A 50,952-nucleotide genomic window follows, 5' to 3' on the forward strand; every position below is an offset into this window, starting at 1 on the left:
GACGCGGCGGCGGGGCCGAGCAGCACCAGCGCGGCGAGCGCGGCGGCGGCCACCGGGGCTCCCGGGGTCACTCGCGCCGCCGGCCGTCGCCGGTCCCGTATCCGCTTCTGTGTCCGCATCGGTGCCTCCCGGGTGGTTCGGCCGGTCACTTTACCCGCGCTTGATGTGGACGAGAACCGGCTGCCGACGGTTCCGGATGGTTGGATCGGGGCGGCGGCGCTGCCACGGGCGCCGCCGGACGGAGGGACGAGGGCGATGAGCGGCGCGGCGCGGACGGGGTCACCGGCGGACGGCGGGGACGCGGGCGGGAACGTCGGCGGGGACGGCCGGCACGCGGCGGACGGGCACGACCTGATCCGGGTGCACGGGGCCCGGGTGAACAACCTGAAGGACGTCAGCGTCGAACTGCCCAAGCGCCGGCTGACGGTGTTCACCGGGGTGTCCGGGTCGGGCAAGAGCTCACTGGTGTTCGGGACGGTCGCCGCCGAGTCGCAGCGGCTGATCAACGAGACGTACAGCGCCTTCGTGCAGGGCTTCATGCCGTCGCTGAGCCGCCCCGAGGTGGACGTGCTGGAGGGCCTGACCACGGCGATCGTCGTCGACCAGCAGCGGATGGGCGCCGATCCGCGCTCGACGGTGGGCACCGCGACGGACGCCAACGCGATGCTGCGGATCCTGTTCAGCCGGCTCGGCGACCCGTACGTGGGCCCGCCGCCCGCGTTCTCCTTCAACGTGCCGACGGTGCACGGCGCGGGGGCGATCACGGTGGAGCGCGGCGAGGGGACGACGACCGAGAAGCGGACCTTCGGGCGGGCCGGCGGGATGTGTCCGCGCTGCGAGGGGCGGGGCAGCGTCTCGGACATCGACCTGGGGCAGCTGTACGACGGCTCGAAGTCGCTGAACGAGGGCGCGCTGACCATTCCCGGCTACAAGCCGGGCGGCTGGAACTACCGGCTGTACACCGAGTCCGGCCTGGTCGACCCGGACAAGGCGATCGACGCGTACGGCGAGCGGGAGCGGCACGACTTCCTGTACCGGGAGCCGGTCCGGATGAAGATCGCCGGCATCAACATGACCTACGAGGGCCTGGTGCTGCGGATCCGCAAGTCGATGCTCGCCAAGGACCGGGCCGCCCTGCAGCCGCACGTCCGCGAGTTCGTGGACCGGGCGGTGGCCTTCGCCACCTGCCCCGAGTGCGACGGCACCCGGCTGAGCGCGGCCGCCCGCGCCTCGAAGATCCGGGGCCTCTCGATCGCCGACGCCTGCGCCCTGCAGATCAGCGATCTCGCCGACTGGGTGCGGGAGTTGGACGAGCCGACGGTGGCCCCGCTGCTGGAGTCGCTGCGCCAACTACTGGACTCCTTCACCGCGATCGGCCTCGGCTACCTCTCGCTGGACCGCCCCGCCGGGACGCTCTCCGGCGGCGAGGCGCAGCGGGTGAAGATGATCCGGCACCTGGGCTCCTCGCTGACCGACGTCACGTACGTCTTCGACGAGCCGACCACCGGCCTGCACCCGCACGACATCCAGCGGATGAACGCGCTGCTGCGGCAGCTGCGCGACAAGGGCAACACGGTGCTGGTGGTGGAGCACAAGCCGGAGACCATCGAGATCGCCGACCACGTGGTCGACCTCGGCCCCGGGGCCGGGGCGGCGGGCGGCGAGGTGTGCTTCGAGGGCAGCGTGGCCGGACTGCGGGCCAGCGGCACCGTCACCGGCCGGCACTTCGACGACCGGGCCGCGCTCAAGGCCGAAGTGCGCACCCCCACCGGGGCGTTGGAGATCCGCGGGGCGGACGCGCACAACCTGCGGAAAGTCGACGTGGACGTGCCGCTGGGCGTGCTGACGGTGGTGACCGGCGTGGCGGGCTCCGGGAAGAGCTCGCTGGTGCACGGTTCGCTGGTGAGCGGCGCGGCGCTGGTGAGCGGCGCGGCAACGGCGGGCGGCGCGGCAACGGCGGGCGGCGCGGCAACGGCGGGCGGGGGCGTCCCGGAGGGCGTGGTGGCGATCGACCAGAGCCCGATCCGGGGCTCGCGGCGCTCGAACCCGGCGACGTACTCGGGCCTGCTGGAGCCGATCCGCAAGGCGTTCGCGAAGGCCAACGGGGTCAAGCCCGCCCTGTTCAGCGCCAACTCGGAGGGCGCCTGCCCGGAGTGCAACGGCGCGGGCGTGGTCTACACCGACCTGGGCATGATGGCCGGCGTGGCGACGGTCTGCGAGGAGTGCGAGGGCCGGCGCTTCCAGGCCGCGGTGCTGGAGTACCGGCTCGGCGGCCGGAACATCGCCGAGGTGCTGGCGATGTCCGTCGACGCGGCCCGGGAGTTCTTCGCCGCCGGCGAGGCCCGCACCCCCGCCGCGCACGCCGTCCTGCAGCGGCTCGCCGACGTCGGCCTCGGCTACCTGACGCTCGGCCAGCCGCTCACCACGCTCTCTGGCGGCGAGCGCCAGCGCCTCAAGCTGGCCGCCCGGATGGCCGAGAAGGGCGGCGTGTACGTGCTGGACGAGCCGACCGCCGGCCTGCACCTGGCCGACGTCGAGCAACTGCTGGGCCTGCTGGACCGGTTGGTCGACTCCGGCACCTCGGTGATCGTGGTCGAGCACCACCAGGCGGTGATGGCGCACGCCGACTGGATCATCGACCTCGGCCCCGGCGCGGGCCACGACGGCGGCCGGATCGTCTTCGAGGGCACCCCCGCCGCCCTGGTCGCCGACGGCAGCACCCTGACCGGGCAGCACCTGGCGCGGTACGTGGGGGCCGCCCCCTCCGCGCGGAGCTGACGCACCGTCACCGACCGTCGCCGTGAGCTGCGCCCGCGCGGCCGGGCGGCGACGGTCGGCCACCGCGCCGATCCCTTCCGTGACCCCCCATCACTCCCCCGCATCACCTCGGCAAAGTTTTCGTCCCGGGCCGGGAATACGCACGACAGCGCGGCGGTCCCGGCCGAGAATGACAGCCGATCTTCACGGGGTACGGCTTCACTGGGCACCACGGAGTACGGGGGAGAGCATGACCACCGAAATACCGCTGACCGCACTGGACGACGCACTCTGGGAGGGCTTGGAGACCGCGCACTGGTCCAGCCCGGCGACCATGGTGCCGCGGGTGCTGCACCGCCTGTCGCTGGCCGGACCGGACGCCCGGCCCGAGGACTGCGAACTGCTGCACTGCCTCGTCCCCGCGCCCGGGCGGCCCGCGCCGTCCGCCGCCCACGCCGCCCTGCCGCTGCTGCTCGCGCTGGTCACCGACCCGGAGATGGGCCGCACCCGCGTCCCGCTGACCGCGCTGCTGGCGCGCCTGCTGCCCGCGGACCCGGCGCTGACCGAACGGCACCGCTCCGGCGCCCTGCCGCTGCTCGCCGACCCGGACCCGGCGGTGCGCCGCGCCGCGCTCCCGCTCGCCCCCGACCCGGCGACCCTGCTCGGCCTGTGGCGCACCGAGACCGACCCGTCCGTCCGGCTCGCCCTGCTGCGCGCGCTCGCCCTCACCGGCACCACCGGCGCCCGCGCCGTCCTCGCCGAGACGCTCACCGAGGACCACCCCGCGCTGTACGTCGCCGCCGTGCACGCCTCCGCCGGGTTCGACGTCGACCTGCCGGTGCGCCACCTGCGCCGGGTGCTCAGCCTGCTCACCGACCCGGCGCTGCGCCCCCGCTTCGAGAACGTCTGGTACGTCGCGCACCGCCCCGACCCGCTGACCCGCGAACACCTGCTCTGGGCCAGCTACGGACTGCTGGCGCACCGCCCCGACCTGCAGGACGCCTTCCCCGGCGAACTGCTCGCCGCGGCCGACCGCGCCGGCGACGAGGCGCTGCGCCGGGAGGCCGTCCTGCTGGCTCGGCACCACGCGGGCTGAGGGCCAGGGCCTGCGGACGGACGCGGGCTGAGGGTCCGGGGGTTGAGGGCCCAGGGGTTGAGGGCCCGGGGGCTGCGGACGGGCCCGGGCTCAGTCCGCCACGGGGCGCAGCGCGGCGGCGGCCAGGGCCGCGCGCAGCCTGGTCAGCCGGGCGATCTCGGCGTCCAGCGCGGCCAGCCGGTGCCGGACGACCGGGCCGCCTGCGGGGTTCGCGCCGCAGCGGCGGGCCGGGTCGGCGACCAGCAGGTCGAAGGACTCGGCGTGGCCGCGCAGGTCCTCGATGGTGAGGCCGAGGCCGAGCAGCGTGCGGATCACCCGGATCCGGGCCACGTCCGTGCCGTCGTAGACCCGCTGGCCGCTGGAGGTGCGGGCGGGCGGCGGCAGCAGGCCGCGCTGCTCGTACAGGCGCAGCGCCCTGGGCGTGGTTCCGGCGGCGGCGGCCGCGTCCCCGATCCGCATGTCCATCAGGTCCTCCCCGGTGGCCGTTGACCGGTCGCCGGTCACCGTCCACCGGTCGAACCGCCGGGTCGGCCCGGACATTCCGGCCGCCGCCGACCCGGCCGCCGCCACCGTTCGCCGCCGGGTTACAGCTCGACCAGGACGGTGCCGAAGTGCCGCCCCTCGGTCATCTCCTGGAACGCCCGCGGGGCTTCCTCCAGGCCCTTCGCCCGGACGTGCGGGAAGGTGATCGCGCCGGAGCGCAGCCACTCGCCGAAGCGGGGCAGCCACTCGGCCTCCACCTCGGCGTGCCCGGCGTTCGCGTACCCGCTCACCCGCAGGCCCTTGACGATGACCTGGAAGGCGTCCAGCCGCAGCGGGGCGGCCCCGGCGGTCCCGGCGGCCGCGAACTGGTCGGCGAGCGCGCCGACCAGGGCGGCGCGGGCGCCCGGGCGGGCGGCGGCGAGGGCCGCCTCGGCCTGGTGGCCGCCGACCGTGTCGAGCAGCAGGTCGATGCCGTCGGGGGCGGCCTCGGCGAGCTGCCGGGCGAAGCGCTCGGCCCGGGCCGGACCGTCCGCGCCGTCGGTGCGCTCGTCCACCAGGACGGCGTCGTAGCCGAGTTCGCGCAGCCGCGCGGCCTTGGCCGGGGAGCCGGTGGTGCCCAGGACGGTGCCCGCGCCGAGCAGTTTGGCGGTCTGCCCGGCCAGCGTGCCGACGCCGCCGGCCGCGCCGGTGACCAGCACGGTGTCGCCGGGCCGCAGCGGCGCGGTGCGGGTCAGCGCGCCGTAGCCGGTCGCGCCCGAGGTCAGGTGGGCCGCCGGGTCGGGCAGCCGCCCGTCCAGCGGAGCGAGCCCGGCCGGGTCGACCACCGCGTACTCCCGCCAGCCCTGGAAGTGCGAGACCAGGTCGCCGGGACGCAGCCCGCTGCCCTCCGGCGCCAGGACCACCTCCCCGACGGCGGCCCCGAACAGGGTGCCGCCGACCTCGATCGACGGGAACGGCGTGTTCGGCGGGGTCTCGCCGAGCAGCGAGGCCAGGCCCGCGAAGACCTGGAACCACCGGTTGCGCACCAGCACCTGCCCCTCGGCCGGTTCGGGCGCGGCCACCTCGACCACGGCCAGGTCGGCAGCCGCCGGACGGCCCTGCGGACGCCGGACCAGCCGGACCTCGCGGACGGTTCCGGGCACGCTCGCGGGCAGGCTTCCGGGCACACTCATGACGGCTCCTCGACTCATCGGGGGGGGGACGCCGGGCGCGGTCTCGTGGACGGCGCCGGACGGGAAGTGCCGGAACGCTAACCCCTGACCCGCGGGTCAGGGTCAACTCCGGTGAGCGGTACGGAGACCGGCCGCGCGGCCGCGCGCGGGGCGACCGGTCGGCGGCACCGTGGCGCGAGCGGCCGCCGGTCCGCGGGTGAGCGGCCGGGCGCCGACGCCTCGGGGAACGGCCGCTCCGCGTCCGGGGCCGTGGCGGCGCGGACCCACGCGGTTCGGCGCGGTTCGGCGCGGTTCGGCGCGGTTCGGCGCGGGCTGTGGAACGGGCCCCGGGCGGCGGGTGCGCGCGGCGGTCCCGCGGCGGATTGCACACCGTCCGGCCGGGTAGCCGGGAGGGCGAAGCCGCGCAGACCCTACGGAGGCACCGATGGCCGCGCACCGCGACTCCGCGCCCGAGGACCCCAGCCGGGCACAGGACCGGCAACAGGGCGGGGAACGGGGCCGGGGCCGGCCGGACGCCGAGGGCGACCGGCGCTACGGCGACCGGGCCGCCGACGTCCGGCCCACCCGCGAACCCGATCCGGAGGTCCACGGCCCGCAGGAGGGTTACGACGCCACCGCCGACGCCGACGCCACCGCCGACGCCGCCCGCCGCACCGGCGCGCCCCGCGCGCCCCGCGCGGACGATCAGGACGCGGCCACGGACCGGCGGCGGGGACGGCGGTGAACGCCGCCGCGTAGGCGTGCGGTCGCGTGGTTCAGCGCCGTCGCGCCCTCCTCGCCGTCACCCTCCCTCTCGCCGGGTTCCGTTCCGGCCCGCCCGCTTTCCGGCCGCCCGTCCCCCGGCGCTCCCGCGCGCAGGGCGGGGAGTGCGCCGCGCGGCGGAAGAGGAAGGGCTCGTGTCGATCGCGGGTGTGGCGGTGGCGGCGGTCCAGGTCGTGATCGGGGCCGGCATCGCCCGGTTCGGGGTGCGCTCGCAGCAGTCGGCGCGCCGCCACGGCGCCGAGTTCTCCGGCCTGCGGCTGCTCCGGCGGGTGCGGTTGGTCCTGGTGCTGCTGGGGTCGGCCGTGGCCTGCCTGGGCGTCCTTCGCCTGGTGCCGCCGCCGTGGGACCGGCTGTTCGTCTTCTTGGTGCTGCTGCTGGCGTTCACGGTGGTGGCGCTGCTCGTGGCCGAGGCCGCCCGCGGCCGCCGCGCGAAGGGCTGACCGCGGCGGTCCGACGACCGTCCGACGACGGCGCGGTCACCGTCCGGCGGCCGTGCCGGGGAGCAGGAGGGCGATCGCGTCGCCGATGAGGGCCTCGCCCCGGTCGGCCGTGATCCGCCGGGCGGTGACGAGCGTCGAGGTGCCCTGGACGGTCGCGGACAGCAGCAGGGTGAGCCGTTCGACGTCGGAGGCGGGGTAGGCCCCGGCCGTGACGCCCGCGTCCATGAGACCGGCGAGGGTGGCGAAGAGGCGTCCTGCGGCGGCGCGGACCGGTTCCGGGGGTTCGTCGGTCTTGGTCGTGAACATCAGGTCGAGCAGCGCGGGTTCCCGGACGGCGAACCCCAGGTAGGCCGAGGCCGCGGCGTGCAGGGTGCGGGCGTGGTCGTCCTGCGCGTCACCGGTGGCGGCCCGGGCGGCGGCCCGGCCCGCGGCCTGCCGGATCTCCTCGTCGAGCCGGAGGAAGCCGCGTTCGGCGAGCGCGTCGAGCAGGGCGCCGCGGTCGGGGAAGTGGCTGCGCGGGGCCCCGTGGCTGACGCCCGCCTCGCGGGCGAGTTCGCGCAGCGAGAGGGCGTCCAGGCCGCGTTCGCGGAGCACCGCCTCCGCCCGTTCGAGCAGGGCGGCTCGGAGGTTGCCGTGGTGGAAGGGCCGGTGGGGCATGGGCCCATCCTATCCGCAAGTAGGCATTGACTACTTTATAGACACTGCCTAGTCTCGGGGCCGGACACCGAAACGCCCAGGGAGAGAGGCCCCGAGATGACGCACCAGAACACCGCACTGTGGCTGCCGAAACCGGGCGCGCCCTTCGAGGTGGGGCCCGCGCCCTACACCCCGCCGGCGGCGGGCGAGGTGGTCGTCCGGGTGCGGGCGGTGGCCGTCAACCCGATCGACGACCTGCCGGGCCCCCTCTACCGGCTGGCCCTGCCCTGGCTGGCCTTCCCCGCCGTGGTGGGCTCGGACGTCGCGGGCGAGGTCGTCGAGACCGGCCCCGGGGTGACCCGGCTGCGTCCGGGGGACCGCGTCCTGGGGCACGCGTTCGGGGTCGACCGCTCCCGCAACCGTCCGGCCGAGAGCGCCTTCCAGCACTACGCCGTCCTGCTGGAGCACATGGTCTGCCCCGTCCCGGAGTCGATGCCGCTGTACCGGGCGGCCGTGCTGCCGCTGGCCCTGTCGACCGCCGCGACCGGCCTGTTCCAGCCGGACCACCTCGGTCTCGCGCTGCCCGGGCCGGCCCCCGCCGACCGCGGGGAGACGGTGCTCGTCTGGGGCGGCTCGACCAGCGTCGGGAGCAACGCGGTCCAGCTCGCCCGCAGCGCCGGCTACCGGGTCCTGGCCACCTCGTCCCCGCACAACTTCGACCGCCTCCGCGCCCTGGGCGCGGCGCACGCCGTCGACCGCAACAGCCCGACCGCCGTCCCGGAACTCCTCGAACTGATCGGCGCCGGACCGCTCGCGGGCATCCTGGCGATCGGCGCCGGTTCGCTCCGCCCGGCGGTCCGGATCGCCGCCCGGGCCCCGGGCGGCCGGCGGATCGCCTCGGCCCGGCCCGCGCTGTTCACCCGCGTCCCGGGGTGGCTGGCGCGGCGGCACGGGGTGCGGGTGAGCAGCATCTGGGGCGGCACCCTGAAGGACAACGAGGTCGGGCCGGCCGTCTACACCGGCTTCCTGCCGGCCGCGCTCGCCGCCGGCGCCTACCGGGCCGCCCCGGACGCCACCGTGGTCGGCCACGGCCTGGCCGCCGTCCCGGAGGCGCTGCGGGAGCTGAAGAAGGGCGTCAGCGCGCAGAAGCTCGTCGTCACCCTCTGACCTCCCCCCGCCCCATCTCCCGCGTGGGGCCCGCCCGTTGTCGGCGGCGGCTGGCAGGCTGGCCCGATGAGCGACGAAACCACCGGGCGACCCGCCGAACGACCCGTCGGACGGCCCACCACCGCGCCGCAGACCTTCTCCCCCGCCTGGGCCGACGCCGCGGGCCGCGCCGACCCGCCGCTGGTCGGCGACGAGCGGGAGGTCCTGCTGTCGTACCTGGAGTTCCACCGCGAGACCTTCGCGCTGAAGTGCGCGGGCGTCCCGACCGGGCGGCTCTCCGAGTTCCTGGTGCCGCCGTCCGGGCTGACCCTGCACGGCCTGGTCCGGCACCTGGCCGGGGTCGAACAGTGGTGGCTGCAGATCCAGTTCGCCGGGGACGAGTCCCGACCGGTGCTGTACTACTCGGACGACGACCCCGACCAGGACTTCGAGCGCCTCGACGGGGACTTCGACGAAGCCTTCGCCACCTGGCGCGCCCAGGTCGAGATCTCCCGCCGGATCATCGCCGACACCCCCTCGCTGGACGCCACCGGCGTCCACAAGGCCACCGGGCAGCCGGTCTCGCTGCGCCGGATCCTGGTGCACATGCTCGCCGAGTACGCCCGCCACAACGGCCACGCCGACCTGCTGCGCGAGCGGATCGACGGCACCACCGGCTACTGAGCGGCAGCACGCCCGGGCCCGCACCCGCCGGGCCCCGCGCCCCCGTCCCGTCCCCGCCCCGTCCGGAAAGTTCCCCGTTCGCTCTCCGTACGCCCGCCGTACGCTCTCCGGGGGTGTCTGCGCCGGTGAGTTTTGGCCCCGTCAGAACGGATTGGCCTGGCCCCACTTTTAGGCCGTCCGGGTGATGGCTCTGGGCGGTGTCGAGAAGGAACGGATTGAAGTGGCCCCACCCCCGATCGGGTGACGTTTCCCCGCTGTCCCGGGGTGGCGGGGCTCGGGTGGCGGTGGCGGGCCCAGGCCGGAACACACGAACAACATCCCGGGCCGCACCTGCCAGCCGACGCCGTCGGCCGCCCTATGGCTTTGGCGCCACGGCTGGCGCAGGCAGGTCGAGAACGCGGGCAAGGGCGGCAACGACCGGACCAGAATGCTCCGGCATCTGCTGATGGACCCAGGCGGTCGCCAGCGCGAGGAAGTTGGTCAGGTCGCGCTCGACGCCAGCGAGCAGGTGGCGGAGCTCGGTCACGGGCAGCTCGATCACCGGGCTGTCGCTCTGCTCGGCGTTGACGGTCAGCCGGACGGTGTCGCCGAAACGTTCTGCAACCGGGGACACGGGCTCGTGGCCGAACCCAAGCAGGCTGCCGCCATCGACGAAAACGTGCCAGTCGCGCCAGTCTTCCAGTCCGTCGCAGCAACCGGGCAGGAAGGTGACCCCCGTGGAGTGGTCGGTGACTCGCAGGCCACCGGCCGCGTAGAGGTTGTCGAAGGTCAGCAGTCCATGAAGGAAGGACTCAAGCGGGTCAGTCGGCCGTGGCGGGCGGTCACCGTCAGGATCGATGTCGTTGCAGCCGATGATGCGCATCATCGCCGTCCCGACCTCGGCGGGTGAGAGTTCGCCGTTCAGGGTCAGGAAGGCGAACGGCGCGACTCCAGCGATAGGCCAGAGGCCGAAGCCCGCGGGTGTGTTGATCTCCAGAACAGGCTGCATCACGATCACCTGGCGCAGTGTTCCGCACTCTTGCCCGTATCGCCCCTCGATTACGCCGAGCATCTCGCCTCTTCCGAACCCTGAACGCACCTTCGGTCGTACTGGCATGCAGACGCAGTTGCCGCCGACACCTCACCGCGCGGGCCGTCAGGTGGGGCCAACCTAAACCGTTCCTCGGTGGGGCCACTTGCAGCCGTCACCCCGGGGCCAAGAAACACCGTCCTAGACACCGGGGGCTTTCCGGACGGGGGCGGTAGCCTGGACAGGGTGCCCCTTCTCGTCAGCCGTCGCCACGTGGACCTGCTCCGCGTCACGAGCGCGTCCTGTCGTCGCTCCGCCTGACCCCATCCCGTCTCCCGGCCCCGCTCCCCCGTTCCTCCCGTTCGGACGCGCGGGCCCCCGTTCCCCCGGCCCGTCCGGCGCGATCCGCCGTCCCCGCCGGGTCCCAGCACCGCGGACGCACCCCCATGACGCAGCAGCACCCCACCTCCCTCCCCGTGATCGACCTCTCGCTCGCCGACGGCACCCCCGCCGACCGGGCCCGCCTGCACGCCGGACTGCGCGCGGCCGCGACCGGCGTCGGCTTCTTCCAGCTCACCGGCCACGGCGTCACGCCCGCCGAGACCGCCGCGCTGACCGCCGCGATGCGGGCCTTCTTCGCCCTCCCCGAGGCCGACCGGCTGGCGGTCAGCAACCTCAACTCCCCGCACTTCCGCGGCTACACCCGCACCGGCGACGAGCACACCGGCGGCCGCCGCGACTGGCGCGACCAGCTCGACATCGGCCCCGAACTGCCGCCGCACGTCCCGGCCCCGGGCGAGCCCGCGTACTGGTGGCTGGAGGGGCCCAACCAGTGGCCCGCCGCGCTCCCCGAGCTGCGCACCGCCGCCCTGCACTGGATCGACCGCCTCGGTTCGGTCGCCCGCCGCCTGCTGCACGAACTGCTCGCCTCGATCGGCGCCCGCCCCGACTTCTACGACGACGCCTTCGCCCCGCACCCCCACCTGCACCTCAAGCTGGTCCGCTACCCCGGCAGCGCCCCCGCCGGCCCCCCGCAGGGCGTCGGCACCCACAAGGACTACGGCTTCGTCACCCTCCTCCTGCAGGACACCGTCGGCGGCCTCCAGGTCGAACGCCCGGACGGCACCTTCCTCGACGTCCCCCCGCTGGAGGGCGCCTTCGTGGTCAACCTCGGCGAACTCCTCGAAGTCGCCACCGACGGCTACCTCCGGGCCACCTCCCACCGCGTCCTGTCCCCGCCCGGCGCCCGCGAACGCTTCTCCGTCCCGTTCTTCTACAACCCCCGCCTCGACGCCCACATCACCCCGCTCGACTTCCCGCACGCCCACCACGCCCCCGGCATCACCCAGGACCCTTCGAACCCGCTCCACTCCGACTTCGGCGCGAACGAATTGAAGGGCTACTCCCGAGCTCACCCTGCGGTCACCAGGCGCCACCACCCCGAACTGCTCCCGCTGGGCTGACCTTCGCGCCGATGGACCGGCCGCCCCGGCCGGTGCGACACTGCTGCTGTCACAGTGGGGCCGGGGTGAGGGGTCGGGCGTGGTGGACGGGCCGCGGTGGACGGTGGAGGAGCTCGCGGACCGGGCCGGGGTGACGGTGCGGACGCTGCGGTTCTACGCGGCGAAGGGGCTGCTGCCGCCGCCGGAGCTGGGGGCGCGGCGGGTGGGGTGGTACGGGGCCGAGCACCTGGGGCGGCTGGAGCTGATCGAGGAGTTGCAGCGGCAGGGGCTGACGCTGGCCGCGATCGAACGATACCTGGCCCAACTTCCGCAGGATATCGGCGAGTTGGACTTGGCGATCCACCGCGCCCTGGTCGCCTCCTGGACGCCGGAGTCGGCCGAGGAGGCCCGCCGCGACCAGGTCGAGCGCCGGGCCGGCCGCCCGCTCTCGGACGCCGACCTGGACTCGCTCGCCGCGATGGGCGCCCTGCACCGCACCGCCGAACCGGAGGTGTTCAAGGTCGACCCCGGCCTGCTCCCGCTGGGCGTCCGGGTGCTGGACGTGCCGATCCCGCTGGAGACCCTGCTCGCCGCCCGCGCCGTGGTCCGGCTGCACAGCCGGGCGACCGCCCACGACCTGCACCGCCTCTTCCGGGACACCGTCTGGCGCCCGTACCGGGAGAGCGCCCCGCCCCCCGAGGAGCTGGACCGGATGCGGGAACTCACCGACCGGATCCAGCCGGTGGTGGTGCAGGCCCTGGTGACGGCCTTCCAACGCTCACTGGCCGAGGAGCTGGCCCGCCCGCACCCCGAGGACGCGGCGGCCCGGGACGGCCGGTGACGGGGGGGCGGCGACCGGGGCCGGTGACCGGGGGCGGGGCCCGGCGGCACGGAACGGCGGCGCGGAGTGGTGGCAGCTGTGGGAGCGCTCCCATATTTGGCGGCGGGCGTGTACGATCACGCCGCGACGGCGGTCCGGCCTGCGTCGTCGCAGCACCGTCCGAGCACCGAAGCCTGGGGAGCGACCCTTGTCCGACGCCGCATTCACCGTCATCGACCTCGGCGGCACCACGCTGCGCACCGCCCGCTACGGGGTGGGCGAGGACGCCGTCACCGACGTCCGGCGGGTGCCGACGGACGGGATAGCCGGGCACCCGGAGCTGCCGGTGGACGAGCTGCAGACCCGGGTGCTGGAGCAGGTCGCCGCGTTCGCCGCCGAGGCGGTCGAGCGGCACGGCAGCAGCGCCGTCGCCGTCGCCTTCGCCGGGCCGGTCACCGCGGACGGCCGGGCGCTGGCCGCGCCGACCGTGTGGGGCGGTCCGGGCGCGCAGGTGGCGGTGCGGGAACGGCTGGAGGAGCGGCTGGGCCTGCCGGTCGTCGTGGTCAACGACCTGACGGCGGCGGTCTGGCGGTACGTGGAGCCCGCGGACGACCAGCCGTTCTGCCTGATCACGGTGAGCTCCGGGATCGGCAACAAGGTCTTCCGGGCGGGCGAGGTGCTGCTCGACAGCGAGGGCCACGGCGGCGAGATCGGCCACTGGACGGTCGACCCGTCCCCGGACGCGGCCCCCTGCGACTGCGGCGGCCGCGGCCACCTGGGCGCGATCGCCTCCGGGCGCGGCGCGCTGGCCGCCGCCCGCCGCGCCGCGCTGGCCGACCCGGACGGCTACGCCCGCTCCGCCCTGGCGGCCGCCGCCCCCGAGCCCGAACTGCTCGACAACCACGCCCTGGTGGCCGCCGTCCGGGCCGGGGACGGCTTCGCGACCGAGGCGCTGCGCGGCGGGTTCACCGCGCTGGCCTCGGCGATCACCGCGATGTTCACCTCGATCGGCATCCGCCGCTACGTGCTGATCGGCGGCTTCGCGCTCGCGGTCGGGCCGCGCTACGCCGAGCTGCTGACCGCCGAGCTGGAGCGCTTGGGCTGCTTCGGCCTGAGCGCCGAGGAGATCCGCCGGATGGTGGTGCTCGGCGTCGCGGACGACGACTCCGGCCTGATCGGCGCCGGTCGCCTGCTGGCCGCCCGCGACGCCGCGGCCGTCAGGGCCTAGTAGCGGCCGCCGCTCTCGGCGAGGGCGACCAGCGAGGCGGGCGGGGTGAAGCGTTCGCCGTAGACGGCGGCGAGTTGGCGGGCCCGGGCGGTGAAGCCGGCCGGGCCGCCGGGGTAGCCGTTGACGTACTGGAGGACGCCGCCGGTCCAGGCGGGGAAGCCGATGCCGAGGATGGAGCCGATGTTGGCGTCGGCGACCGAGGTGAGGACGTCCTCGTCGAGGCAGCGGATCGAGTCGAGCGCCTCGCTGAACAGCATCCGCTCCTTCATGTCCTCGAACGGGATCTCCGCGCCCTCGCGCGCGAAGTGCTCGCGCAGGCCGGGCCAGAGCCGGGTGCGGCGGCCGTCGACGTACTCGTAGAAGCCGGCGCCGCCGCTGCGGCCGGGGCGGTCGAACTCGTCGAGCATCCGGTCCAGGACGGCCTCGCCGGGGTGGCCGGTCCAGCTGCCGCCGGCCTCCTCGACGGCGCGGCGGGCCTCGTTGCGGATCTTGCGGGGCAGGGTGAGGGTGAGTTCGTCGAGCAGGGCGAGGACCTTGGCGGGGTAGCCGGCCTGGGCGGCGGCCTGCTCGACGGAGGACGGGTCGAGGCCCTCGCCGATCATCGCGACGCCCTCGTTGAGGAACTGGCCGATCACCCGGGAGGTGAAGAAGCCGCGGGAGTCGTTGACCACGATCGGGGTCTTGCGGATCTGCCGGACCAGGTCGAAGGCCCGGGCGAGGGCCTCGTCGCCGGTGCCCGGGCCGCGGATGATCTCGACCAGCGGCATCTTGTCGACGGGCGAGAAGAAGTGCAGGCCGATGAAGTCGGCGGGCCGCTCGACGCCTTCGGCGAGCAGGCCGATCGGCAGGGTGGAGGTGTTGGAGCAGAGCAGCGCGTCGGGGGCGACGACGTGCTGGACCTCCTGGAAGACCTTGTGCTTGAGCTCGGGGTTCTCGAAGACCGCCTCGATGACGGTGTCGCAGCCGGCCAGGTCGGCGGCGTCCGCGGTGGGGGTGATCCGGGCCAGGAACGCGGCGCGCTCCTCGGCGGTGATCCGGCCGCGCGCCACCTGCTTGTCCAACAGGCCCGCGCTGTAGGCCTTTCCGCGTTCGGCGGCCTCGGCGGTGACGTCCTTGAGCAGGACGTCGAGGCCCGCCTTGGCGCAGGAGTACGCGATGCCCGCGCCCATCATGCCCGCGCCCAGCACCGCGACCTTGGCGGCCTTCCGAGTGGGCACCGAACTCGGCCGGGAGACACCGGAGTTGACGGCCTGCATGTCGAAGAAGAACGCCTTGATCATGTTCTTCGAGGTGGGCCCGCAGGCGAGTTCGGTGAAGTAGCGGGCCTCGATGGCGAACGCGGTGTCCACGTCGACCTGGCTGCTCTCCACCGCCGCGGCCATGATGTTGCGCGGCGCCGGGTAGGGCGCGCCGTTCAGCTGCTTGCGCAGGTTGGCGGGGAAGGCGGGCAGGTTGGCGGCGAGCGCGGGGGTGCTGGGCGTGCCGCCGGGGATCCGGTGGCCCTTGACGTCCCAGGGCTGCAGGCTGGTCGGGTGGGCGGCGACGAAGGCGCGCGCCTTGGCGTCCATCTCCTCGGCGGTGGCGGCGAGTTCGTGCACCAGGCCGTGTTCCAGGGCCTGCGCCGGACGGTACTGCTGGCCCTGCAGGAGGACCTTGAGCAGGGCGTCGGTGATGCCGAGCATCCGCACGGTGCGCACCACGCCGCCGCCGCCGGGCAGCAGGCCGAGGGTGACCTCGGGCAGGCCGATCCTGCTGCCGGGGGCGTCCAGGGCGATCCGGTGGTGGCAGGCGAGGGCGATCTCCAGGCCGCCGCCGAGCGCGGTGCCGTTGATCGCGGCGACCACCGGCTTGCCGAGCGTCTCCAGGCGGCGCAGCGCGCGCTTGATCCGCATCGAGTCGGTGAACACCCGCTCGGCGTCGGCCGGTCCGGCGGCGGAGAGCAGTTTGAGGTCGCCGCCGGCGAAGAAGGTCTTCTTCGCCGAGGTGATGATGACGCCGGTCAACTCCGGTGTGGCGGAGAGCCGTTCGACGGTGGCTTCGAGCGCGTCGGTGAACGCGGCGTTCATGGTGTTGGCGGACTGGGCGGGGTCGTCGAGGACGAGGGTGACCACGCCGTCCTGGTCCTGCTCCCAGCGGATGGGGCTGCTCACGTCGGTCATGTCGTTGAAGTCCTTGGTCGGTTACGTGAGTTGACGGATGGTCAGGCGTTGACGCGCTCGACGACGGTGGCGATGCCCATGCCGCCGCCGACGCACAGGGTGGCCAGGCCGTAGCGCAGGTCGCGGCGTTCCAGCTCGTCGATCAGGGTGCCGATCAGCATCGCGCCGGTCGCGCCGAGCGGGTGGCCGAGCGCGATGGCGCCGCCGTTGACGTTCACCTGGTCGTGCCGGAAGCCGAGTTCGCGCATGAAGCGCAGCGCGACGGCGGCGAACGCCTCGTTGATCTCGACCAGGTCGATGTCGGCGGCGCTCAGCCCGGCCTTGGCGAGCGCCTTGCGGGTGGCGGGGGCCGGGCCGGTGAGCATGATGGTGGGTTCGGAGCCGGAGACCGCGGCGGAGACGATCCGGGCCCGCGGGGTGAGGCCGTAGCGCTCGCCGATCTCCTTCGACCCGATGGCGACCAGCGCGGCGCCGTCCACGATGCCGGAGGAGTTGCCCGCGTGGTGGACGTGGTCGATGGCCTCCACCCAGTGGTACTTCTGCAGCGCGACGGCGTCGAAGCCGCCGAGTTCGCCGATGTCGGCGAAGGACGGCTTCAGCCCGGCCAGCGACTCGACGCTGGTGCCGGGACGGATGAACTCGTCGCGGCCGAGCACCACCAGCCCGTTGCGGTCGCGCACCGGCACCACCGAGCGGTCGAACAGCCCGTCGGCCTGCGCCTTCGCGGCGCGGGCCTGCGACTCGGCGGCGAACGCGTCCACGTCGGTGCGGGACAGGCCCTCGATGGTGGCGATCAGGTCGGCGCCGATGCCCTGCGGGACGAAGCCGGTCTCGTAGGCGGTCATCGGGTCGGCGAACCAGGCGCCGCCGTCGGAGCCCATCTTCACCCGGGACATCGACTCGACGCCGCCCGCCAGGATCAGGTCCTCCCAGCCCGAACGGACCTTCGCCGCGGCCAGGTTGACGGCTTCCAGGCCGGACGCGCAGAAGCGGTTCTCCTGCACGCCGGCGACGGTGTCGGGCAGCCCGGCGGCGATCGCCGCGACCCGGGCGATGTCGGAGCCCTGGTCGCCGATCGGGCTGACCACGCCGAGCACGATGTCGTCGATCGCCGCCGGGTCCAGGGTCGGGAAGCGGCGCCGGAGTTCGTGGATCAGGCCGACCACCAGGTCGATCGGCTTGGTGCCGTGCAGGGAGCCGTTCTGCTTGCCGCGCCCGCGCGGGGTGCGGATCGCGTCGTAGACGTACGCTTCGGTGGTCACGGGTGCGGGTGCCTTTCGGGAGGGAGGGTGCGGCGGGACTGCGGCGGGAGTTCGGCGGGAGCGCGACCGGGTTCGGCCGGACTTCGGCGGGGCTTCGGCGGGACTTCGGCGGGACTTCAGGCGAGGAGGGCGCGGCCGACGATCTCCTTCATGATCTCGGTGGTGCCGCCGTAGATGGTCTGGACACGCCCGTCGGTGAACGCCCGGGCGACCGCGCTGTCACGCATGTAGCCGGAGCCGCCGTGCAGTTGCAGGCAGCGGTCGGCGGCGCGCTTCTGCAGTTCGGTGGCCCACCACTTGGCCATCGAGGCGTCCACCGGGGTCAGCGCGTACCGGTTGTGCTCCAGCACGCAGCGGTCCACGAAGGTGCGGGTGACCGCGCACTCGGTGGCCAGTTCGGCGATCTCGAACCGGACGTGCTGCAGCTTGGCCAGCGGCCGGCCGAACGCGGTGCGCCGCTTGACGTACTCGACGGTCTCCGCGAGGACGGCCTCGGCGGCGGCGATCGCGGCCACCGCGATGGCCAGCCGCTCCTGGGCCAGGTTGCGCATCAGGTACTGGAAGCCCAGGTGCTCCTCCCCCAGCAGGTTGGCCTTCGGGACGCGCACCTCGTGAAAGAACAACTCGGCGGTGTCCTGGGCGTGTTGGCCGATCTTGTCGAGGTTGCGGCCGCGTTCGAAGCCCGGCGTGCCGCGCTCGACCACCAGCAGGCTCAGGCCGTGCGCGCCGCCCTCGGCGGTGGTCCTCGCGACCACCACGACCAGGTCGGCCAGGATGCCGTTGGAGATGAAGGTCTTGGCGCCGTTCAACAGGTAGTGGTCGCCCGCGTCGACCGCGGTGGTGCGGATCGCCTGCAGGTCGGAGCCGGTCTCCGGTTCGGTCATCGCGATCGCGGTGATCAGCTCGCCGGAGCAGAAGCCGGGCAGCCAGCGCCGCTTCTGCTCCTCGGTGCCCAGGCCGGTCAGGTACGGGCCGATGACGTCGTTGTGCAGGCCGACGGCCAGGCCGCCGGCCCCGGCCCGGACGAACTCCTCGGCCAGCACGGCGGCGAACCGGAAGTCGGGGCTGCCCCCGCCGCCGTACCGCTCGTCCACGGCCAGGCCGAGCAGCCCGGCCCGGCCGGCGGCCAGCCAGGCGGAGCGGTCGACGACGCCCTGCCGCTCCCAGCGGGCGTGGTGCGGGGTGACCTCCTTGGCGAGGAAGGCCCGGACGGTGGTGCGGAAGTCCTCGTGCTCCTCGGTGTAGAGCTCGCGCTGCACGGGCTGGTCCCTTCAGGAGGCGGGCGGGGCAGGGGAGTTCGGGGCGGGGGAGTTCGGGGCAGGGGGGTTCGGGGCCGGTGACTCCGGGAGGGGGACGGCCCAGTCGCGGGCCACCTCGGCGGTGTGCGCGCCGGGCCGGGCGGGCGGGGTGCGCAGCGCGCCGGGGGTGGCGGAGAAGCGCGGGGCGGGGGCGGGCTGGCGGGTGCCGCCGTGCTCGGGGTAGCTGCCGCGGGCGGCCAGGTGCGGGTGCTCGGCGGCCTGACGGAGGGTCAGGACCGGTGCCACGCAGGCGTCGTGGCCCTCGAACAGGGCGGTCCACTCGGCCTGGGTGCGGGTGGCGAAGCGGGCCGCCAGGGTCTGCCGCAGTTCGGGCCAGCGCGCCGGGTCGTACTGGTCGGGGGCGTCCGGGCCGAGTTCCAGCAGGCGGGCGAACTCGGCGTAGAAGCGCGGCTCCAGCGGGCCGACGGCCATCCAGCGGCCGTCCGAGGTGCGGTAGGTGCCGTACCAGGGGGCGCCGCCGTCCAGCAGGTTGCTGCCGCGCCGCTCCTGCCAGAGCCCGGCGTCCAGCAGGCCCCACAGCATGGTGGTCAGGTGCGCGGCGCCGTCCACGATCGCGGCGTCCACCACCTGGCCGGTGCCGGTGGCGCGGGCGTGGTGCAGGGCGGCGAGCAGGCCGACCACCAGGTAGAGCGAGCCGCCCGCGTAGTCGCCGAGCAGGTTGGCGGGGATCGCCGGGGGCCCGTCGGGCGGACCGATCAGGCCGAGCAGGCCGGAGGTCGCCAGGTAGGTGACGTCGTGCCCGGCGCGTTCGGCGAGCGGCCCGTCCTGGCCCCAGCCGGTCATCCGGCCGTACACCAGCGCCGGGTTGCGGGCCAGGCAGGCGTCCGGGCCGACGCCGAGGCGTTCGGCGACGCCGGGGCGCCAGCCCTCGATCAGCAGGTCGGCGCGGGCGGCCAGGTCGCGGACGGCGGCGGCGCCCGCGTCCGTCTTCAGGTCGACCAGGACGGAGCGCTTGTTGCGGTTGGTCAGGTCGCGCGCCGGGTCGGGCCCGAGGCCCTGCCCGCCGGGCCGGTCCACCCGCACCACGTCCGCCCCGAGGTCGGCGAGCAGCATCGCGGCGAACGGGCCGGGCCCGATGCCCGCGAGCTCCAGCACCCGGACCCCGGCGAGGGGGCCGGCGGGGGGTGTTGCGGAGGTCATCGGCGACCGCCTCCCAGGTTTGACAGTGAAGCTGTCACAGTGGCGATGATAGGGACGTGACTCGCCGGTAACAAGAGCCCGGCGGCAGTGCGCGCGACACGGCGGCGACCCGCGGACGGCGCGCCGCGCGTGCCCGATCACGCGTGCCCGATCATGGGGGTGGACCGATCGACCGGGAGGGCCCCGCGGACATGGACAGCATCGACAGCCTCGACACCGCCGTACTGGACGACCCCGTCGGCGCCTCGCTGGGCGGCGCCCACGCGCACCTGGCCCGGCGGCACGGGCAGGCGGTGCGCTACGACCCGGAGGTGGCGAGCTTCAGCAGCGTCGGCACCGCGCCCGGGCCCGGGGCCTGGGACGACCTGACCGGGCTGCTCGGGGCCGGGGAGTTCGCCGACCTGTTCAGCTGCCCGGCGCTGCCGCCCGCCCACTGGAAGACCGAATTCGTGCTGGACGGGCACCAGTTGGTGCAGCGGGAACCCGTCCGCCCGGCACTGCCCGGCGGACTGCGGGTGGTCGAACTCGGCGCCGCCGACGTGCCCGAGATGCTGGCCCTGGTGGAGCGCACCCGCCCCGGCCCGTTCCGGCCGCGCACCCGCGAACTCGGCACCTACCTGGGCGTCCGCGACCCCCGCGACCCGGACGGCGCGCTGCTCGCGATGGCCGGCGAACGGCTGCGCCCGCCCGGCTTCACCGAGGTCTCCGCCGTCTGCACCGCCCCCGAGGCCCGCGGCCGCGGCCTGGCCGCCCACCTGGTCGGCGAACTCGCCGCCCGGATCACCGCCCGCGGCGAACGGCCGTTCCTGCACGTCGCCGCCGCCAACACCGGTGCGCGCGCCCTCTACGAGCGGCTCGGCTTCGTCCGCCGCGCCGACGTGGTCTTCCGCGGCTTCCGCACCCCCTGACCGCCGCCCCGGCCGCACCCCCCCTGACCGCCGCCGCACCGGGTGCCCGCCCGCCGCGCGTTGACGCCCGGCGGGCCGCGGCGGAGGCTGGAGGGGAACGCGAGGCCGGGGGGAGCGAGGCGCACCGGCCGCCCGCGCGCCGGTGCGCGCCCGGAAGGTGAACCGCCATGCAGAACCACTGGCTCGTCGACCTGAACTTCGACGAGGACGACTCCCGCACCACCTGCACCGCCGCGCTCAGCGGCTTCAGCGCCCCCGGCGCCCGCGGCACCGGGACGGCCCGGCGCAACCCGGACGACGAGGCCGACACCGCGATCGGCGAGGAACTCGCCGCCGCCCGCGCCTGCAACGACCTCGCCCGGCAGCTGATCGGGCGCGCCGCGACCGGCATCGAGGGCCACACCCACACCCCCGCGCAGCTGTCCTTCTGAGCCCGCGGGCGGGCGCGCACCACCCCCGACCGGTGATCTTTTCCGACCGTCGAACCGGCGGGTAGAGTGCGGCGACCTGTCGTGCCCACGGGGGGCACCGCCGAAACGAACGTCCGGTGACCGCATGACCGTCTGGACCCGACCCGCCACCTGGTGGCGCAGCGCCATCGTCCTGTCCGCGTTCCTGGGGATCTTCCTCAGCAACAGCTCGCTGGTGTACTTCACCATCCAGAGCAACGTGATCGTGCTCGGCTACTTCCTGGCCGCGATCTACTGGACGGCCAGGCGCGACACCGCCGACGCCCCCGCGCCCCGGCTGCGCGGCGCCGCCGTCCTGTACATCACCATCACCGGCATCGTCGCGCACGTCCTGCTCAACCACGGCGAGAACCCGCTCCCCGGTCTGACCTCAGGCGACGTGGTCCAGCACTGGTCCAGCTTCTTCCTGCACTACACCACCCCGGTCCTGGTCCTCGGCGAGTGGCTGCTGTTCTCCCCCCGCAACGCCTCCCGCTGGCGCGACCTGCCGCTGTGGCTCTCCTACCCCCTCGGCTACGCCCTGCTGACCGAGGCCCGCGCCGTCCTGCTCCCGCACTTCCCGGTCCGCTACCCCTACTTCTTCCTCGACCCCACCGAGAAGGGCTACGCCTGGGTCGGCCTCCAGATGGTCGAACTCGTCGCCGAGTTCGCCGTCCTGGGCGCCCTGGTCATCGGCCTGGACCGCCTCGGCACCAGGCTCCGCCGCACCCCGGCCCCGAAGCCCGCCGGGGTCTGACGGCCCGCCCGCCGTCCCGCCCGCTTCCCGCCCCGTCCACCCGCCGGTGGGCGGGGCGGTGCCGTCAGCGGGTGGAGCCCATCCGCCTGGAGACGCGGGCGGCGGTGGCGGCGACCACGGGGCCGAGTTCGCGGGCGCGGGCGGCGGTGATGCGGGAGGTGAGGGCGGAGGTGGAGATGGCGCCGATGACGGTGTTGTTGTGGTCGAAGACGGGGGCGGCGATGCAGCGGACCTCGGGTTCGTTCTCGCGGTCGTCGACGGCGTAGCCGCGGGTGCGGATCCGGGTGAGGTCGGTGCGCAGGGCGGCGGCGGAGGTGAGGGTGCGGGTGGTGATCGCGGGCAGGCCGGCGGCGACGACGGCGGCGAGGGCCTCCTCGGGCATCCAGGCGAGCATGGCCTTGCCGACGGCGGTGCAGTACATGGGGGCGCGGCTGCCGATCCGGGAGGCCATCCGGACGGCGGTCTCGTTCTCGACCTTGTCGACGTAGACCACGTACGGGGTGTCGGGGACGCACAGGTGGACGGTGCCGCCGACCTCGCGCATCAGCTGGTGGGCCTCCTCGGAGGCGGCGGTGCGCAGGTCGAGGGTGGCGAGGTAGGCCTGGCCGAGCTGGAGGGCGCCGGGGCCGAGCCGGAAGTGGCCGGTGTCGCGGTCGCGGGCGAGGAGCTGGGCGTCGACCAGCGGGGCGGCCAGCCGCAGCACGGTGGACTTGGACATCTCCAGGCCGTCGGCGAGCGCGGTGAGGCTGAGGTCGGTGCCGGCCGCCGCGTGGTCCCGGACGTGTTCGAGCACCGCGAGGGCGCGGCGCAGCGACGCGGACTGGTTGCGTTCCGGCCGGCCCTCGGCGGGTCGGCTCTCGGCGGCGGTGCTGGTCATGGGGTGTGACGCTACGGCGGGGAGGGCCCCGGTGCCAGTTCCGCAGCACATCGTTTTGCAGTGCAGAACTTTCGCGGTCTGCTCTTGTCGCCGTGCCCGGCGAGTTTCTAACGTCCCGCTCACACCGATCCCCCACTGCATGTCCCGGTTCGTCCCGGGGTGCGCAGGTGCGTCCCGCTGCGGCGAGGAGATGACGTTGAGCATGAAGAAGCTGGCCCGTGGTGCCGCCCTTGCCGTGCTGGCCGGCACCGTGGCCACGGCCTGTGCGCCGGGCACCGCGAAGACCGCGACGTCCGCGGACAAGCAGACCGGCACCGTGAAGGTGTGGCTGTACGACGAGGCGAACCGGGCGCCCAAGGAGCAGGTGGTGGCGCAGGCCGTCGCCGACTTCAAGGCCAAGCACGCGGGCGTCGAGGTCGAGGTCTCGTACATCCCGACCGACGCCGGTCCGCGCGCCGAGAAGATGAAGGGCGCGTTCAACGACCCGTCCTCGGCCCCGGACGTGGTGGAGTTCGGCAACACCGACCTGTTCGGCTACACCGCCTCGGGCGGCCTGGCCGACATCACCTCCGACCTGGCCGGCTGGGAGGAGGGCAAGGACCTGCCGCAGGACCTGAAGGACACCGCGGTGGTCGACGGCAAGACGTACGGCCTGCCGTGGTGGCTGGGCGTGCGCGCGCTGTACTACCGCACCGACGTGTTCACCGAGCTGGGCCTGCAGGCGCCGACCAGCTACGCCGAGCTGAAGTCGGCGGCGGAGAAGGTCCGGGCCGCGCACGGCGACCTGCTGGGCATCGCGGTCGGCGGCAAGTACACCTTCGGCGCGCTGCCGTTCGTGTGGGCCAACGGCGGCGACCTGGCGACGGCGAGCGGCTCGGCGTACACCTCGGCGATCGACTCGGCGCAGTCGCAGGCGGGCGTGAAGGCGTACACCGACCTGTTCACGGACGCGATCTGCCCGGCGCAGCAGTGCGCCGACCTGACCGGCGGCAAGACCGTGGAGGCGTTCGCGGCGGGCAAGGCCGGCATGGCGATCCTGCCGAACTCCTCGCGCAGCGCGGTGGAGGCGGGCGCGGCGGCCGGCAAGTACGCGATCGTGCCGCTGCCGGGCGCCGAGGCCGGGAAGATCGCCCCGGCGTTCTCCGGCGGCAACGACCTGGGCGTGATGAAGTCGACCCAGCACCGCAGCCTGGCGGTCGACTTCATGAAGGAGCTGGCCTCCGAGAAGAACCAGCTGGCGCTGTTCGACGCGATGGGCAACCTGCCGACGCTGTCCTCGGCGCGCGCCGAGGTGGTGCAGAAGCAGCCGTGGCTGAAGCCGTTCACGGACACCATCGAGGCCGGCACCAAGTTCGTCCCGAAGGACGCCGCCTGGGCCAAGATCGACGCCCAGAACGTGGTGCCGACGATGCTGCAGAAGGTCATCACCGGCAAGTCCGACGTGGCCGGTGCCACCAAGGAGGCCGCGGCCGCGATGAACACCTCGTTCAGCGGCAAGTAGCCGTCGGTCCGTAGCGAAGAAGAAGCGGAAGTTGTCGATGCCTGCCACGACCGTCACCGCCCGGGCGGACCACGGGGACTCCACCCCGGTCCGCCCGGCGGGCGGCGCCCCCGCGAAGGGCCGCCGCCGCACCGGGCCGCTCGCCCGGATCCCCGTCCCGCTGTGGCTGCTGCTGCCGGCCGCCCTGGTGCTGATCCCGCTGTTCGGCTACCCGCTGTACCAGCTGGGCCTGCTGTCGGTGCTGAAGTTCGGGCAGCCGCAGGCGTCGGGCGGAGTGCCGACCGAGTTCGTCGGCCTGTCGAACTACACCGACGTGCTGGGCGACGAGCAGTTCTGGACGGTGCTCGGCCAGACCCTGGCGTTCGCCGCGTTCTGCGTGCTGGCCACCCTGGCGGTCGGCGCGACCTGCGCGGTGCTGCTCACCCGGGTCGGCAAGTGGCCGCGGCTGATGCTGATGTTCGGCGCGCTGGGCGCCTGGGCGGCGCCCGCGATGACCGGCTCCACGGTGTGGATGTTCCTGCTGGACACCAACTCCGGCCTGGTCAACGAGGTCCTCGGCACCCAGGGCCACAACTGGATGTACGACAAGTGGTCGGCGTTCGCGATGGTCGCCGTGGTCGTGGTCTGGCACAGCTTCCCGTTCGTGATGATCACCCTGTACGCGGGCATCCAGGCGATCCCGGACTCCGTCGTCGAGGCCGCCCGGCTGGACGGCGCCGGGACGGTCACGATCTTCCGGAAGATCATGCTGCCGATGCTGCGGCCGCTGCTGGTGATCGTGGTGATCCAGTCGATCATCTGGGACTTCAAGGTCTTCACCCAGATCTACGTGATGACCGGGGGCGGCGGCATCGCCGGCCAGAACCTGGTCCTCAACGTCTACGCCTACCAGAAGGCGTTCGTCGCCGAGAACTACAGCCTGGGCGCCGCGATCGGCGTCCTGATGACGCTGATCCTGCTGGGCGTCACCGCCGTCTACATCCGCAGCCTGCGCCGCTCCGGGGAGGAACTGTGATCAGCAAGCGCGACAACCGGGTGCTGCGGCAGGGGGCGAACACCGCCGCCGTGGTGCTGGCCCTGCTGACGGTGTTCCCGCTGTACTGGATGGTGCTGTCGGCGCTGAAGCCGAAGGGCGAGATCACCTCGGCGCACCCGCGGCCGTGGACGTTCGCGCCGACGCTGGAGAACTTCCGGGGCGCCCTGGGGGTGTCCGGGTTCGGCCGGTACTTCCTGAACAGCCTGGCCGTGGCCGTGGTCGTGGTGGTGGTGTCGGCCGCGATCGCCTTCCTGGCGGCGGTGGCGCTGTCCCGGTTCAAGTTCAGGTTCAGGACCACCATCCTGATCATGTTCCTGGTGGCGCAGATGGTGCCGGTGGAGGCGCTGACCATCCCGCTGTTCTTCCTGGTCCGGGACATCGGATCGGTCGCGCCGGGCTTCGGCCTGTCCTCGCTGGGCTCGCTGATGCTGGTGAACCTGGCGTTCTCGCTGCCGTTCGCGGTGTGGATGCTGCGCGGCTTCGTCGCCGCGGTGCCGGAGTCGCTGGAGGAGGCGGCCCGGATCGACGGGGCGAGCCGGTTCACCATCCTGTGGCGGATCCTGTTCCCGCTGGTCGCCCCCGGCCTGGCGGCGACCAGCGTGTTCTCCTTCATCACGGCGTGGAACGACTTCGTGTTCGCCAAGACCCTGATCCTGGACACCGACCACCAGACGCTGCCGGCCGCGCTGATGGTGTTCTTCAAGCCGGACGAGAACGACTGGGGCGGCATCATGGCCGCCTCGACCCTGATGACGGTGCCGGTGCTGGTCTTCTTCGTGCTGGTCCAGCGGCACATGGTGTCGGGCCTGGGCGGTGCGGTGAAGGACTGACGCCGCCCTCCCCCTTCGCCGCCTGGCGGTCTCAGCCCTCCGGCTGGGCCGCCCAGGCGGCGAACGCGTCGTGGAAGCCGGGGAAGGTCTTGCGCACGCAGCCCGGGTCGTCGAAGGTCGTGCCCGGGGTGCGCAGCCCGGCGACGGCGAAGGACATCACGATCCGGTGGTCGCCGCGGGTCTCGATCTCGACCGGCTTCGGGGTGCCGGGGCGGATCTCGATCCAGTCCCGGCCGGTGGCGACGTCGACGCCCTGGCGGCGCAGGTTCTCCGCGCAGGCGTCGAGCCGGTCGCACTCCTTGATCCGGGTGTTGTAGACGTCCTCGATCCGGATCGGGCCGGAGGCGAACGGGGCGATGGCGGCCAGCGTCGGCATGGTGTCGGAGATGTCGCGCATGTTGACGGTGCCGCCGGTGAGCGTGCCGCCGGTGACGGTGGTGGCGTCGGCGCCGATCTCGACCTTCGCGCCGAGCCGCTCCAGCACCTCGACGAACCTCAGGTCGCCCTGCAGCGCGCCGCGGCCCAGCCCGGGGACGGTCACCTCGCGGCCGGTCAGCGCGGCGGCGGCGAAGAAGTACGAGGCGGTGGAGGCGTCCGGCTCGACCGGGTACCGGGCGGCGGTGTAGCCGCCGGGCGGGACGTCGAACACGTTGCCCTCGCGGGTCACCTCGACGCCGAAGCCGCGCATCATGGCGAGGGTGATCTCGACGTACGGGGCGGAGACCAGGTCGGTGACGTCGATCCGCAGGCCGGTGCGGGTGAGCGGGCCGAGCAGCAGCAGTGCCGTCAGGTACTGCGAGGACAGCCCGGCGTCGAGCGTCACCTCGCCGCCCTCGACGCCCGCCGCGCGGATGCTCAGCGGGTGGTGGCCCTCGGCGCCGTGGTGCTCCAGCTCGACGCCGAGGTCGCGCAGCGCGGTGGTGAGCGGGCCGAGCGGGCGGCGGCGCATCTGCTCGGACGCGTCGAAGTGGAAGGTGCCGTGCCCGGCGGCGGCCAGCGTCGGCAGGAAACGCGCGGTGGTGGCGCCGTCCCGGCAGAACACCGACGCCCCGTCCGCCCCGGGGCCCTGCGGGCGCCCGGTGATCCGCCACTCCCGCTCCGTGCGCTCCACCCGGTAGCCGAGCGCGCCCAGCCCCTCGGCGAAACCCTCGGTGTCGTCCGACACCAGCGGCCGCACCAGCGTCGTCACCCCGTCCGCCGCCGCGGCCAGGAACAGCGCGCGCGCCGTCACCGACTTCGAACCGGGGATCTCGACCAGCGCCACGGCGCACACTCCAGCGGGGAACGACGACAGAACCCCCCGATCCTGCCCTCCCGCCCCCGCCCCGGGCCGACTCGTCCCACTGTGCGGACACCGGAACGGGACGGCGGGGCCGGGAGGGGAGGTCGGTGCGGTCAGCGCGGGTCGGTCGGGTGCAGTTCGCCTCCGTCCCAGTCCAGCCAGCGGGTGATGCCGATCTCGCGGAGGAAGGGGAGGTCGTGGCTGGCGACGATCAGGGTGCCGCGGTAGCCGGCCAGGGCCTGGGTGAGTTGGCGGACGCTGGCGAGGTCGAGGTTGTTGGTGGGTTCGTCGAGCAGCAGGAGCTGCGGGGGCGGGTCGGCGAGCAGCAGGGCGGCCAGCGTGGCCCGGAAGCGTTCGCCGCCGGAGAGGGTGCCGGCCGGCTGGTCGGCGCGGGCGCCGCGGAACAGGAAGCGGGCCAGTCGGGCCCGGATCTCGTTGTCGGTGGCGCCGGGGGCGTGTGCCTTGACGTTCCGGAAGACCGTCTCCCGCTCGTCCAGCACGTCCAACTGCTGCGGGAGGTGGCGCAGTTGGACGGGGGTGGTGACCATGCCCTCGGCGGGGGCGAGGTCGCCGGCGATGGTGCGCAGCAGCGTGCTCTTGCCGGAGCCGTTGCGGCCGGTGAGGGCGATCCGCTCGGGGCCGCGCAGTTCCAGGTCGATCCGGCCGCGGCCGCCGTGGGCCAGGCGGACGCCCTCCAGGGTGAGGACGGTGCGCCCGGCGGGGACGGCGGTGCGGGGCAGGTCGATCCGGATCTCGGCGTCGTCGCGGACGGCCTCCTCGGCGGTGGCCAGCCGTTCCTTGGCCTCGTCGAGGCGTTCGGTGTGCATGCCGCGCAGGCGGCCTGCGGTCTCCTCGCCCTTGCCCTGGAGCTTGTCGGCCAGCGCCTTGGGGTCGTTGCGGCGCACCGAGCGCTGCTTGCCGTAGGCGGCGGACTTGGCGAGCCGCTGGGTGGCCTCGACCAAGTCCCGTTTCTGGCGCTTGACGTCGGCCTCGGCGTTGCGGACGACGCGTTCGGCGGCCTCCTGCTCGGCCTCCAGGGCCTCCTGGTAGGCGCTGAAGTTGCCGCCGTACCAGGTGACCCCGCCGTCCCGCAGGTCGGCGATCTGGTCGACCCGCTCCAGTAGTTCGCGGTCGTGGCTGACCAGCAGCAGCACGCCGGGGAAGGCGGCCACCGCGTCGTACAGCCGGGCCCTGGCCCGGACGTCCAGGTTGTTGGTGGGCTCGTCGAGCAGCAGGACGTCGGGGCGGCGCAGCAGCAGGGCGGCGAGGTGCAGCAGGACGGCCTGGCCGCCGGAGAGTTCGCCGGTGGTGCGGTCGAGGTCGAGTTCGGCGAGGCCGAGGCGGTCGAGGGTGGCGCGGGCGCGCTCCTCGACGTCCCAGTCGTCGCCGATCGCGGTGAAGTGGCGTTCGTCCGCGTCTCCCGACTCGATGGCGTGCAGGGCCTCGCGCCGGGCGCGGATGCCGAGCGTCTCGTCCACCCGCTGTCCGGCGGCGACCGTCAGGTCCTGCGGGAGGTAGGCGAGTTCGCCCGCGACCCGGACGGTGCCGGCGGCCGGGGTGAGTTCGCCGGCGATCAGCCGCAGCAGCGTGGACTTGCCCGCGCCGTTGAGGCCGACCAGACCGGTGCGGCCGGGGCCGACGGCGAGGTGGAAACCGCTCAGCACGGGGCGGCCGTCGGGCCACTCGAAGCCGAGGTCGGTGCAGAGGATCGAGGTGGTGGGTTGCGCCATGAGGGCCTCCTGGAGGTTGCCGCGGAAAGGGGGAGCAACGCGGGAGACACCGGGGGCGCGGGAGTGCGGAGGGCCGTCGCGGGGCCGCCTCCTGCGGAGAGGAGACGGGAGAGTCCGCACGGGAGCCGTGGCGGCTGCCCTGCCGAGGTCGCACTCGCGCCCGCACGCCGACCGACCCGGAAGGGACACGGGTGTGCGGCGTGGCGCGGTGTCTCATGACCTCAGACGAGCAACGGCCTTCTCCAGACGTGCGGGGCTGTAACGTCTCCGAGGTTACGCAGCCCCCCGCGCGCCCCGCAACGGAATTAGGTCCCGTCCTCGCGGGGCCCGCCGCCCGCCCTCGCGGGGCCCGCCGCCCGCCCTCGCCCGCGGGCCGCCCGGCGGGGGTCGGGCGGACGGACGGCGGCGGCGCCGGAAATGCACTCCCCCCCCCGCTGGTCCAATGGCTCGATCACGGAGAGAAGTCGTCCGGACACGTACGGCTTCGGTATATTGCTGTGATCAAAAAAGTAAACGTCTGATGAATATCGCGTGAGAGCATGTCCCCCTCCGGGTACGCACCGTTGCCCGTGAAGTGGGAGGACGCTCGACCCATGGCGCAGACTGACGAGATGTCGGCCGCACCGGAATCCGCACCGGAACCCGATCCGGGAACCGCACCCGGCCGGAAGGCCAAGCCCCGCCGCAAGGGCCGGCGGATCCTCCTGATCAGTGGCGGCGTGGTGCTCGCCCTCGTCCTGGCCGCCGCCGGCACCGGGTTCTGGCTGTACCGGCACCTGGAGAGCAACCTCACCACCGTCGACATCGACAAGACGCTGGGCGAGGACCGCCCGGCCGTGCTGCCGACCGGCGCGCAGGACATCCTGGTGCTCGGCTCGGACTCCCGCAGCGGCGACAACGGCGAGCTGGCGGGCGGCGACGTCGGCGGCACCGCGCGCTCCGACACGGCGATGGTGGTGCACATCCCCGAGGGCCGTGCCAACGCCACCGTGGTGAGCATCCCCCGGGACACCATGGTCGCCCGTCCGGCCTGCACCACGGCCGCCGGCAAGCAGGTGGCCGCCGCGCCCCGGGTGATGTTCAACTCGATCTACACCACGGCGGGTCCGGCCTGCGTGGTGAAGACCGTCGAGACCATGACCGGCCTGCGGATGAACCACTACGTCGAGGTCGACTTCGCCGGCTTCAAGGAGCTGGTGGACGCGATGGGCGGGGTGGAGATCACCACCGACGTCGCGATCGACGACAAGTACAGCGGCCTGCACCTGCCCGCCGGCACCCACGTGCTGGACGGCACCCAGTCGCTCGCCTTCGTCCGCACCCGGCACGGCATCGGCGACGGCAGCGACCTCGGCCGGATCGGCCTGCAGCAGAAGTTCCTGCTCTCGGTGCTGTCCCAGCTCCAGCGCAAGGGCACCCTCTCCAGCCCGACCAAGGCGTACGGCGTGGCGAACGCGGCCACCAAGGCGCTCACCACCGACACCTCGCTGGGGTCGCTCACCGGCCTGCTCGACTTCGCGCAGAGCATGAAGGGCCTCCAGCCGGAGCGGATGAGGACCGTGATGCTCCCGGTCGTCGCCGACCGGATCGACCACAACCGGGTGGTCGCCGACGAGACCCGCGCCCAGCAGCTCTGGCAGGCGCTGCGCGAGGACAAGCCAGTTCCGGCCGCCACCGCCGGCTGACAGAAGAGACGGATTGCGTTCGTGGATGCCTACCGCCCGCGACTGAGCGTCGTCGTGCCCTTCCAGGACGTCGAGGCGTACCTCGCCGAGTGCCTGGAGTCCATCGCCCGGCAGTCGTTCCGCGACTTCGAGGTGATCCTGGTGGACGACGGCTCGACCGACGGTTCCACCGGGATCGCCCGGGCGATGTGCGCCCGCGACCCGCGTTTCCGGCTGATCCGGCAGGACGCGCACGGCCCGGGCCACGCCCGCAACACCGGGCTGCGGGCGATGCACCCGGACGGCGAGTTCCTGGTCTTCGCCGACGGCGACGACGTGGTGCCCGAGCAGGCGTACGAGACGCTGCTGCGCACCCTGGAGGAGTCCGGTTCGGACTTCGTCTCCGGCAACGTGCAGATGATGACCTCCACGAAGAAGTGGCAGTCCCCGCTGCACAAGGCCCCGATGGCCGCCAACCGGCGGGGCACCCACATCACGAAGTACGACAAACTGATCTACGACCGTACGGTGTGGAACAAACTGTTCCGGCGCCGCTTCTGGGACTACTACTTCATCGAGTTCCCCGAGGGCGTCCTCTACGAGGACTCCTGGGTCAACATGTTCGCCCACTTCCGGGCGTCCAAGGTCGACACCATCACCGACGTCGTCTACTACTGGCGCCGCCGCGAGGGCAACGCCGCCCCCTCCATCACCCAGCGGCACCACGAGGTCGACAACCTGCGCGACCGGGTCAACGCCGTCCTCACCGTCAGCCGCTTCCTCGGCCGGCACCGCTCCAGGACCTTCGCCGAGTCCAAGCGCAAGTACGACCTGGCCTGCCTCGCCTCCGACCTGATGCTCCATCTGAAGGCGCTCCCGGACGGCGACGAGGAGTACCGGACCTCCTTCATCACCTGGGCCAACGAGTTCCTGGACGAGGCCGGCGAGGACCTGATCGAGGAACTGCCCGCCGAGGCCCGTGTGAAGTGGCTGCTGGTGCGCCGCCGCAAGCTCCAGGCGCTGCTGGACGTCGTCGAGTTCGAGCGCCGGGGCGGGCCGATGCCGGTCCAGCGCCGCTTCCACCGGTACCTGAAGTACCCGCACCTCGGCGACCGCGGGACCGGCATCGGCCGCAAGGCGTACCGGCTCGGCAAGGAGCTCTCGCTGCACGGCTCGATCGGCGGGGTCCGGTGGGACGGCGACCGGTTGGAGTTCTCCGGCAACGCCTACATCCGCTTCCTGAACGTCCACAAGCGGCACATGTCGATCAAGGCGCTGGCCCTGCGCAACAAGAAGCAGGGCCGGATGCTGCTGGTGCCCGCCCGCACCGTCTACGCGCCGCAGGCCACCGAGCACTCCAACCAGAACCGCTACTGCTACGACTGGTCCGGGTTCAGCGCGAGCTTCGACACCACCCGGCTCAAGCAGAAGGGCCAGTGGGTCGAGGGCACCTGGGACGTCGCCGCCGGAGTGCTCAGCCGCGGCCTGTTCCGCTACCGCGGCCTGGACCGCGGCAGCGCCGGCAGCGCCGCCAACCCGCCCTACCGGTACGTCGACAAGAACACCCGGGTGCTGCCGCTGTTCGTCCAGAACCGGCTCAAGCTCCGCGTCGAGGTGGTCCGCTGCCGGATCACCGGGCACCGCCTGGTCGGCGACCGGCTCGAACTGCGCGGCGTCCACCTGGGCCCGACCGTCCCCACCGGCGGCCAGCTGCGGCTGGTCAGCCTCGGCGGCGCGGGCCGCGCCCAGGCCCCCGTCCACTTCACCCCCGGCGGCGAGGGCTGGTGCACCTTCACCGTCCGCGTCCCGCTGCGCTCCCTGGTGCCCTCGCACCGCGGCCACGGCGGCGGCGACGGCGAGGGGGGCGTCCCGGAGTCCTGGGACCTCGGCGCCAACGGCTGGAAGACCACCTTCCACGTCGCCGGGCGCAAGATGACGATGTACCCCGTGATGGCCGAGGACACCCCCGACGGCCACCACCGCCTCCCCGACGAGCTGCAGACCCCGGAGCGCGACCGGGAGCTCGTGGTGCACCGCAACGGCGCCGGCTACCTCGTCCTGTTCGAGCGCGCCGCCCTCCCGCTGGCGACCCGCTTCGGCTGGGAGGAGGACGGCACCCTGGAGGTCGTCGGCCGCTACCCCGGCCTGCAGCTGCTGCCCGTCGCGGAGCGCCGGCGGCTCCACCTGGTGCTGCGCTCGCGCGCCCAGGGCATCGAGCGCGCCGTCCCGGTCGAGCTGGCCGGCGAGCACTTCCGGGCCCGCTTCGTCCCCGCCCGGATCCGCACCCTGGCCGGCACCGTCCCGCTCGCCGCCGGCCGCTGGGACCTCTTCCTGCGCCGCCAGGACCCGTCCCGCACCGCGCCCGCCGACCTGCTGCCCGACCTGATGCTCAAGCTGGACCAGGAGGCCATCCCCCGGCTCCCGCAGTCCGCGACGGCCGGCGGCCGCGACTACGAGCTCCAGGCCGAGGCGTACGACCGGCTGTCCCTGCTGGTCCACTCCGCGATGCCCGACCACGCCCGCGGCCCCTACCGGCAGAAGCTGCTGCGCACCAAGGCGTACCCCGCCGCCCGCCAGCAGCCCGTCCGGCCGACCGTGCTGTTCGACGCCTTCAAGGGCACCCAGTACTCCGACAGCCCGCGCGCCGTCCACGAGGAACTGGTGCGCCGCGGCGTCGCGCTGGAGCACCTGTGGGTGGTCAAGGACGACCAGGTGGACGTCCCCGACACCGCCCGCGCGGTGCGGATGTGGTCGCCCGAGTGGTACGAGGCGCTCGCCACCAGCCGCTACGTGGTGGCCAACAACCACCTGCCCGACTGGTTCCGCAAGCGGCCCGGCCAGGTCGTCGTGCAGACCTGGCACGGCACCCCGCTGAAGAAGATCGGCCACGACATCGAGGCCGTCCACTTCGCCGACAAGCGGTACCTGGAGCGCCTCGCCGTCGAGGTGGAGAACTGGGACCTGCTGGTCTCCCCGAACTCGTTCTCCACCCCGATCCTGCGCCGCGCCTTCGGCTTCCCCGGCGAGATGGTCGAGTCCGGCTACCCCCGCAACGACGTGCTGCGCCGCCCGGGCACCGAGCGGCTCGCCACCGGGATCCGCCGCCGGATCGGCATCCCCGACGGCAAGCGGGTCGTGCTGTACGCGCCGACCTGGCGCGACGACCAGTACTACGCGCCCGGCCGGTACAAGTTCGACTTCCGGATCGACCTCGACGACGCCCGGGCGCGGCTCGGCGAGGACCACGTGCTGCTGGTCCGCCGCCACCCCAACGTGGTGGACCCGGTGCCGGGCGCCGGCGACGGCTTCGTCTTCGACGTCTCCGACTACCCGGACATGGCCGACCTGTCGCTGATCACCGACGTGATGGTCACCGACTACTCCTCGCTGATGTTCGACTACGTCAACACCGGCCGGCCGATCCTGTTCTTCACCTACGACCTGGAGCACTACCGCGACACCCTGCGCGGCTTCTACTTCGACTTCCAGAGCAGCGCCCCCGGGCCGCTGGTCTTCGACTCCGAGGAGCTGATCTCCTCGATCCGGGACGTGGACCGGATCGAGGAGCGCTACGCCGAGCGCTACCGGCGCTTCCAGGACGCCTTCTGCGACCTGGACGACGGGTACGCCTCGGTCCGCCTGGCGGACCGGATCCTGGTCGCGGGCGGCGACCTGGAGGCGCCCCCGCAGGACCTGTCGGCGCTCCCGCTCGGCAGCCCCCGGCCGGGCTCCCGTTCCTTCCGCGACCTCGACGGGGTCGCGACGACGGCGGAGGAGCCGCCGCGCGACCTCCAGGCAGAACTGCGCAGACGATTGGAATCGGCCCATGGCTGACCAGGCCAAGCACACCCGCCGCATCTTCACCGGTGTGGACACCACGGGCGCCGTCCCGATCGAGTACCGCTTCTCGCACGCCCGCAACGGCAACCGGCACCTGGTCGTGGTGTTCGCCAACTTCACCGCACCGGACGAGTACGGCTGGGGCAACGGCGTCCTGGACAAGGTGCGCGGCAACATCCTGTGGATCCGCGACTTCTTCGAGGGCGCCAACACCTACTACCTGTGCAAGCGGATGGACTTCTCGCTGGAGCGGTCCATCGCGGCGCTGATCGACCGGGTGATGCGGTCGCTGCACCTGACGCCGCAGGACGTCACCGTCTTCGGCAGCTCCAAGGGCGGCAGCGCGGCGCTGTTCTACGGCCTCAAGTACGGCTACGCCAACATCATCGCCAGCGTGCCCCAGTTCCACATCGGCTCCTACGTGCTGGACGGCATCCCCAGCGCGGCCCGGCTGATGATGGGCGAGGTGACCGAGCAGAACGTCGCCGTCCTCGACGCCGTCCTGCCGGACCTGGTGATGGACAGCCCGCACCGGAACGCCAACATCTACCTGATCACCTCCCCGCAGGACGAGCAGTACGTGCGGCAGGTGCAACCGTTCGTCCAGCTCTTCCAGGGCTACTCGAACTTCAACTTCATCTACAACGACTCGGTGCTGATCACCGGCCACGGCAAGGTGACGCTGCGGAACCTGCCCACCATCATGGGCATCCTCAACCTGCTGGTGGACGGCGTGGTGCCGCAGATCGGCCTGATCGCCAACGGCGGTGAGGCCGCGCAGCCCGACCTCACCGCGATCGACCAGTTCCTCAAGGACACCTCGCAGGTCAAGGGCGACGACTTCCCCCGCCCGGTGATCACCTCTCCCCCGGCGGAGGCGGTGCTCCCGCCGGACGGCGTGGCCGTCACCGGCTTCGCGCCGGGCGGCGTGCGGATCAGCATCTGGGAGAACGGCAAGTACGTCGCCTCGGCCCCGGTCGCCGCCGACGGCAGCTGGTCCTGGCAGGCAAACCGGACCTTCAGCGCGGGGCGGCACCTGCTGCGCCTGTTCGCCGCCGACGCCAGCAACGTCCAGAGCGAGCGCTCCGACGTGGTGTTCACCATCGACCCGCAGGCCCCCCGCGTCCAGTACGCCCCCGCCCCCGCCGCGGCGCCGGCGCTGCCCGCGCCGGTGGTCACCGACCCCGTCGACGAGAGCTACGTGGCCGGCCCCGCCGTCCGGCTGACCGGCCGCGCGGACGGCGCCGCGCGGGTCGAACTCGCCATCGGGGAGCGGGTGCTGGGCACCGCCCCCGTCGAGGACGGCCGGTGGAGCTGGCAGCCCGCCTGGGAGTGGCGCGGCGGCGGGCACACCGTCGAGGTCCGGGCGGCCGACGCCGACGGCCGGGTCTCGCCGCCGGGCAGGGTCACCTTCGTGGTGGCGGGCGCGCTCGCCACCAACCCCGTGCTCCGCCAGCGCTACAGCGGCTGACGGTCCGTCAGAGCGCGGCGGTGACGGTGAGCAGCTCCGCCCGGTGGTCGGAGAGACCGGTGTCCACCTGGTGGCAGCCGTGCCGGGGCAGCGCGGTGAACAGGTAGTCCAGCTTGCGCCCGTTCTGGTGGGTGGGCGCGAAGCCGGAGCGCTGGTCCGGCTCCTGCTGGGCGCACTCCCGGACGGTGTCGAAGTAGGCGGCGGGCCAGATCCAGGCGTCCCTGCCGTTCTGGCCCGGCGGCGAGGAGTTGAAGTCGCCGCCGAACACCGAGCCGGCCGTGCCCGGCGCCCCGGCCGTCCCGGCGGCGAGCAGCGCCGCCAGCTGGTCGTCGCGGAGTTCCGCGGCGCGGTCGGACCGGTCGGCGGGCGGCAGCGAGAGGTGCGCGACGCACAGCCGCAGGCCGCCGCCGGACGCGGCGCCCGGGGAGGCCGGGGCCGTCGGGGAAGCGGCCGTACTGGTGGCGGTGGCGCACAGGATGCCGCGGCGCAGGCCGTGCTCGGGCTGGGGCGCGGCGACCGGGGAGACGTCCGTGAGCGGGGCCGCCGCCAGGATGCCGATGCCGGCCTGGCCCCGGCCGTCGCCGCAGTCCACCGGGGCGGCGGCGCCCGCGTCGTCCACCTCCGCGTACGGCTGGAAGGCGAGCTGCCAGTCGGCGCCGAGCCCGGCCCGGGCCCGCTCCAGGTCTCCCCGGCACGCCTCCTGCACCAGCACCGCCCGCACCCCGTGGTCCACCGCCAGCGAGCGCAGCGCCTCGGCCTTCTGCTCGCCGCCGCCGTACTTGCCGCAGCCCCAGGCGACTTCCCCGCACATGTTCCAGGTGGCCACCGTCAGCCGGGGCCCGACCGGCCCGACCGGGCCGGCCGGGCCGCCCTCGCCGACCATCGCCTCCGCGTCGTGCCGCACCGCGGGCACCAGACCGAGCAGCAGCGCGCCCGCCGCCGCGCCCAGGACCAACCGCAGGCGGCGGCGCGCCCGCGGAACACTGGTGCTGTAGGGCGGCACGGCATCCCCCCGGAACGCTGAACGGTGACGGCGACCAGCGTAACTTCACCGCGGGGGCGTGCCGACCACGGTCCCGGGCCCGCCGTCCCCCGCCCGTCCGGGGGGCGTCGCGGCGCCGCCTAGAATCGTGGTCATCATGACTGCCACTCTCGTCGTCAAGGACCTCGCCGCCGGCCACGGTGAGCGCACGCTGTTCTCCGGGCTGGACCTGGTCGTCGCCCCCGGGGACGTGATCGGGCTGGTCGGGGTGAACGGCGCCGGGAAGTCCACCCTGCTGCGGCTGCTGGCCGGGCTGGACGCCCCGGAGGGCGGCAGCCTCAAGCTGAGCCCGCCGACCGCGAACGTCGGCCACCTGCCGCAGGAACCGGAGCGCCGCGAGGGCGAGTCGGTGCGCGACTTCCTGGCCCGGCGCACCGGCGTCGCGGCGGCGCAGGCGGCGCTGGACGAGGCCACCGAGGGCCTGGTGGAGGGCCGTCCGGGCGCGGACGACGCGTACGCGGCGGGCCTGGACCGCTGGCTGGAGCTGGGCGGCGCGGACCTGGAGGAGCGGGCCGAGGAGGTCGCCGACTCGCTGGGCCTGAGGGTCTCGCTGGACCTGCCGATGACGGCGCTCTCCGGCGGCCAGGCGGCCCGGGCGGGCCTGGCCTCGCTGCTGCTGTCGCGCTACGACGTGTTCCTGCTGGACGAGCCCACCAACGACCTGGACCTGGACGGCCTGGAGCGCCTGGAGGCGTTCGTGAAGGGCCTGCGCGCGGGCACCGTGCTGATCAGCCACGACCGCGAGTTCCTGGCCCGCACCGTCACCCGGGTCCTCGAACTCGACCTGCACCAGGGCCAGGTGAACCTGTACGGCGGCGGCTACGAGGCGTACCTGGAGGAGCGGGCGGTCTCCCGGCGGCACGCCCGCGAGCAGTACGAGGAGTACGCGGACACCAAGTCCGGCCTGGAGGCGCGCGCCCAGATGCAGCGCAACTGGATGGAGCACGGCGTCCGCAACGCCCGCCGCAAGGGCGGCGACAACGACAAGAAGGCCCGGGCGCAGCGCGCCGAGTCGACCGAGAAGCAGGCCGCGAAGGCCCGGCAGACCCAGCGGATGATCGAGCGGCTGGACGTGGTGGAGGAGCCCCGCAAGGAGTGGGAGCTGCGGATGGAGATCGCCGCCGCGCCGCGCTCCGGCTCGGTGGTGGCGACGCTGCGCCGGGCGGCCGCCCGGCGCGGGGACTTCGCGTTCGGCCCGGTGGACCTGCAGGTCGACTGGGCGGACCGGGTGGCGATCACCGGCGCGAACGGCGCGGGCAAGTCGACGCTGCTGGCGGCGCTGCTCGGCCGGCTGGAACTGGACTCGGGCTCGGCGTCGCTGGGTTCGGGCGTGCTGGTCGGCGAGGTGGAGCAGGCCCGCGGGCACCTGTTCGGCGGCGACGCCGGGCGTCCGCTGCTGGAGGCGTTCGCGGCGGCCGTGCCGGAGCTGAACCCGGAGGACGTGCGCACCCTGCTGGCCAAGTTCGGCCTGAAGGCGGTGCACGTGATGCGCCCGGCCGGGACGCTCTCCCCGGGCGAGCGGACCAGGGCGGCGCTGGCGCTGCTCCAGGGCCGCGGGGTGAACCTGCTGGTGCTGGACGAGCCGACCAACCACCTGGACCTGCCCGCGATCGAGCAGTTGGAGTCGGCGCTCGCCTCGTACACCGGCACCCTGCTGCTGGTCACCCACGACCGGCGGATGCTGGAGGCCGTGCAGGTGAACCGGCGGCTGGTGGTCGCGGACGGCCGGGTCACCGAACTGTAGGCCGCCGCGCGCTCCCCGCCGGTTTCCGCCGACCGCCCGCTCGCCGGTTCTCCCCGGCCGCCCGCTCGCCGGTTCTCCCCGGCCGCCCGCTCGCCGGTTCTCCCCGGCCGCCCGCTCGCCGGTTCTCCCCGGCCGCCCGCTTGCCGGTTTTCGCCGACCGCGCCCCGGCCCCTTCCGCCGGGGCGTCCGGCGTGCTGGGGTGGCGCGCATGGCTGACCGTGACCCCTCCCGCGCGCCGTCGCACCCGACGACGCCGCTGCACCCGATGAGCGTCCCCGCCGACGAGGCGGCCGACCGCTGCCGGGAGTTCCACCGCGTGATGGACCAGCGCCGCACCGTGCGCGACTACTCGACCCGTCCGCTGCCCGAGGGGGTGCTGGAGTGGGCGGTGCGGACGGCGGCGACCGCGCCGAGCGGCGCGCACGTGCAGCCGTGGCGGTTCGTGGTGGTCACCGATCCGGAGCGCAAGCGGCGGCTGCGGGAGGCCGCCGAGGCGGAGGAGCGGGAGTTCTACGCCCACCGGGCGTCCGAGGAGTGGCTGGCGGCGCTGGCCCCGATCGGCACCGACTGGCGCAAGCCGTTCCTGGAGGACGCGCCCGCGGTGATCGTGGTGTTCGAGGTGCACAAGGGCCCGAACTCGCCGCGCCCGTACTACACCAAGGAGTCGGTGGGCATCGCCGTCGGCTTCCTGCTCTCCGCCCTGCACCAGGCCGGCCTGGCCACGCTGACCCACACGCCGAGCCCGATGCGCTTCCTGAACGAGGTCTGCGACCGCCCGCCGGAGGAGCGCGCCGCGTACGTCATCCCGGTCGGCTACCCCGCTGAGGACGCCCGGGTGCCGGACCTGGAGCGCAAGCCGCTGGACGAGGTGATGGTGCGGCTCTGACGGTCGACCGCGGAGCGTGATCGCGGGCGGCGGCGCCCGGCGGCGAAGCGCAAGGGTAGCGGTGCGGATATCCGCTGGTGGGAACGGTCGTGTATGGCCCATACTCCGTCCATGAGTCACTCCGCCGACACGCCCGACAACTCTGTGCCACCGGTCACCGCGGGCCGCCCGCCCGAGCTGCTGCCGGTGGGCGGCGGCGCGCACCTGCGCCGCCGCACGCTGGCGGACGCCGCCGCGCTGAACGCCGCGGTGAACGCCAACCTCGCCCACCTGAGCCCGTGGATGCCCTGGGCGCAGCACGCGCCGACCCTGGCGGAGAGCGAGGAGCTGTCGGTGCGCGGCGAGGCGGCCTGGGAGCGGGGCACCGACTTCCTGTACCTGCTGGGCCTGGACGCGGATCCGGCGGTGGTGATCGGCGCCTTCGGCCTGCACAGCCGGCTCGGCCCCGGCGCGCTGGAGGTCGGCTACTGGGTGCACCACGAGCACACCGGCCGGGGCCTGGCCACCGCCGCCGCCCGCGCCCTGACGGGTGCCGCGCTGGCGCTGCCCGGCATCAGCCGCGCCGAGATCCACTGCGACGAGTCGAACGCGGCCAGCGCCGCCGTCCCCCGCAAGCTCGGCTACGTCCTGGACCGGATCGACCAGGAGGCTCCGATCGCCCCCGCCGAGACCGGCCGGAAGATGATCTGGGTGACGTCCGGCCTCTGACGCCCGCTCGCCCCGGCCCGGCGTCACGGGCGTCGGGCCCGGGGGCCGTCAGCGGCGGGCGATCCGTTCGACCAGGGTCTGCCAGCCGTCCGCGAGCAGGGTGCCCAGGTCGTCCTCGGCGCACCCGGCGGCCCGGCCCCCGGGGGGCAGGTCGGCGACCAGGAAGAGCAGCGCGGGGCCCTCCAGCGCGCTGGCGAGCTGGAGCGAGAGGGTGTCCAGGTCGGGCAGGCCCAGGGCGGCCTGGGCGAGCAGCATCCGGATGTGCGGGCCGGAGAAGTTCGGGCCGACCGCGGGCGGGACGGGGCCCTTGCGCTCGAACGAGGCGCGGGCGATCTCGTGGCGCTCCAGCAGGAAGCGGGTGCGGGCGCGGCCGTAGGCGATCAGCCGGTCGACGGGGTCGCCGCCGGGGCCGAGCGGGGGCGGGCCGGACAGCACCTCGCACTGGAAGCGCCGCTCCTCGGCGTCGAGCAGGGCGCGGAAGATCCCGGCCCGGGTGCCGAAGCGGCGGAAGACGGTGCCCTTGCCCAGTCCGGCGCGCTCGGCGAGCCCGTCCATGGTGACGTGGTCCGCCCCGAGTTCGGCGATCATCGCGCGGGCGGTGCAGAGCAGCACCTCGCGGTTGCGGGCCGCGTCCGCGCGCTCGGTGGGGGGTCTGCCGAAGGGGACCAGGGGGCTGTCCATGGGCGCCAATTTACCCGGCGGGAGAAACGGGGTAAAGTCCGTTTACGTCGAGGCGGTGCCCACTGGGCCCGCCCCCGCCCCGCCGTGCCCGTCCGCGCGCCCGAACCGCGCCCACCCGTGCCCACCGCCCTCCCGGCGAGGCGCGAACCGAGGAGTACTGTCATGAACCTGTTCCGCCTGGACGCCAGCATCATGCCCGGCGCCTCCACCAGCGCCGAGCTCGCCAACACCGCCGAGGCCGAGTGGACCGCCGCCCACCCCGAGGGCACCGTCACCCGCCGCAACCTGGGCACCGACCCGCTGCCCGGCGACATCTGGGCCACCGCCGCCCTGGCCGGCTTCACCCCCGAGGACCAGCGCACCCCCGAGCAGCAGGAGGCCGCCGCGCTCGGCGCCTCCCTCGCCGAGGAGCTGCGCGCCGCCGACGCCGCGATCATCGCCGTCCCGCTCTACAACTGGGGCGTCTCCCAGCACTTCAAGACCTGGGTCGACCTGGTCATCGCGGGCGCCGGCCCGACCGCCGAACTCCTCAAGGACAAGCCGGTCGTCCTGGTCACCTCGCTCGGCGGCGGCTTCGCCCCCGGCACCCCCCGCGAGGGCTGGGACCACTCCACCCCGTACATCGAGCGCATCCTGCGCGACGTCTGGGGCGCCGACCTCACCACCATCCGCCGCGAGCTGACCCTCGCCGCCGTCAACCCCGCGATGGAGAGCCTGCGCGGCCTGGCCGCCGAGTACCACGCCCAGGCCCTGGACGCCGCGTCCGCCGCCGGCAAGGGCCTGGTCCGCGCCTGACCAGCCGCGCGAGCTGACCAGCCGCGCGAGCACCCGCGCGACCGCCCCGGAAGGGCGCCGACGGCCACCCGCCGCCGGCGCCCTCCGCCGTTCCCGGCCGCGCTCCCGGCAGCCCGACCGCCCGGCAGCCCGGCAGCCCGGCCGGTTCACTGCCCCAGCGCGGCCACGATCCGCCCGGCGGCCTGCGCCGGCGTGAGGTGCGTGGTGTCGACCACCTCCGCCTCGGTGTGCAGCCAGTCGCGGGCCGCCCGCGCGTAGGGCTCCAGGTGTCTGAGCCGGAACGGGGAGTCCGGGCCGGTGACGGTGTCCCCCGCGATCCGCCGCCGGAGGGTCTCCCGGTCGGCGTGCAGCACGAAGTGCCGCACCGGGATCCCGTACCCGGCCAGGCCTCCGCTGATCTCCCGCCAGTACTCCTCGACCAGGACGGTCATCGGCATCACCAGCGTGCCGCCCGCGTAGTCGAGCACCCGGCGGGCCGTCTCCACCACCAGCGGACGCCACGGCGGCCAGTGCTGGAAGTTGTCCGTCCCGGGCAGCCCCGGCCTGATGTCCATCAGCGTCTCGCCGACCTTCTCGGCGTCCAGCACCCGGGAGTCCGGCAGCAGCCGCTGCACGTGCGTGCCGGTCGTCGTCTTGCCCGCGCCGTGGGTCCCGTTCAGCCATACGATCACCCGGCCCACGCTACGCCCCGCCCGGGCGGCCCGTCCCGTTCCGGCGCCGCGCGTAAGACGACCTATCATCTCGGCATGCCCTCAACCGAGTTGGTCCGCATCGTCTCCCGCTCCTCCCCGATGGCACTCGCCCAGGTGGAACGCGTCCGCGCCGAACTGGCCGCGCTCCACCCGGGGATCCGGACCGAGGTGGTGCCCGTCACCACCTCCGGCGACCGCTGGCCGGGCGACCTGGCCGTGCTCGGCGGCAAGGGCGCCTTCACCAAGGAGGTCGACCAGGCCCTGCTGGACGGCACGGCCGACCTCGCCGTGCACTGCCTCAAGGACGTCCCGGCCGACCGCCCGCTGCCGGCCGGCACCACCTTCGCCGCCCACCTGCGGCGCGACGACATCCGCGACGCCCTGGTCCACCCCGGCGGCCTGACCCTCGACCAGCTCCCGCCCGGCTCCCGGATCGGCACCTCCTCGGTCCGCCGGATCGCCCAACTCGCGGTCTCCCACCCGCACCTGGAGACCGTCCCGATCCGCGGCAACGCCAACAGCCGCCTCGCCAAGCTCGACGCCGGCCAGGCCGACGCCCTGCTACTGGCCGTCTCCGGCCTGGAGCGGATCGGCGCCGCCGACCGGATCAGCGAGGTCCTCACCGTCGAGGCGATGTGCCCGCCGATCGGCGCCGGGATCCTCGCCCTGCAGTGCCGCGAGGACGACACCCGCACCATCGACACCGTCTCCGGGCTCGGCCACCACGACACCTGGCGCGAGGCCGCCGCCGAACGCATGTTCCTGCACGTCCTGCAGGGCCACTGCAACTCCCCCATCGCCGGCCACGCCAAGGCCGAACCCGACGGCACCCTCTCCCTCCGCGGCCACGTCTTCACCCCCGACGGCAAGCGCGTCCTCAAGGCCCACGAATGGGCGGGCCCGCTCTCCCCCGAGGACCTCGGCACCTCCGTCGCCCTGACCCTCAAGCGGGCCGGCGCCACCGAACTCATCTCCGCCATCCCGCACTGACCGCCGCCGCGCCCCGGGCAAGGAGGAACCCGCGGCACCCGCTCCTGACGCGGCAGACCGGAGCTGCGAGCAGGTACGCCGTCGCCGAGCCGTACGAACCGCCGACCTCACCGGACCGGCCGCCCGACCCCATGACCGGCCCCGGAGCCATCCGCCCGGCGGTGGTGTCAGAGGTGGCGTTCGATGGCCTCGAAAATGTCCGCGTCGGTCTCCTGCTGCCACTTCGGCAGGTCGTCCCAGTCCGCGACGTAGCCCGGCTTCGGCGCCTCGATGTGCTTGTGGATCTGCGCGGTCCAGCACACCGCCACGAACCGCCCCTTCTGCTCGCGGCTCAGCTTCGCGGTGTGACCGGCACTCACCACGACGAAGTCCCGCACCTGCCCGTAGACGGCGGCGGCACACTCCCGCTCCCACTCCGGCGTCTGCTTCCAGGGCGCGACGTAGCCGGGCTTCGGCTCCCCCGGGAAGTGCCTGCGCACGCCGGCGATCCACGCCTCACGGAAGATCCGGCCGTCGTCGGTCATGTAGGTGCTCCCTCGTCAGGCGGCGCTCGACAGCGCCGAGATCCAGTGGTGCGGTTCCACGGCGGAACCGAGAGTAGTTCCCGGCGCGGCAGCAGCCGGGCGCTTCCCGAAACTGCGCGGCCCACCGGCCCGCCCCCGGACAGCAAGAAGCCCCGCGGGCCGGGGCGTTGAGCCGACCGCAGGGCTTCGTGTCGCTCCGGGGGATCAGACCTCGCCGAACTCGCCGGCCTTGACGGCAGCGACGAAGGAGGCGAACCCGGCCTTGGTGAAGAACAGCGCCGGTCCCTGCGGGTCCTTGGAGTCACGGACCGGCAGGTGGCTCGGCGAAGCGGCCGGGGCGACCTCGACGCAGTTGCCGCCGTTGTCGCTGTACGTGGACTTCATCCAGCGCACCTCGGACAGGCCGATGTCGGTCATGAGAATTCCTTCCTGAGAGCCCGGGCCCTGGCGAGTGAAGCGACCGTAGACAGGGACTCCACCTGGAGCAGATCGTACTCCCTGGACCAGGTGGAAACCGTCTCCCGGCTGCGCTCCAGATGCCCTCGGGCCTGGGATTCCGCGTAGCCGACCACCACCCGGCCGGGAAGGTCCAGCAGTACCAGCGACATCCTGAACGGCGCCCGTTCGCCGATGTCGAACGGGGCGATCTGCACGGTGACATGAGGCAGCGAAGCCAGCTCCTCCAGGTGCCTCAGCTGGTCGGCCATGACCGCCCTCCCACCCACCGAGCGCAGGATGCAGCTCTCGTCCAGGACGGCGTGGATGAAGGGCGGGTTCGCCCGGGTCAGCAGTTCTTGACGCGTCGCCAGGAAAGCGACCCGGGCATCGGCCTGCTCCTGGGTGATGCTCCCGCGCTGGACGGCCGCCGCCGCGAGCGCGGTCACGTAGGCCGGGGTCTGGAACAGGCCCGGTATCACTCCGAGTTCGAAGGTCCGCAGCCGCTGGCACCGGGCCTCCGCCGCCGTGAACTCCGCGAAGCCCTCCAGCAGGCTGGCGTTGGAGTACTGCCGCCAGAGCTGCTGGAACCGCTCGCCGGTCCCGAACACCTGATCGGCCCTGACTGCGAGGTTAAGAGTTACGGGCTTCTTCCCTCTTTCCACGTACGACAGCAGGCCGCCCGAGTAGCCCATGCGCGCGCCCGCGTCGAGCTGGGACCAGCCGCGTGCCCTTCTTGACCTGCGGAGTTCTTCCCCGAATCGCAGGGCGGGAGATGACGTGCTGTCAATTTCCTGATCGTCACGCACGGCCCCAACTCCTTAACTCGACGGAAGCGTCACCGGGCAGGTACTGGTGAGCGTAGCCGTTTCTGCCGATGCTTGTGACGCACAGAAGGCAGAAAGAAGCGGACGGTGACCGGCTCTCGGGGTACGCCCCCGGCGCGCGTTCGGCCATGGACCGTCCACGGAGGGCGCGGGCACCCTTTCGCGCCCCCGCGCAACATCACCCACGAGGTACATGAACCATGCCCGATCACCGATACCCCACTGCGGCGGCGAAGTTGACCATCCGGGTCTACACCGTGCGGCCCGACGGCAGCCGGGTGCAGGTCTCCTCCTGCACCTCCGACGAGGACCTCCACCTGCCCCTGGTCTCGGCCCTCACCTGGCCCGCCTGCCGCTGCCCCCGCTGTGCTGCCGCCACCGCCGCCCACGACGACGCGGCCTGACCGAAAGGACCCACGTGCTCCACACCGACCTCCCCGCCACCACGCGCCCATGACCGACCACGACCACCACGACGACGACCCGCAGCAACGCGCCCGGCACCTCGCCGAACAGCTCTCCCGCGCCGGCGGCACCGACGCAACCCTCACCACCACCCCCACCGGCTACCGCGTCGAACTCGCCATCACCCGCCCCCACGGCACCGACGACCACCTGGCCGTCCTGAAAGCCCTCGCCCTCGGCGACCGCTGGGGACACACCTACTCCCCGCCCTCCCGCAACAACGGCACCGCCCGCGAAACCGTCTGGAGCGAGATCCGCACCGACCCGCCGCCGGAAGGACGTTGAGGTCGGCGGGGTGTTCGGGTGCGGCACCAGTGCTGTCGGCGAAGAGAGCCTTAAGGGCAGCTCAAGTGGGCGGGGAACGCTTGACTGGCCTCGGCCGGGCGGGCATTTTGAGTGCACGGAACGGCTCGGCCGCTCCGCGCACGATGTTCGAAAACCGCCTTCCGGGGCGGCAGTTGAGAAACAACCCCCACACGGCCCGGCCGTCGCGCTCCCCCACAGTCAGTAAGCGCGGTCGGCCGGGCCGGTTCGTCCCCCGGTGGCGGCGGGAGGGTGCCGGACGGTCAGGAACCGGCCTGGGCGCCCTGCATCAGGTCGGCGAAGTCGACGGTGTCGCCGGCCTTCGGCGCGGTGGCGGTGACCGAGGTGCCGTAGTCGCTGTAGACGGCCGTCGTGGTGACCGGGCCGGCCTTGCTGTCGAACTTCTCGACCTTCTTCACCAGCAGGTTGTCGGCGTTGATCCAGACCTCGATGTGCTCGGTGGTGATCCCGGCGGCGTCGAGCTGCTTCTGCAGGGCGTCGATCTGGTCCTGGGTGATGTCCTTGGCGTTGGCGCCGGTGAGGTCGGTCAGGTTGAAGTCACCGGCGTACTTGGTGGCCGGGGCGCCGTCGACCGTGTCCGTGCCGCTCTTGGTGACCTTGCCGGAGGCGATCAGGGCGCGCACCGAGGAGACCGGGTCGGCCTTCTGCAGCTGGTTCTTGAGGCTGTCGCCGGCCGCGCCCATCACCTTGGCGAGGTCCTCGTAGCCGTACTTGATCCAGTGGGCGCCACCGAGCTGGGCGGCCATCCCGTCGCCCATGTTCACGTACATCGCTTCGGTGAGGTAGCGGATGGTCATGTTGCCGTCGCTGCCGGCCTCGGCGAGCGACTTGGCCGCCTCGCCGCCGGCCTTGCCGCTCAGCTCGCCCTGGAGGCCGTTCTGCCAGGAGATGGCGCCCTTCATGGTGACCTGCATGTTGGCGCTGTCGTTGGTGATCTCGACCTTGGCGGACTTGGCCGCGGAGGTCTTCTCGCCGACGAGCTTGAGCAGCGCGGCGGGGTCGAGGGCGCTGTCGTTCTGCGTGCCGGAGTTCTTGGTCCCCGAGTCGCCGCCCTTGCTGCTGGCCACCGCGGGGCCGTTGCCGTCGGCCCCCTTGCTGCCGCAACCGGTCGCGGTCAGGGCGAGCACGACGGCGGTGGCGGCGAGGAACGTGCGTCCGGTCTTGAGCATGTGGTTCTTCTCCCCCTGGGGAACGTCCGGGTGCGGTGTCTCCGCGCCCGGCTGGTGTCCGGCCCGGTGGTTCTCCAGGGCCGGACGGACTTCACTGGGACTGCGAACGGCTTCGGACGGAGTGCGTCGGGGCCTTCCGGCGCCACGGCCGCGCCTCTCGTCGGTCGGAGGACCCGGCCGACGGAATGCGCCGATTCCTCATCTCGTACCGTTCTCATATTTCCTCGCGGACTCTAGCCGATCCCTGCGACAGCCCGGCAACGGACCGGTGCCCGTCCGGTGGCGGAGCACCGACGCACCCGACGCCCCCCGCGCGCCCGCTGCCGCACCGGGTGCGCGGCCAGGTGAACGACCGGCGCCGCTGGTTGACGGTCCGCCACGGGCGGGTGACGTTTCGTCCGCTTTGTTGACCATCCGGGTCCGTTCGGGAGCGCCCAGGACTACGATCGATCAATGACGGACACCACACGCAGAGCAAGCGACAGCGCCGAACTGGCGGCCCGGTACCCGGCCCTGCACGCGCCGCAGCGCTGGGAGTGGGGCGGCATCGACGCCCAGTTCAGCACCGACCTGCCACCGGACGAGCTGATCACCAACATCCACCTGGTCGGCTTCGCCGAGGGCCGGGTCGTCCTGTGCCTGGACGCCCGCGGCCACTGGTTCCTGCCCGGCGGCACCCGGGAGGCCGCCGAGAGCGTGGAGTCCTGCCTGGAGCGCGAGTTGCGCGAGGAGGCCGGGGCCCGGCTGCTCGGCCCGCCCACCTGGATCGGCCACCACCTCGCCGTCAGCGAGGGCTCCGTCCCCTACCGCCCCTGGCAGCCGCACCCGGTCAAGGCGTGGCTCTGGGGCTGGGCGGACGTCCTGGTCGACTCCGCCCCCACCAACCCGGAGGACGGCGAGCAGGTGGTCGAGGTCCGCCCCGTCGCCCCCGAGGAGGCCCAGCGGCTGCTGGCCCACCACCGCGAGCCCTGGTGGCCCGAACTCGTCGCGCTCGCCGTGGAGTCCCGCACCGGCTGACCGGGCGGCCGAGCCCCTCGGGGCCCGACCGCCGCGGCAGCGGCGCTACTTGCCCAGGCCGGCCCGGCGGAGGGCGTCGGCCATGGCCGAGTTGGCGGGGGCGGGCGGGGCGTTGTTCGGGCGGCGGTCCTGGCGCGGGGGGCGGGAGTCGCGGCGGGCGGACTGCTCACGGCGGTTGCCACCGCCGCCGGAGCCCGAGCCGGAGCCCGAGCCGGAGCCCGAGCGGGAGCCGGAGCCCGGGGTGGTGTCGTCGTCGAGGCGCAGGGTCAGGCCGATCCGCTTGCGCGGGACGTCGACGGTGGTGACCTTGGCGCGGACGATGTCGCCGGGCTTGACCACCTCGCGCGGGTCCTTGACGAAGTTCTTCGACAGCGCGGAGACGTGCACCAGGCCGTCCTGGTGGACGCCGATGTCGACGAAGGCGCCGAACGCGGCGACGTTGGTGACCACGCCCTCCAGGACCATGCCGACCTCCAGGTCGGAGATCTTCTCGACGCCGTCCTTGAAGGTGGCGGTCCGGAAGGCGGGGCGCGGGTCGCGGCCGGGCTTGTCGAGCTCGCCGAGGATGTCGGTGACGGTCGGCACGCCGAAGGTGCCGTCGGCGAAGTCGCCGGGCCGCAGCGAGCGCAGCACCTGGCCGTTGCCGATCAGTTCGCCGAGCTGCCCGCCGGTGGCGGCGAGGATCCGGCGCACCACCGGGTACGCCTCGGGGTGGACCGCCGAGGCGTCCAGCGGGTCGTCGCCGCCGGGGATCCGCAGGAAGCCCGCGCACTGCTCGAACGCCTTGGGGCCGAGCCGGGCGACGTCCTTGAGCGCCTTGCGGGTGCGGAACGGCCCGTTGGCGTCCCGGTGGGCGACGATGTTGTCGGCGAGCGTGCCGGTGATGCCGGAGACCCGGGTGAGCAGCGGCGCGGAGGCGGTGTTGACGTCGACGCCGACGGCGTTGACGCAGTCCTCGACCACGGCGTCCAGCGAGCGGGAGAGCTTGAGCTCGCTCAGGTCGTGCTGGTACTGGCCGACGCCGATCGACTTGGGGTCGATCTTCACCAGCTCGGCCAGCGGGTCCTGCAGGCGGCGGGCGATCGAGACGGCGCCGCGGATCGAGACGTCCAGGCCGGGCAGCTCCTGGGCGGCGAACGCGGAGGCCGAGTAGACGGACGCGCCGGCCTCGCTGACCATCACCTTGGTGAGGCCCAGCTCGGGGTGGCGCGCGATCAGGTCGGCGGCGAGCTTGTCGGTCTCCCGGGAGGCGGTGCCGTTGCCGATCGCCACCAGGTCCACCCGGTGCTCACGGGCCAGCCGGGCCAGCGCGGCGAGCGCGGCGTCCCACTTGTTGGCGGGCTGGTGCGGGTAGATCGTCTCGTGCGCGACGACCTTGCCGGTGGCATCCACCACGGCGACCTTGACGCCGGTGCGGAAACCCGGGTCGAGGCCCATGGTGGCGCGCGTCCCGGCGGGGGCGGCGAGCAGCAGGTCGCGCAGGTTGGCGGCGAAGACCCGGACCGCCTCGTCCTCGGCCTCGGCGCGCAGCCTGGTCCGCAGGTCGATGCCGAGCCGGACCAGGATCCGGGTGCGCCAGGCCCAGCGGACGGTGTCGGTGAGCCACTTGTCGGCGGGGCGGCCGCGGTCGGCGATGCCGAAGCGGGCGGCGATCCGCTGCTCGTAGTCGCTCGCGCCGGGCAGGTCGGCCTCCTGCTCGCCGTCGAACGGGGAGAGGTCGAGGTCGAGGACCTCCTCCTTCTCGCCGCGCAGCATGGCCAGGATCCGGTGCGAGGGCAGCCTGGTGTACGGCTCGGCGAAGTCGAAGTAGTCGGCGAACTTGGCGCCGTCCTGCTCCTTGCCGTCGCGGACCTTCGCGACCAGCCGGCCGCGGGTCCACATCCGCTCGCGCAGCGAGCCGACCAGGTCGGCGTCCTCGCCGAAGCGCTCGACCAGGATCGCGCGGGCGCCCTCCAGCGCGGCGGGGGCGTCGGCGACCTGCTCGTTCAGGTACGCCGCGGCGAGCGCGGCCGGGTCCCGGGAGGGGTCGTTCAGCAGGGTGTCGGCGAGCGGTTCGAGGCCGGCCTCGCGGGCGATCTGCGCCTTGGTGCGCCGCTTGGGCTTGTACGGGAGGTAGATGTCCTCCAGCCGGGCCTTGGAGTCGGCGGCGAGGACCTGCGCGCGCAGCGCGTCGTCCAGCTTGCCCTGGGCCTCGATCGACTCCAGGACGGCGGTGCGGCGCTCCTCCAGCTCGCGCAGGTAGCGCAGCCGCTCCTCCAGGGTGCGCAGCTGGGTGTCGTCGAGGGCGCCGGTGGCCTCCTTGCGGTACCGGGCGATGAAGGGCACGGTCGCACCGCCGTCGAGCAGGCCGACGGCGGCCTGCACCTGGTTCTCGCGGACGCCGAGCTCCTCGGCGATCTTGCGTTCGACGGGCATGGTCACGGTGCCGGTCACCCCTTCTGACGGTTGCGGTGTCGCCCGTGCATTCTGGCAGGTCCGGCCGGCACGGGCCGGGTGCTCCGGGTGGCCGCCGGGGGCGTGGCGCGTTCCGGGGACGTCGGGGGACACGCGACGGGCGACCCGGGGGCCGCCCGCCGTGTCTGATATGAGAGACGAACAGCTGTTTTGTGACCACGTCCGGGGCGCCGTCGGCGACCCCGCCCGGCCCGCCCGCAGGCACGGCCCGCCCGCACGGTTCGCCCGCCCGCCCGGCCGCCGGAGCGCACGGCCCGTCGGGGCGCCCGGCCGGCCCGAGCACCCAGGAGGACATGGTG

General features: G+C 73.7%; 46 protein-coding genes. 27 read left to right on the forward strand and 19 right to left on the reverse strand.

What is annotated here, in order from left to right; translation table 11 throughout:
- Nucleotides 1-255: 255 nt before the first annotated feature.
- Together ACWEO5_RS16590 and ACWEO5_RS16595 are read left to right on the forward strand one after the other, a co-directional pair.
- Nucleotides 256-2,778, forward strand: a complete 2,523-nt coding sequence (locus tag ACWEO5_RS16590) for an ATP-binding cassette domain-containing protein (RefSeq protein WP_452163042.1) — start codon at nt 256-258, stop codon at nt 2,776-2,778.
- A gap of 229 nt (nt 2,779-3,007) precedes the next feature.
- A complete protein-coding gene (locus ACWEO5_RS16595; RefSeq protein WP_452163043.1) occupies nt 3,008-3,853 on the forward strand; it encodes a hypothetical protein in 846 nt (281 codons plus the stop codon).
- A gap of 90 nt (nt 3,854-3,943) precedes the next feature.
- On the opposite strand, the gene ACWEO5_RS16600 is transcribed toward ACWEO5_RS16595, so the two are convergent.
- Nucleotides 3,944-4,312 carry a MerR family transcriptional regulator gene (locus tag ACWEO5_RS16600; protein WP_452163078.1) on the reverse strand — a complete coding sequence of 123 codons (369 nt, stop codon included), beginning with the start codon at nt 4,310-4,312 and terminating at the stop codon, nt 3,944-3,946.
- Between the two features lie 125 nt (nt 4,313-4,437).
- Complete coding sequence (locus ACWEO5_RS16605) at nt 4,438-5,508, reverse strand: zinc-binding dehydrogenase (protein ID WP_452163044.1); 1,071 nt, start codon at nt 5,506-5,508, stop codon at nt 4,438-4,440.
- 424 nt (nt 5,509-5,932) lie between these two features.
- Here ACWEO5_RS16605 and ACWEO5_RS16610 point away from each other — a divergent pair, with 424 nt between their 5' ends.
- Nucleotides 5,933-6,232 carry a hypothetical protein gene (locus ACWEO5_RS16610; protein ID WP_452163045.1) on the forward strand — a complete coding sequence of 100 codons (300 nt, stop codon included), beginning with the start codon at nt 5,933-5,935 and terminating at the stop codon, nt 6,230-6,232.
- A 172-nt stretch (nt 6,233-6,404) separates the two neighbouring features.
- Nucleotides 6,405-6,710 (forward strand): hypothetical protein, encoded by a 306-nt coding sequence (locus tag ACWEO5_RS16615; RefSeq protein WP_452163046.1) that lies wholly within the window; start codon nt 6,405-6,407, stop codon nt 6,708-6,710.
- A gap of 36 nt (nt 6,711-6,746) precedes the next feature.
- Here the strand turns inward: ACWEO5_RS16615 and ACWEO5_RS16620 are convergent, their stop codons facing one another.
- A complete protein-coding gene (locus ACWEO5_RS16620; protein WP_452163047.1) occupies nt 6,747-7,367 on the reverse strand; it encodes a TetR/AcrR family transcriptional regulator in 621 nt (206 codons plus the stop codon).
- Nucleotides 7,368-7,463: 96 nt separating this feature from the next.
- On the opposite strand from ACWEO5_RS16620, the gene ACWEO5_RS16625 reads away from it, so the two are divergent.
- Nucleotides 7,464-8,513 carry a zinc-binding alcohol dehydrogenase family protein gene (locus ACWEO5_RS16625; RefSeq protein WP_452163048.1) on the forward strand — a complete coding sequence of 350 codons (1,050 nt, stop codon included), beginning with the start codon at nt 7,464-7,466 and terminating at the stop codon, nt 8,511-8,513.
- A 66-nt stretch (nt 8,514-8,579) separates the two neighbouring features.
- Nucleotides 8,580-9,176, forward strand: a complete 597-nt coding sequence (locus ACWEO5_RS16630) for a DinB family protein (protein WP_452163049.1) — start codon at nt 8,580-8,582, stop codon at nt 9,174-9,176.
- 355 nt (nt 9,177-9,531) lie between these two features.
- On the opposite strand, the gene ACWEO5_RS16635 is transcribed toward ACWEO5_RS16630, so the two are convergent.
- Nucleotides 9,532-10,164, reverse strand: coding sequence for a hypothetical protein (locus ACWEO5_RS16635; protein ID WP_452163079.1), 633 nt, complete (start codon nt 10,162-10,164; stop codon nt 9,532-9,534).
- Nucleotides 10,165-10,431: 267 nt separating this feature from the next.
- Here ACWEO5_RS16635 and ACWEO5_RS16640 point away from each other — a divergent pair, with 267 nt between their 5' ends.
- From ACWEO5_RS16640 to ACWEO5_RS16655, 4 genes are all read left to right on the forward strand, one after another.
- Entirely contained in the window at nt 10,432-10,506 is a 75-nt protein-coding gene (locus tag ACWEO5_RS16640) for a putative leader peptide (protein WP_380234127.1), read from the forward strand.
- A gap of 125 nt (nt 10,507-10,631) precedes the next feature.
- Nucleotides 10,632-11,648, forward strand: coding sequence for an isopenicillin N synthase family dioxygenase (locus ACWEO5_RS16645; RefSeq protein WP_452163050.1), 1,017 nt, complete (start codon nt 10,632-10,634; stop codon nt 11,646-11,648).
- Nucleotides 11,649-11,730: 82 nt separating this feature from the next.
- Nucleotides 11,731-12,468: a MerR family transcriptional regulator gene (locus ACWEO5_RS16650; RefSeq protein WP_452163080.1), complete on the forward strand. Its 738-nt coding sequence runs from the start codon at nt 11,731-11,733 to the stop codon at nt 12,466-12,468.
- A gap of 187 nt (nt 12,469-12,655) precedes the next feature.
- Complete coding sequence (locus ACWEO5_RS16655) at nt 12,656-13,675, forward strand: ROK family protein (protein WP_344550715.1); 1,020 nt, start codon at nt 12,656-12,658, stop codon at nt 13,673-13,675.
- On the opposite strand, the gene ACWEO5_RS16660 is transcribed toward ACWEO5_RS16655, so the two are convergent.
- The 4 genes from ACWEO5_RS16660 to ACWEO5_RS16675 all read right to left on the reverse strand — a co-directional run bounded on the left by ACWEO5_RS16660 (nt 13,672) and on the right by ACWEO5_RS16675 (nt 19,555).
- Nucleotides 13,672-15,834, reverse strand: coding sequence for a 3-hydroxyacyl-CoA dehydrogenase NAD-binding domain-containing protein (locus tag ACWEO5_RS16660; RefSeq protein ID WP_452163051.1), 2,163 nt, complete (start codon nt 15,832-15,834; stop codon nt 13,672-13,674). The two genes, ACWEO5_RS16655 and ACWEO5_RS16660, sit on opposite strands and share 4 nt — an antisense overlap.
- Nucleotides 15,835-15,875: 41 nt before the next feature.
- A complete protein-coding gene (locus ACWEO5_RS16665; protein ID WP_344550717.1) occupies nt 15,876-17,096 on the reverse strand; it encodes an acetyl-CoA C-acetyltransferase in 1,221 nt (406 codons plus the stop codon).
- A gap of 116 nt (nt 17,097-17,212) precedes the next feature.
- Nucleotides 17,213-18,355 (reverse strand): acyl-CoA dehydrogenase family protein, encoded by a 1,143-nt coding sequence (locus ACWEO5_RS16670; RefSeq protein ID WP_452163052.1) that lies wholly within the window; start codon nt 18,353-18,355, stop codon nt 17,213-17,215.
- 12 nt (nt 18,356-18,367) lie between these two features.
- Nucleotides 18,368-19,555, reverse strand: a complete 1,188-nt coding sequence (locus ACWEO5_RS16675) for a CaiB/BaiF CoA transferase family protein (RefSeq protein ID WP_452163053.1) — start codon at nt 19,553-19,555, stop codon at nt 18,368-18,370.
- A 191-nt stretch (nt 19,556-19,746) separates the two neighbouring features.
- On the opposite strand from ACWEO5_RS16675, the gene ACWEO5_RS16680 reads away from it, so the two are divergent.
- The 3 genes from ACWEO5_RS16680 to ACWEO5_RS16690 all read left to right on the forward strand — a co-directional run bounded on the left by ACWEO5_RS16680 (nt 19,747) and on the right by ACWEO5_RS16690 (nt 21,669).
- Nucleotides 19,747-20,463 (forward strand): GNAT family N-acetyltransferase, encoded by a 717-nt coding sequence (locus ACWEO5_RS16680; RefSeq protein ID WP_452163054.1) that lies wholly within the window; start codon nt 19,747-19,749, stop codon nt 20,461-20,463.
- A gap of 167 nt (nt 20,464-20,630) precedes the next feature.
- Entirely contained in the window at nt 20,631-20,894 is a 264-nt protein-coding gene (locus ACWEO5_RS16685) for a DUF1876 domain-containing protein (protein ID WP_452163055.1), read from the forward strand.
- A 124-nt stretch (nt 20,895-21,018) separates the two neighbouring features.
- Nucleotides 21,019-21,669 (forward strand): Pr6Pr family membrane protein, encoded by a 651-nt coding sequence (locus tag ACWEO5_RS16690; RefSeq protein WP_452163056.1) that lies wholly within the window; start codon nt 21,019-21,021, stop codon nt 21,667-21,669.
- Nucleotides 21,670-21,733: 64 nt separating this feature from the next.
- Here the strand turns inward: ACWEO5_RS16690 and ACWEO5_RS16695 are convergent, their stop codons facing one another.
- Nucleotides 21,734-22,546, reverse strand: a complete 813-nt coding sequence (locus ACWEO5_RS16695) for an IclR family transcriptional regulator (protein WP_452163057.1) — start codon at nt 22,544-22,546, stop codon at nt 21,734-21,736.
- Between the two features lie 202 nt (nt 22,547-22,748).
- On the opposite strand from ACWEO5_RS16695, the gene ACWEO5_RS16700 reads away from it, so the two are divergent.
- The 3 genes from ACWEO5_RS16700 to ACWEO5_RS16710 are packed head-to-tail and all read left to right on the forward strand — an operon-like array spanning nt 22,749 to nt 25,913.
- The gene (locus ACWEO5_RS16700) at nt 22,749-24,047 is read left to right on the forward strand and encodes an extracellular solute-binding protein (RefSeq protein ID WP_452163081.1); all 1,299 of its coding nucleotides are present in this window, start codon (nt 22,749-22,751) and stop codon (nt 24,045-24,047) included.
- A 37-nt stretch (nt 24,048-24,084) separates the two neighbouring features.
- On the forward strand, nt 24,085-25,062 hold the full coding sequence (locus tag ACWEO5_RS16705) for a carbohydrate ABC transporter permease (RefSeq protein WP_452163058.1): 978 nt from the start codon (nt 24,085-24,087) through the stop codon (nt 25,060-25,062).
- Nucleotides 25,062-25,913, forward strand: coding sequence for a carbohydrate ABC transporter permease (locus ACWEO5_RS16710; RefSeq protein WP_452163082.1), 852 nt, complete (start codon nt 25,062-25,064; stop codon nt 25,911-25,913). Before ACWEO5_RS16705 ends, ACWEO5_RS16710 begins: the two co-directional genes overlap by 1 nt.
- Before the next feature lie 31 nt (nt 25,914-25,944).
- On the opposite strand, the gene aroA is transcribed toward ACWEO5_RS16710, so the two are convergent.
- Nucleotides 25,945-27,177, reverse strand: coding sequence for a 3-phosphoshikimate 1-carboxyvinyltransferase (gene aroA / locus ACWEO5_RS16715; protein WP_452163059.1), 1,233 nt, complete (start codon nt 27,175-27,177; stop codon nt 25,945-25,947).
- Between the two features lie 131 nt (nt 27,178-27,308).
- On the reverse strand, nt 27,309-28,925 hold the full coding sequence (locus ACWEO5_RS16720) for an ABC-F family ATP-binding cassette domain-containing protein (RefSeq protein WP_452163060.1): 1,617 nt from the start codon (nt 28,923-28,925) through the stop codon (nt 27,309-27,311).
- Between the two features lie 593 nt (nt 28,926-29,518).
- Here ACWEO5_RS16720 and ACWEO5_RS16725 point away from each other — a divergent pair.
- From ACWEO5_RS16725 to ACWEO5_RS16735, 3 genes are read left to right on the forward strand one after another with little or no spacing between them, the layout of a single operon-like run.
- The gene (locus tag ACWEO5_RS16725; protein ID WP_452163061.1) at nt 29,519-30,610 is read left to right on the forward strand and encodes an LCP family protein; all 1,092 of its coding nucleotides are present in this window, start codon (nt 29,519-29,521) and stop codon (nt 30,608-30,610) included.
- Nucleotides 30,611-30,631: 21 nt separating this feature from the next.
- The gene (locus ACWEO5_RS16730; protein WP_452163062.1) at nt 30,632-34,423 is read left to right on the forward strand and encodes a bifunctional glycosyltransferase/CDP-glycerol:glycerophosphate glycerophosphotransferase; all 3,792 of its coding nucleotides are present in this window, start codon (nt 30,632-30,634) and stop codon (nt 34,421-34,423) included.
- Nucleotides 34,416-35,900, forward strand: a complete 1,485-nt coding sequence (locus ACWEO5_RS16735) for a hypothetical protein (RefSeq protein ID WP_452163063.1) — start codon at nt 34,416-34,418, stop codon at nt 35,898-35,900. The genes ACWEO5_RS16730 and ACWEO5_RS16735 overlap by 8 nt, the downstream gene beginning before the upstream one ends.
- 7 nt (nt 35,901-35,907) lie before the next feature.
- Here ACWEO5_RS16735 and ACWEO5_RS16740 read toward each other — a convergent pair whose 3' ends face one another.
- Nucleotides 35,908-36,903, reverse strand: a complete 996-nt coding sequence (locus ACWEO5_RS16740) for an endonuclease/exonuclease/phosphatase family protein (protein WP_452163064.1) — start codon at nt 36,901-36,903, stop codon at nt 35,908-35,910.
- Between the two features lie 136 nt (nt 36,904-37,039).
- On the opposite strand from ACWEO5_RS16740, the gene ACWEO5_RS16745 reads away from it, so the two are divergent.
- The 3 genes from ACWEO5_RS16745 to ACWEO5_RS16755 all read left to right on the forward strand — a co-directional run bounded on the left by ACWEO5_RS16745 (nt 37,040) and on the right by ACWEO5_RS16755 (nt 40,280).
- Entirely contained in the window at nt 37,040-38,686 is a 1,647-nt protein-coding gene (locus tag ACWEO5_RS16745) for an ABC-F family ATP-binding cassette domain-containing protein (RefSeq protein ID WP_452163065.1), read from the forward strand.
- Between the two features lie 208 nt (nt 38,687-38,894).
- Nucleotides 38,895-39,572, forward strand: coding sequence for a nitroreductase family protein (locus ACWEO5_RS16750; protein ID WP_344550737.1), 678 nt, complete (start codon nt 38,895-38,897; stop codon nt 39,570-39,572).
- A gap of 111 nt (nt 39,573-39,683) precedes the next feature.
- The gene (locus tag ACWEO5_RS16755) at nt 39,684-40,280 is read left to right on the forward strand and encodes a GNAT family N-acetyltransferase (RefSeq protein ID WP_452163066.1); all 597 of its coding nucleotides are present in this window, start codon (nt 39,684-39,686) and stop codon (nt 40,278-40,280) included.
- Nucleotides 40,281-40,328: 48 nt separating this feature from the next.
- Here the strand turns inward: ACWEO5_RS16755 and ACWEO5_RS16760 are convergent, their stop codons facing one another.
- The gene (locus ACWEO5_RS16760; protein ID WP_452163067.1) at nt 40,329-40,961 is read right to left on the reverse strand and encodes a TetR/AcrR family transcriptional regulator; all 633 of its coding nucleotides are present in this window, start codon (nt 40,959-40,961) and stop codon (nt 40,329-40,331) included.
- Between the two features lie 162 nt (nt 40,962-41,123).
- Between ACWEO5_RS16760 and ACWEO5_RS16765 the strand changes: the two genes are divergently transcribed.
- Nucleotides 41,124-41,756: an FMN-dependent NADH-azoreductase gene (locus tag ACWEO5_RS16765; protein ID WP_452163068.1), complete on the forward strand. Its 633-nt coding sequence runs from the start codon at nt 41,124-41,126 to the stop codon at nt 41,754-41,756.
- A gap of 146 nt (nt 41,757-41,902) precedes the next feature.
- Here the strand turns inward: ACWEO5_RS16765 and ACWEO5_RS16770 are convergent, their stop codons facing one another.
- Nucleotides 41,903-42,427: an AAA family ATPase gene (locus ACWEO5_RS16770; RefSeq protein WP_452163069.1), complete on the reverse strand. Its 525-nt coding sequence runs from the start codon at nt 42,425-42,427 to the stop codon at nt 41,903-41,905.
- Between the two features lie 75 nt (nt 42,428-42,502).
- Here ACWEO5_RS16770 and hemC point away from each other — a divergent pair, with 75 nt between their 5' ends.
- Nucleotides 42,503-43,438, forward strand: a complete 936-nt coding sequence (gene hemC, locus ACWEO5_RS16775; RefSeq protein WP_452163070.1) for a hydroxymethylbilane synthase — start codon at nt 42,503-42,505, stop codon at nt 43,436-43,438.
- A gap of 167 nt (nt 43,439-43,605) precedes the next feature.
- Here the strand turns inward: hemC and ACWEO5_RS16780 are convergent, their stop codons facing one another.
- The 3 genes from ACWEO5_RS16780 to ACWEO5_RS16790 all read right to left on the reverse strand — a co-directional run bounded on the left by ACWEO5_RS16780 (nt 43,606) and on the right by ACWEO5_RS16790 (nt 45,206).
- Entirely contained in the window at nt 43,606-43,962 is a 357-nt protein-coding gene (locus ACWEO5_RS16780; RefSeq protein ID WP_452163071.1) for a hypothetical protein, read from the reverse strand.
- Nucleotides 43,963-44,166: 204 nt separating this feature from the next.
- Nucleotides 44,167-44,379 carry a DUF397 domain-containing protein gene (locus ACWEO5_RS16785; protein WP_452163072.1) on the reverse strand — a complete coding sequence of 71 codons (213 nt, stop codon included), beginning with the start codon at nt 44,377-44,379 and terminating at the stop codon, nt 44,167-44,169.
- Nucleotides 44,376-45,206: a helix-turn-helix domain-containing protein gene (locus ACWEO5_RS16790; protein ID WP_452163073.1), complete on the reverse strand. Its 831-nt coding sequence runs from the start codon at nt 45,204-45,206 to the stop codon at nt 44,376-44,378. Before ACWEO5_RS16790 ends, ACWEO5_RS16785 begins: the two co-directional genes overlap by 4 nt.
- Before the next feature lie 218 nt (nt 45,207-45,424).
- Here ACWEO5_RS16790 and ACWEO5_RS16795 point away from each other — a divergent pair, with 218 nt between their 5' ends.
- Together ACWEO5_RS16795 and ACWEO5_RS16800 are read left to right on the forward strand one after the other, a co-directional pair.
- Entirely contained in the window at nt 45,425-45,628 is a 204-nt protein-coding gene (locus ACWEO5_RS16795) for a hypothetical protein (RefSeq protein ID WP_452163074.1), read from the forward strand.
- Nucleotides 45,629-45,677: 49 nt separating this feature from the next.
- Nucleotides 45,678-45,974 carry a hypothetical protein gene (locus ACWEO5_RS16800; RefSeq protein WP_452163075.1) on the forward strand — a complete coding sequence of 99 codons (297 nt, stop codon included), beginning with the start codon at nt 45,678-45,680 and terminating at the stop codon, nt 45,972-45,974.
- A gap of 281 nt (nt 45,975-46,255) precedes the next feature.
- Here the strand turns inward: ACWEO5_RS16800 and ACWEO5_RS16805 are convergent, their stop codons facing one another.
- The gene (locus ACWEO5_RS16805) at nt 46,256-47,182 is read right to left on the reverse strand and encodes a hypothetical protein (protein ID WP_452163076.1); all 927 of its coding nucleotides are present in this window, start codon (nt 47,180-47,182) and stop codon (nt 46,256-46,258) included.
- A gap of 453 nt (nt 47,183-47,635) precedes the next feature.
- Here ACWEO5_RS16805 and ACWEO5_RS16810 point away from each other — a divergent pair, with 453 nt between their 5' ends.
- On the forward strand, nt 47,636-48,199 hold the full coding sequence (locus ACWEO5_RS16810; protein ID WP_452163077.1) for an NUDIX domain-containing protein: 564 nt from the start codon (nt 47,636-47,638) through the stop codon (nt 48,197-48,199).
- Between the two features lie 45 nt (nt 48,200-48,244).
- Here ACWEO5_RS16810 and ACWEO5_RS16815 read toward each other — a convergent pair whose 3' ends face one another.
- The gene (locus ACWEO5_RS16815) at nt 48,245-50,614 is read right to left on the reverse strand and encodes a Tex family protein (RefSeq protein WP_452163083.1); all 2,370 of its coding nucleotides are present in this window, start codon (nt 50,612-50,614) and stop codon (nt 48,245-48,247) included.
- Nucleotides 50,615-50,952: the final 338 nt, after the last annotated feature.

It is taken from the genome of Kitasatospora sp. NPDC004272, assembly GCF_053603035.1.

Excerpts from the sequence above, each read along its gene's own strand:
- ACWEO5_RS16590 (WP_452163042.1), top strand. The coding sequence starts at position 256 with ATGAGCGGCGCGGCGCGGACGGGGTCACCGGCGGACGGCGGGGACGCG.
- ACWEO5_RS16595 (WP_452163043.1), top strand. The coding sequence starts at position 3,008 with ATGACCACCGAAATACCGCTGACCGCACTGGACGACGCACTCTGGGAG.
- ACWEO5_RS16600 (WP_452163078.1), bottom strand. The coding sequence starts at position 4,312 with ATGCGGATCGGGGACGCGGCCGCCGCCGCCGGAACCACGCCCAGGGCG.
- ACWEO5_RS16605 (WP_452163044.1), bottom strand. The coding sequence starts at position 5,508 with ATGAGTGTGCCCGGAAGCCTGCCCGCGAGCGTGCCCGGAACCGTCCGC.
- ACWEO5_RS16610 (WP_452163045.1), top strand. The coding sequence starts at position 5,933 with ATGGCCGCGCACCGCGACTCCGCGCCCGAGGACCCCAGCCGGGCACAG.
- ACWEO5_RS16620 (WP_452163047.1), bottom strand. The coding sequence starts at position 7,367 with ATGCCCCACCGGCCCTTCCACCACGGCAACCTCCGAGCCGCCCTGCTC.
- ACWEO5_RS16625 (WP_452163048.1), top strand. The coding sequence starts at position 7,464 with ATGACGCACCAGAACACCGCACTGTGGCTGCCGAAACCGGGCGCGCCC.
- ACWEO5_RS16630 (WP_452163049.1), top strand. The coding sequence starts at position 8,580 with ATGAGCGACGAAACCACCGGGCGACCCGCCGAACGACCCGTCGGACGG.
- ACWEO5_RS16635 (WP_452163079.1), bottom strand. The coding sequence starts at position 10,164 with ATGCAGCCTGTTCTGGAGATCAACACACCCGCGGGCTTCGGCCTCTGG.
- ACWEO5_RS16645 (WP_452163050.1), top strand. The coding sequence starts at position 10,632 with ATGACGCAGCAGCACCCCACCTCCCTCCCCGTGATCGACCTCTCGCTC.
- ACWEO5_RS16660 (WP_452163051.1), bottom strand. The coding sequence starts at position 15,834 with ATGACCGACGTGAGCAGCCCCATCCGCTGGGAGCAGGACCAGGACGGC.
- ACWEO5_RS16675 (WP_452163053.1), bottom strand. The coding sequence starts at position 19,555 with ATGACCTCCGCAACACCCCCCGCCGGCCCCCTCGCCGGGGTCCGGGTG.
- ACWEO5_RS16680 (WP_452163054.1), top strand. The coding sequence starts at position 19,747 with ATGGACAGCATCGACAGCCTCGACACCGCCGTACTGGACGACCCCGTC.
- ACWEO5_RS16685 (WP_452163055.1), top strand. The coding sequence starts at position 20,631 with ATGCAGAACCACTGGCTCGTCGACCTGAACTTCGACGAGGACGACTCC.
- ACWEO5_RS16690 (WP_452163056.1), top strand. The coding sequence starts at position 21,019 with ATGACCGTCTGGACCCGACCCGCCACCTGGTGGCGCAGCGCCATCGTC.
- ACWEO5_RS16695 (WP_452163057.1), bottom strand. The coding sequence starts at position 22,546 with ATGACCAGCACCGCCGCCGAGAGCCGACCCGCCGAGGGCCGGCCGGAA.
- ACWEO5_RS16700 (WP_452163081.1), top strand. The coding sequence starts at position 22,749 with ATGAAGAAGCTGGCCCGTGGTGCCGCCCTTGCCGTGCTGGCCGGCACC.
- ACWEO5_RS16705 (WP_452163058.1), top strand. The coding sequence starts at position 24,085 with ATGCCTGCCACGACCGTCACCGCCCGGGCGGACCACGGGGACTCCACC.
- ACWEO5_RS16720 (WP_452163060.1), bottom strand. The coding sequence starts at position 28,925 with ATGGCGCAACCCACCACCTCGATCCTCTGCACCGACCTCGGCTTCGAG.
- ACWEO5_RS16725 (WP_452163061.1), top strand. The coding sequence starts at position 29,519 with ATGGCGCAGACTGACGAGATGTCGGCCGCACCGGAATCCGCACCGGAA.
- ACWEO5_RS16735 (WP_452163063.1), top strand. The coding sequence starts at position 34,416 with ATGGCTGACCAGGCCAAGCACACCCGCCGCATCTTCACCGGTGTGGAC.
- ACWEO5_RS16745 (WP_452163065.1), top strand. The coding sequence starts at position 37,040 with ATGACTGCCACTCTCGTCGTCAAGGACCTCGCCGCCGGCCACGGTGAG.
- ACWEO5_RS16750 (WP_344550737.1), top strand. The coding sequence starts at position 38,895 with ATGGCTGACCGTGACCCCTCCCGCGCGCCGTCGCACCCGACGACGCCG.
- ACWEO5_RS16755 (WP_452163066.1), top strand. The coding sequence starts at position 39,684 with ATGAGTCACTCCGCCGACACGCCCGACAACTCTGTGCCACCGGTCACC.
- ACWEO5_RS16760 (WP_452163067.1), bottom strand. The coding sequence starts at position 40,961 with ATGGACAGCCCCCTGGTCCCCTTCGGCAGACCCCCCACCGAGCGCGCG.
- ACWEO5_RS16765 (WP_452163068.1), top strand. The coding sequence starts at position 41,124 with ATGAACCTGTTCCGCCTGGACGCCAGCATCATGCCCGGCGCCTCCACC.
- hemC (WP_452163070.1), top strand. The coding sequence starts at position 42,503 with ATGCCCTCAACCGAGTTGGTCCGCATCGTCTCCCGCTCCTCCCCGATG.
- ACWEO5_RS16780 (WP_452163071.1), bottom strand. The coding sequence starts at position 43,962 with ATGACCGACGACGGCCGGATCTTCCGTGAGGCGTGGATCGCCGGCGTG.
- ACWEO5_RS16785 (WP_452163072.1), bottom strand. The coding sequence starts at position 44,379 with ATGACCGACATCGGCCTGTCCGAGGTGCGCTGGATGAAGTCCACGTAC.
- ACWEO5_RS16795 (WP_452163074.1), top strand. The coding sequence starts at position 45,425 with ATGCCCGATCACCGATACCCCACTGCGGCGGCGAAGTTGACCATCCGG.
- ACWEO5_RS16800 (WP_452163075.1), top strand. The coding sequence starts at position 45,678 with ATGACCGACCACGACCACCACGACGACGACCCGCAGCAACGCGCCCGG.
- ACWEO5_RS16805 (WP_452163076.1), bottom strand. The coding sequence starts at position 47,182 with ATGCTCAAGACCGGACGCACGTTCCTCGCCGCCACCGCCGTCGTGCTC.
- ACWEO5_RS16810 (WP_452163077.1), top strand. The coding sequence starts at position 47,636 with ATGACGGACACCACACGCAGAGCAAGCGACAGCGCCGAACTGGCGGCC.
- ACWEO5_RS16815 (WP_452163083.1), bottom strand. The coding sequence starts at position 50,614 with ATGCCCGTCGAACGCAAGATCGCCGAGGAGCTCGGCGTCCGCGAGAAC.